The 57,176-nt window shown below is 71.2% G+C and carries 46 protein-coding genes, 1 pseudogene and 1 riboswitch (1 of these 48 running past the window's edge); of the genes and pseudogenes, 31 read left to right on the top strand and 16 right to left on the bottom strand.

Annotated features, from left to right (window positions below):
* The 6 genes from ACFWPS_RS39970 to ACFWPS_RS39945 form a co-directional block, all read left to right on the top strand.
* Window positions 1-1,123: the 3' portion of a type IIA DNA topoisomerase subunit B gene (locus ACFWPS_RS39970; protein ID WP_383715029.1), read on the top strand. 1,001 nt of this gene lie to the left of the window's left edge; 1,123 of the gene's 2,124 nt are visible here — the last part of the coding sequence; the start codon falls outside the window, past its left edge; the stop codon is at window positions 1,121-1,123.
* An 820-nt stretch (window positions 1,124-1,943) separates the two neighbouring features.
* Entirely contained in the window at window positions 1,944-2,477 is a 534-nt protein-coding gene (locus ACFWPS_RS39965) for a DUF1453 domain-containing protein (RefSeq protein WP_383715026.1), read from the top strand.
* Window positions 2,474-3,625, top strand: a complete 1,152-nt coding sequence (locus ACFWPS_RS39960; protein ID WP_383715023.1) for a sensor histidine kinase — start codon at window positions 2,474-2,476, stop codon at window positions 3,623-3,625. The genes ACFWPS_RS39965 and ACFWPS_RS39960 overlap by 4 nt, the downstream gene beginning before the upstream one ends.
* Entirely contained in the window at window positions 3,622-4,299 is a 678-nt protein-coding gene (locus tag ACFWPS_RS39955) for a response regulator (protein WP_383715020.1), read from the top strand. The genes ACFWPS_RS39960 and ACFWPS_RS39955 overlap by 4 nt, the downstream gene beginning before the upstream one ends.
* A gap of 69 nt (window positions 4,300-4,368) precedes the next feature.
* Complete coding sequence (locus tag ACFWPS_RS39950) at window positions 4,369-4,926, top strand: DUF485 domain-containing protein (RefSeq protein ID WP_383715017.1); 558 nt, start codon at window positions 4,369-4,371, stop codon at window positions 4,924-4,926.
* On the top strand, window positions 4,923-6,515 hold the full coding sequence (locus ACFWPS_RS39945; protein ID WP_383715015.1) for a cation acetate symporter: 1,593 nt from the start codon (window positions 4,923-4,925) through the stop codon (window positions 6,513-6,515). Before ACFWPS_RS39950 ends, ACFWPS_RS39945 begins: the two co-directional genes overlap by 4 nt.
* A gap of 15 nt (window positions 6,516-6,530) precedes the next feature.
* Here ACFWPS_RS39945 and ACFWPS_RS39940 read toward each other — a convergent pair whose 3' ends face one another.
* Window positions 6,531-7,223, bottom strand: a complete 693-nt coding sequence (locus tag ACFWPS_RS39940; RefSeq protein WP_189262350.1) for a response regulator — start codon at window positions 7,221-7,223, stop codon at window positions 6,531-6,533.
* Between the two features lie 158 nt (window positions 7,224-7,381).
* On the opposite strand from ACFWPS_RS39940, the gene ACFWPS_RS39935 reads away from it, so the two are divergent.
* From ACFWPS_RS39935 to ACFWPS_RS39925, 3 genes are all read left to right on the top strand, one after another.
* A complete protein-coding gene (locus ACFWPS_RS39935) occupies window positions 7,382-8,197 on the top strand; it encodes an ABC transporter ATP-binding protein (protein ID WP_383715012.1) in 816 nt (271 codons plus the stop codon).
* Complete coding sequence (locus ACFWPS_RS39930; RefSeq protein WP_383715010.1) at window positions 8,187-9,053, top strand: ABC transporter permease; 867 nt, start codon at window positions 8,187-8,189, stop codon at window positions 9,051-9,053. Before ACFWPS_RS39935 ends, ACFWPS_RS39930 begins: the two co-directional genes overlap by 11 nt.
* A 61-nt stretch (window positions 9,054-9,114) precedes the next feature.
* Entirely contained in the window at window positions 9,115-10,158 is a 1,044-nt protein-coding gene (locus ACFWPS_RS39925) for an ABC transporter substrate-binding protein (protein WP_383715007.1), read from the top strand.
* A 6-nt stretch (window positions 10,159-10,164) separates the two neighbouring features.
* Here the strand turns inward: ACFWPS_RS39925 and ACFWPS_RS39920 are convergent, their stop codons facing one another.
* The 8 genes from ACFWPS_RS39920 to ACFWPS_RS39885 all read right to left on the bottom strand — a co-directional run bounded on the left by ACFWPS_RS39920 (window position 10,165) and on the right by ACFWPS_RS39885 (window position 19,430).
* Window positions 10,165-10,845, bottom strand: a complete 681-nt coding sequence (locus tag ACFWPS_RS39920) for a response regulator (protein WP_217552989.1) — start codon at window positions 10,843-10,845, stop codon at window positions 10,165-10,167.
* Window positions 10,842-12,503 (bottom strand): ATP-binding protein, encoded by a 1,662-nt coding sequence (locus ACFWPS_RS39915; RefSeq protein ID WP_383715004.1) that lies wholly within the window; start codon window positions 12,501-12,503, stop codon window positions 10,842-10,844. The genes ACFWPS_RS39920 and ACFWPS_RS39915 overlap by 4 nt, the downstream gene beginning before the upstream one ends.
* Before the next feature lie 128 nt (window positions 12,504-12,631).
* Window positions 12,632-13,576, bottom strand: coding sequence for a sucrase ferredoxin (locus tag ACFWPS_RS39910; RefSeq protein ID WP_383715002.1), 945 nt, complete (start codon window positions 13,574-13,576; stop codon window positions 12,632-12,634).
* 83 nt (window positions 13,577-13,659) lie between these two features.
* Window positions 13,660-14,913 carry a citrate/2-methylcitrate synthase gene (locus ACFWPS_RS39905; protein ID WP_383714999.1) on the bottom strand — a complete coding sequence of 418 codons (1,254 nt, stop codon included), beginning with the start codon at window positions 14,911-14,913 and terminating at the stop codon, window positions 13,660-13,662.
* A 78-nt stretch (window positions 14,914-14,991) separates the two neighbouring features.
* Entirely contained in the window at window positions 14,992-15,894 is a 903-nt protein-coding gene (gene purU / locus ACFWPS_RS39900; RefSeq protein ID WP_383714996.1) for a formyltetrahydrofolate deformylase, read from the bottom strand.
* Window positions 15,891-16,766 (bottom strand): methylenetetrahydrofolate reductase, encoded by an 876-nt coding sequence (locus ACFWPS_RS39895; RefSeq protein WP_383714994.1) that lies wholly within the window; start codon window positions 16,764-16,766, stop codon window positions 15,891-15,893. The genes purU and ACFWPS_RS39895 overlap by 4 nt, the downstream gene beginning before the upstream one ends.
* Window positions 16,767-16,821: 55 nt before the next feature.
* Window positions 16,822-18,186, bottom strand: coding sequence for an aminomethyl transferase family protein (locus tag ACFWPS_RS39890; RefSeq protein WP_383714991.1), 1,365 nt, complete (start codon window positions 18,184-18,186; stop codon window positions 16,822-16,824).
* A 425-nt stretch (window positions 18,187-18,611) separates the two neighbouring features.
* Window positions 18,612-19,430: an IclR family transcriptional regulator gene (locus tag ACFWPS_RS39885; protein ID WP_383714988.1), complete on the bottom strand. Its 819-nt coding sequence runs from the start codon at window positions 19,428-19,430 to the stop codon at window positions 18,612-18,614.
* A 174-nt stretch (window positions 19,431-19,604) separates the two neighbouring features.
* Here ACFWPS_RS39885 and ACFWPS_RS39880 point away from each other — a divergent pair, with 174 nt between their 5' ends.
* The gene (locus ACFWPS_RS39880) at window positions 19,605-20,894 is read left to right on the top strand and encodes an ROK family protein (RefSeq protein WP_383714985.1); all 1,290 of its coding nucleotides are present in this window, start codon (window positions 19,605-19,607) and stop codon (window positions 20,892-20,894) included.
* A 39-nt stretch (window positions 20,895-20,933) separates the two neighbouring features.
* On the opposite strand, the gene ACFWPS_RS39875 is transcribed toward ACFWPS_RS39880, so the two are convergent.
* Window positions 20,934-22,037, bottom strand: coding sequence for a Gfo/Idh/MocA family protein (locus ACFWPS_RS39875; protein WP_383714983.1), 1,104 nt, complete (start codon window positions 22,035-22,037; stop codon window positions 20,934-20,936).
* Window positions 22,038-22,212: 175 nt separating this feature from the next.
* Here ACFWPS_RS39875 and ACFWPS_RS39870 point away from each other — a divergent pair, with 175 nt between their 5' ends.
* The 10 genes from ACFWPS_RS39870 to ACFWPS_RS39825 all read left to right on the top strand — a co-directional run bounded on the left by ACFWPS_RS39870 (window position 22,213) and on the right by ACFWPS_RS39825 (window position 33,587).
* Window positions 22,213-23,250, top strand: a complete 1,038-nt coding sequence (locus ACFWPS_RS39870) for a sugar phosphate isomerase/epimerase family protein (protein WP_383714980.1) — start codon at window positions 22,213-22,215, stop codon at window positions 23,248-23,250.
* 93 nt (window positions 23,251-23,343) lie between these two features.
* Window positions 23,344-24,672 carry an ROK family transcriptional regulator gene (locus tag ACFWPS_RS39865; protein WP_383714977.1) on the top strand — a complete coding sequence of 443 codons (1,329 nt, stop codon included), beginning with the start codon at window positions 23,344-23,346 and terminating at the stop codon, window positions 24,670-24,672.
* A gap of 266 nt (window positions 24,673-24,938) precedes the next feature.
* Window positions 24,939-26,231 carry an MFS transporter gene (locus ACFWPS_RS39860; RefSeq protein WP_383714975.1) on the top strand — a complete coding sequence of 431 codons (1,293 nt, stop codon included), beginning with the start codon at window positions 24,939-24,941 and terminating at the stop codon, window positions 26,229-26,231.
* 85 nt (window positions 26,232-26,316) lie between these two features.
* Window positions 26,317-26,541 carry a hypothetical protein gene (locus ACFWPS_RS39855; RefSeq protein WP_383714972.1) on the top strand — a complete coding sequence of 75 codons (225 nt, stop codon included), beginning with the start codon at window positions 26,317-26,319 and terminating at the stop codon, window positions 26,539-26,541.
* 36 nt (window positions 26,542-26,577) lie between these two features.
* Window positions 26,578-28,260, top strand: a complete 1,683-nt coding sequence (locus ACFWPS_RS39850) for a GMC oxidoreductase (RefSeq protein ID WP_383714969.1) — start codon at window positions 26,578-26,580, stop codon at window positions 28,258-28,260.
* A gap of 58 nt (window positions 28,261-28,318) precedes the next feature.
* Window positions 28,319-28,831: a DUF6379 domain-containing protein gene (locus ACFWPS_RS39845; protein WP_383714966.1), complete on the top strand. Its 513-nt coding sequence runs from the start codon at window positions 28,319-28,321 to the stop codon at window positions 28,829-28,831.
* Window positions 28,831-29,955, top strand: a complete 1,125-nt coding sequence (locus ACFWPS_RS39840; RefSeq protein WP_383714963.1) for a TIM barrel protein — start codon at window positions 28,831-28,833, stop codon at window positions 29,953-29,955. The genes ACFWPS_RS39845 and ACFWPS_RS39840 overlap by 1 nt, the downstream gene beginning before the upstream one ends.
* Window positions 29,952-31,157, top strand: a complete 1,206-nt coding sequence (locus tag ACFWPS_RS39835) for a lactonase family protein (RefSeq protein WP_383714960.1) — start codon at window positions 29,952-29,954, stop codon at window positions 31,155-31,157. The genes ACFWPS_RS39840 and ACFWPS_RS39835 overlap by 4 nt, the downstream gene beginning before the upstream one ends.
* Window positions 31,158-31,233: 76 nt before the next feature.
* Window positions 31,234-32,400, top strand: coding sequence for a citrate synthase (locus ACFWPS_RS39830; protein WP_383714957.1), 1,167 nt, complete (start codon window positions 31,234-31,236; stop codon window positions 32,398-32,400).
* Between the two features lie 83 nt (window positions 32,401-32,483).
* Complete coding sequence (locus tag ACFWPS_RS39825) at window positions 32,484-33,587, top strand: CobW family GTP-binding protein (RefSeq protein WP_383714954.1); 1,104 nt, start codon at window positions 32,484-32,486, stop codon at window positions 33,585-33,587.
* Here the strand turns inward: ACFWPS_RS39825 and ACFWPS_RS39820 are convergent.
* On the bottom strand, window positions 33,584-36,040 hold the full coding sequence (locus ACFWPS_RS39820) for a DNA topoisomerase (ATP-hydrolyzing) subunit A (RefSeq protein WP_383714952.1): 2,457 nt from the start codon (window positions 36,038-36,040) through the stop codon (window positions 33,584-33,586). The genes ACFWPS_RS39825 and ACFWPS_RS39820 overlap by 4 nt on opposite strands.
* A gap of 279 nt (window positions 36,041-36,319) precedes the next feature.
* On the opposite strand from ACFWPS_RS39820, the gene ACFWPS_RS39815 reads away from it, so the two are divergent.
* From ACFWPS_RS39815 to ACFWPS_RS39800, 4 genes are all read left to right on the top strand, one after another.
* Window positions 36,320-37,723: a M16 family metallopeptidase gene (locus tag ACFWPS_RS39815; RefSeq protein ID WP_383714949.1), complete on the top strand. Its 1,404-nt coding sequence runs from the start codon at window positions 36,320-36,322 to the stop codon at window positions 37,721-37,723.
* Entirely contained in the window at window positions 37,720-39,108 is a 1,389-nt protein-coding gene (locus ACFWPS_RS39810) for a M16 family metallopeptidase (protein ID WP_383714946.1), read from the top strand. Before ACFWPS_RS39815 ends, ACFWPS_RS39810 begins: the two co-directional genes overlap by 4 nt.
* Window positions 39,109-39,299: 191 nt before the next feature.
* Window positions 39,300-39,463, top strand: a riboswitch (cyclic di-AMP (ydaO/yuaA leader).
* 12 nt (window positions 39,464-39,475) lie between these two features.
* On the top strand, window positions 39,476-40,231 hold the full coding sequence (locus ACFWPS_RS39805; RefSeq protein ID WP_383714943.1) for a M23 family metallopeptidase: 756 nt from the start codon (window positions 39,476-39,478) through the stop codon (window positions 40,229-40,231).
* 393 nt (window positions 40,232-40,624) lie between these two features.
* Window positions 40,625-41,320 (top strand): GntR family transcriptional regulator, encoded by a 696-nt coding sequence (locus tag ACFWPS_RS39800; protein WP_383714940.1) that lies wholly within the window; start codon window positions 40,625-40,627, stop codon window positions 41,318-41,320.
* Between the two features lie 315 nt (window positions 41,321-41,635).
* Here ACFWPS_RS39800 and ACFWPS_RS39795 read toward each other — a convergent pair whose 3' ends face one another.
* The gene (locus tag ACFWPS_RS39795) at window positions 41,636-41,917 is read right to left on the bottom strand and encodes an HPr family phosphocarrier protein (RefSeq protein WP_383714938.1); all 282 of its coding nucleotides are present in this window, start codon (window positions 41,915-41,917) and stop codon (window positions 41,636-41,638) included.
* Window positions 41,918-42,093: 176 nt separating this feature from the next.
* Between ACFWPS_RS39795 and ACFWPS_RS39790 the strand changes: the two genes are divergently transcribed.
* The 4 genes from ACFWPS_RS39790 (at window position 42,094) to ACFWPS_RS39775 (ending at window position 47,619) form a co-directional block, all read left to right on the top strand.
* Window positions 42,094-45,012, top strand: coding sequence for a GNAT family N-acetyltransferase (locus tag ACFWPS_RS39790; RefSeq protein WP_383714935.1), 2,919 nt, complete (start codon window positions 42,094-42,096; stop codon window positions 45,010-45,012).
* A 134-nt stretch (window positions 45,013-45,146) separates the two neighbouring features.
* Entirely contained in the window at window positions 45,147-45,734 is a 588-nt protein-coding gene (locus ACFWPS_RS39785) for a DUF5998 family protein (protein WP_089104457.1), read from the top strand.
* Window positions 45,734-46,927 carry an alkaline phosphatase family protein gene (locus tag ACFWPS_RS39780; protein ID WP_383714932.1) on the top strand — a complete coding sequence of 398 codons (1,194 nt, stop codon included), beginning with the start codon at window positions 45,734-45,736 and terminating at the stop codon, window positions 46,925-46,927. Before ACFWPS_RS39785 ends, ACFWPS_RS39780 begins: the two co-directional genes overlap by 1 nt.
* A 41-nt stretch (window positions 46,928-46,968) precedes the next feature.
* Window positions 46,969-47,619, top strand: a complete 651-nt coding sequence (locus tag ACFWPS_RS39775; RefSeq protein WP_383714930.1) for a thymidine kinase — start codon at window positions 46,969-46,971, stop codon at window positions 47,617-47,619.
* Between the two features lie 484 nt (window positions 47,620-48,103).
* Here ACFWPS_RS39775 and ACFWPS_RS39770 read toward each other — a convergent pair whose 3' ends face one another.
* From ACFWPS_RS39770 to ACFWPS_RS39760, 3 genes are all read right to left on the bottom strand, one after another.
* Window positions 48,104-48,346, bottom strand: a complete 243-nt coding sequence (locus tag ACFWPS_RS39770) for a DUF5302 domain-containing protein (RefSeq protein WP_383714928.1) — start codon at window positions 48,344-48,346, stop codon at window positions 48,104-48,106.
* 110 nt (window positions 48,347-48,456) lie between these two features.
* Window positions 48,457-49,872: a DEAD/DEAH box helicase gene (locus ACFWPS_RS39765; RefSeq protein ID WP_383714925.1), complete on the bottom strand. Its 1,416-nt coding sequence runs from the start codon at window positions 49,870-49,872 to the stop codon at window positions 48,457-48,459.
* Between the two features lie 541 nt (window positions 49,873-50,413).
* Window positions 50,414-51,640: an IS110 family transposase gene (locus ACFWPS_RS39760; RefSeq protein WP_383714923.1), complete on the bottom strand. Its 1,227-nt coding sequence runs from the start codon at window positions 51,638-51,640 to the stop codon at window positions 50,414-50,416.
* A gap of 559 nt (window positions 51,641-52,199) precedes the next feature.
* Here ACFWPS_RS39760 and ACFWPS_RS39755 point away from each other — a divergent pair.
* Together ACFWPS_RS39755 and ACFWPS_RS39750 are read left to right on the top strand one after the other, a co-directional pair.
* Window positions 52,200-52,466 (top strand): annotated as a pseudogene (locus ACFWPS_RS39755) (thymidine kinase); the annotation flags it as partial.
* Window positions 52,467-52,686: 220 nt separating this feature from the next.
* Window positions 52,687-55,098 (top strand): endonuclease/exonuclease/phosphatase family protein, encoded by a 2,412-nt coding sequence (locus ACFWPS_RS39750; RefSeq protein WP_383715040.1) that lies wholly within the window; start codon window positions 52,687-52,689, stop codon window positions 55,096-55,098.
* A gap of 63 nt (window positions 55,099-55,161) precedes the next feature.
* Here ACFWPS_RS39750 and ACFWPS_RS39745 read toward each other — a convergent pair whose 3' ends face one another.
* Window positions 55,162-55,965, bottom strand: a complete 804-nt coding sequence (locus ACFWPS_RS39745; RefSeq protein ID WP_383714921.1) for a VOC family protein — start codon at window positions 55,963-55,965, stop codon at window positions 55,162-55,164.
* A 313-nt stretch (window positions 55,966-56,278) separates the two neighbouring features.
* On the opposite strand from ACFWPS_RS39745, the gene ACFWPS_RS39740 reads away from it, so the two are divergent.
* A complete protein-coding gene (locus ACFWPS_RS39740; RefSeq protein WP_383714919.1) occupies window positions 56,279-57,121 on the top strand; it encodes a sulfurtransferase in 843 nt (280 codons plus the stop codon).
* The last annotated feature ends 55 nt before the right edge of the window (window positions 57,122-57,176 follow it).

Below are 57,176 nucleotides of genomic sequence, written 5' to 3'. Positions count from 1 at the left end.
CAAGGGCGGCACCCACGTGGCCGGCTTCGAGCAGGCCATCCGCGAGACCCTCAACGAGGCGTTGCGCGCCAAGAAGCTGCTGCGCGTCGCCGAGGACGACATCGTCAAGGACGACGCCCTGGAGGGCCTCACCGCCGTCGTCACCGTCCGGCTCGCCGAGCCGCAGTTCGAGGGTCAGACCAAGGAGGTCCTCGGTACCTCGGCGGCCCGCCGGATCGTGAACAGCGTGATCTCCAGGGAACTGAAGGCGTTCCTCACCTCCACCAAGCGTGACGCCGCCGCCCAGGCCCGCGTGGTCATGGAGAAGGTGGTCGCCGCCGCGCGGACCCGTATCGCCGCCCGCCAGCACAAGGACGCGCAGCGCCGCAAGACGGCCCTGGAGTCCTCGTCCCTGCCCGCAAAGCTCGCCGACTGCCGCAGCGACGACGTCGAGCGCAGCGAACTGTTCATCGTCGAGGGCGACTCCGCGCTCGGTACGGCGAAGCTCGCCCGGAACTCCGAGTTCCAGGCGCTGCTGCCGATCCGCGGCAAGATCCTCAACGTCCAGCGGTCCTCGGTGACGGACATGCTGAAGAACGCCGAGTGCGGGGCGATCATCCAGGTAATAGGGGCGGGCTCCGGCCGCACCTTCGACATCGACGCCGCCCGCTACGGCAAGATCATCATGATGACCGACGCCGACGTCGACGGTTCCCACATCCGCTGCCTGCTGCTGACGCTGTTCCAGCGCTACATGCGGCCCATGGTCGAGGCCGGCCGGGTCTTCGCCGCGGTGCCGCCCTTGCACCGCATCGAGATCGTGCAGCCCAAGAAGGGCCAGGACAAGTACGTGTACACGTACTCGGACCGCGAGCTGCGCGACAAGCTCATGGAGTTCCAGAGCAAGGGCGTCCGGTACAAGGACTCCATCCAGCGCTACAAGGGTCTCGGCGAGATGGATGCCGACCAGCTGGCCGAGACGACGATGGACCCGCGCCACCGCACCCTGCGCCGCATCAACCTCTCCGACCTCGATGCGGCCGAACAGGTCTTCGACCTTCTGATGGGCAACGACGTGGCTCCTCGCAAGGAGTTCATCTCCAGCTCGGCGGCGACGCTGGATCGGTCGCGGATCGACGCGTAGCCGCTGCGTCGGGCTTCGGCCGAAGGAGCAGTGGGCAGGCCGGGGCGGGGTAGGCCGGGCGGCGGCGCGCTGTGCGCTGCCCGGCCGGGGGTTTCGTCAAGCAAACCCGCGGGCTGCCCCGCCAGGCGCCGACCGGCCGTTCACGCGCGGCGCCGGCCGCTTGTCCTGCGGGGTGTCGACTGCCCGTTTCGCGGGGTGATGGGCCGCGTCTTGCGGGGGTGTCGACCGGGTCGTTTCGTGATGGGGTCTGTTCGGCCGTGCAGCGGAGTGTCTGCCGGTTGTCCGGAGGTGCCGACCGGTCGCTTTCGCGAACTGCCCGTCGGCTCTGCCGTGAGCTGCCTTCAGGCTGTGCTGCTGCAGGGTGCCTGCCGGCATTTCTGCGCGATGCCAACCTGGCCGTTCTGCGAGATTCCCACCGCCTGCCCCTCCGAGGCCCGTCGGCTCATCCGAGGCCCGTCGGTCTACCCGAAGCCCGTCGGCCCGCCCGAGGTCTGTCGCTCTGCCCGAGACCTGTCGCTCTGCCCGAGACTCGTCGGTCTACCCGAGGCCCCTCGGTCCGTCCGAGGTCTGTCGGTCCGTCCGAGGTCTGTCGGTCTGCCCGAGGTCCGGCGCACTTGAGGTCCGTCGGCGCACCTGAGGATCTCGGCCGACCATGCACAGCCCCCGGCTGATTCTCCACCCGGGGGTGGAGAGACTCCGCTCGCTGGAATCCACCCGTGATCCACCCCCGCTCCGATCTGCTGACCTGCGCATTTCCGTAGCGTCGAAGGCGTCGGCAGCTCCCGCTCCCGGCACCACCTTCCCGCTCACGGAGGCTCTGATGTCCGGGCTCGTCAACGCGTTGCTGATCGTGGCCGTCGTCGTCGTGGTGATCGCGCGCCAGTTCCGCGCCCGCCCGATCAGCACAGGACGGCGCTGGTGGCTGCTGCCCGTGATCCTCGCGGTCGTCGCGCTGCGCGAACCCGGCATACTCGACGCCCATCACCGCACCGGGTCCGCCCTGCTGCTCGCCACCGAGGTACTGGTGGGACTGGGGATGGGCGCCGGCTGGGCCTGGACGACCCGGGTGTGGACGGAAGCCGACGGTGTCGTCTGGACCAAGAGCACCAAGGCCAGCGCGGCCGTCTGGTTCGCCGGCATAGCCGTGCGTGTCGGTCTCTACGCCCTCGGAGCCGTCATCGGCGTCCACCAGGACAGCTCGGCCCTGATGCTCGGCCTGGCGGTCACCCTGCTGGTCCGCTCCGGCATCCTCGTCTGGCGTGCGCAGATGCTCCCCTCCGCCGCGTCCTCGAGCGGCTCCACCCGGGCGTACGGTGACGACATGGCCCGGGTCACCAGGAAGGAAGGCGTGTGACGGAGAACGCCTGGACACGCTGGCCCTCGCGAGAAGCGCTGAGCCGTGAGGGGCTCTCCCGGCCCCGGCGCTCCCTCGCCTGGGGCGTGCGACTGCTGGTCCTCGCCCTGCTGCTGTGGAGTGCCTTCAACCAGTCGCACGTCCACGGCTGGGGCGTGGCCGCGGCCATGGCGGGGGTTGTCGTGACCGCCGTGGTCTCCTGGGGATTCTTCCGGACCACCTACGCCCACCGGCTGGTGCCCTCCCTGGCGCTGATCACTGTCCTCCTGGCCATCGCGGTCGTGGCGGAGACCACCGGCTTCCGGGGCCCGGCCCTCGTGATCTGGTGCGGCTGCGGCATCTCCGCCCTGGAGCGGTTGCCGGTCGCGATCGCCCTTCCCGTCGCGTCCGTGGGCCTGGCCTCGTACTCCGCGTTCAACAACGACGTGTGGCTGACCACCGCGGCCACCGTCGTCGGAATGGCTCTCGCCGGCTATGTCATGAGGCTCGACGCCGAGGCCCGGGGCAGCGCCCACCGGCTGCTTGCCCAGGAGCGCGCCGCGAGAGCAGCCGAGGCCGAGTCGGCGGCGCTGGCGGAGCGGGCCAGGATCGCGCGGGAGATCCACGACGTGCTGGCCCACAGCCTCTCCGCCCAGATGGTGCACCTGGAGGCCGCGCGGCTGCTGATCGAGCGCGGAGCCGACCGGGAGCAGATCCTTGAACGGGTGGTGGCCGCCAGGGGAATGGCCCGCGCCGGGCTCGCCGAGACCCGCCAGGCCCTGTCCGCCCTGCGTGGTGAGCTCACCCCGCTGGAGGACTTCCTGACCGAACTCGTCGGCTCGACCGACGGCGCCGAGGTCACCGTCACGGGGGAACGCAGATCCCTGCCCGCGGAGGCGTCGCAGACCGTACGGCGCGTCGCCCAGGAGGCGTTGACGAACGTCCGCAAGCATGCCCACGGCGCCAAGGTCCATGTGCGGCTGGACTACAGCGAGCACGAAGTGACGCTGAACGTACGCGATTCGGGCGGTCGTCCCGGCGAACTCACCGGCGCCGGCAGCGGGTACGGTCTGCTGGGCATGCGGGAGCGGGCCGAGCTGCTGGGCGGGTCGCTGGAGGCGGGACGTGATGACGAGGGGTTCGAGGTGAGGTTGAGGGTGCCCATATGACGGAGGGGGAGAAGAAGCCCGCGCGGGTCGTGGTCGCGGACGACCAGACAGTGGTCAGGGAGGGCATCGTGATGCTCCTCGGGCTGCTGCCGGGCGTGGAGGTGGTCGGAGCGGCGGGCGACGGGGAGGAGGCGGTCCGGCTGGTCGCCGAACTCTCCCCGGACGTGGTGCTGATGGACCTGAGGATGCCGCGCTGCGACGGCGTGGAGGCGACCCGACGGATCCGGTCGGAGTACCCCGGGACCCAGGTCGTGGTGCTTACCACGTTCGCGGACGACGAGTCGCTGTTCCCGGCGCTGAGAGCCGGCGCCCGTGGCTACCTGACCAAGGACGCGGGCGGCGACGAGATCGTGCGAGCCGTGGAGAGCGTGCTGTCGGGGGACGCGGGGCTGTCGCCGAGCATCCAGCGGCGGCTGCTGGAGCGGCTGTCGCAGGCCGAGCCGGTGCCGGTGGCCACCGAGGCGCCGGACGGGCTGACCGCGCGGGAGACCGAGGTGCTGGTGCTGATCGCCGAGGGGTTCACCAACCAGGAGATCGCCCGGAAGCTGCACGTCTCCACCGCGACCGTGAAGACACACATCAACAACCTGTTCGCGAAGACAGGTCTCAAGGACCGGGCCCAGGCGGTGCGTTACGCCTACGGGAAGGGATTGGTGCGGCCACCAGCGGATTGAGTCACCTGATGGGGTGAAGAGCCAGGGGAAGAAGAGTCAGGGATCTTCCCGATCTGTCCATCCTTGGGCATGCAGTCAAGCAACGGGCGTCACCGCGACGTCGGGGGCGGCTCCGAGAGTTCGGCCGGGCGGCACGAGGACCAGGGCGAGTACGGCACGGCCTCCCGAGAAGTCAGGCACGAGGACCCCTGGTACGACGCACTGGCCTCCGGGTGGGGCGAGCTGGACGGCGCCGGGGGGCCGGTTCCCGCCGTGCCGGGGTCGCGCACGGGGCAGGAAGAGGCGGCTGTTCGCGCCCGTGACGTGTATCTGGAGGTGCAGCGCAGCGCGGCCTTCCAGGAGGTGCGCAGCCGCTACCGGAGATTCGTGGTGCCGGGGGTCGCCGTCTTCCTCACCTGGTACGTGGGGTACGTGGTAACCGCCACGACGGCGCCCGGGCTGATGGCGCGGCCCGTCGCCGGAGCGGTGAACGTGGCGATGGTCGCGGGGCTCGGACAGTTCCTCACCACGTTCCTGCTCACCTGGGCCTACGCCCGGCACGCGCGGTTGCGCAGGGACCGCGCCGCGCTGGAGCTGCGCTGGGACACCCAGGAGCTGACCCGGGGCGCCCGGGGTGGTGCGTCATGACGGGCCATCATCAGACGCTGGCGCTGCTGCTGTTCAGCGCGTTCGTCGCCGTGACGCTCGGGATCACCACGTGGGTGAGCAGGAAGCGGCACGGTTCGGCGGAGGAGTTCTACGCCGGCGGGCGGCTCTTCTCGCCGATGGAGAATGGTTTTGCCATCGCGGGCGACTACATGTCGGCGGCCTCCTTCCTCGGCGTGACCGGGCTGATCGCGCTGTTCGGCTACGACGGGCTGCTTTATGTGGTCGGCTTCCTGGTGGCGTGGCTGGTCGTGCTGTACCTGGTGGCCGAACTGGTGCGGAACTGCGGGCGGTTCACGCTGGCCGACGTGATCGCGGCGCGGATGAGCGAGCGGCCGGTGCGGATCGCGGTGGGCACGTCCTCGGTCACCGTGTCCGTTCTCTATTTGGTGGCGCAAATGGTGGGGGCGGGCAGCCTGGTCGCGCTGCTGCTCGGGCGGACCAGCGAGGCGGCGCAGGCGTGGACGGTCATCGGGGTCGGCGCGCTGATGGTGATCTACGTGTCGTTGGGAGGGATGCGGGCCACCACCTGGATCCAGATCGTGAAGGCGGTCCTGTTGCTGAGCGGGACGGTGGCGATGACCGTGCTGGTGCTGCTGCGCTTCCACGGCGACATCGACCGGCTGCTGCTCACGGCCGCCGAGCGCAGTGGGCACGGGAAGGCGTTCCTGGCGCCGGGGCTCAAGTACGGCGGGAGCTGGAGCGCGCGGATGGACTTCATCAGCCTGGGGGTGGCGCTGGTGCTGGGCACGGCGGGTCTGCCGCACATCCTGTCCCGCTTCTACACGGTGCCGACCGCGCGGGCGGCACGGCGGTCGGCGGTCTGGTCGATCGGGCTGATCGGGAGCTTCTACCTGATGACGATCGTGCTCGGTTTCGGGGCGGCGGCGGTGGTCGGACCGGATGCGGTGCGGGCGTCGAACGCGTCGGGGAACACGGCGGTTCCACTGCTGGCGCTCGACCTGGGCGGCGGCTCGGGCTCCACAGGCGGAACGGTTCTGTTCGCGATCGTCGCCGCCGTCGCCTTCGCGACGATCCTCGCCGTGGTCGCCGGGATCACCCTCGCCTCCTCGGCATCGGTCGCCCACGACCTCTACGCCACCCTGCGCAGGCCGCATGCCAAGCACCGCAGCGAGGTCGCGGTGGCGCGCACGGCGGCGGTCGGTATCGGTGTCGTGGCGATCGCTCTCGGCCTGCTGGCCCGTGACATGAACGTCGCCTTCCTGGTGGGGCTCGCCTTCGCGGTGGCCGCCTCGGCGAACCTGCCGGTGCTGCTGTACTCCCTGTTCTGGCGGAACTTCACGACGCGCGGCGCGGTGTGGGCCGTATACGGCGGGCTCGTGCCCGCGCTGGCGCTGGTCGTGCTGTCCCCGGTGGTGTCCGGGAGTCCGGGCGCGCTGTTCCCGGGAGTGGACTTCCAGTACTTCCCGTTGCAGAACCCGGGGATCGTCTCGGTTCCGCTCGGCTTCCTGGCCGGCTGGCTCGGCACGGTCACCTCGGACGAGGTCCCGGACGAGGCCAGGCACGCGGAGACGGAGGTGCGGTCGCTGACAGGGGCGGGGGCCGTCTAGAGCGCCCCGAAACGGCTACGGCGCGACCCAGGCGTAGCGGTGCTCCGGGCGGCCCGTGTCGCCGTACTTCAGGGAGAGGCTGAGGCGGCCGGCCTGTTCCAGGTGGCGGAGGTAGCGCTGGGCCGTGGAGCGGCTCAGGCCGGTCTCGGCGGCGACCTCGTGGGCGGAGAGCGGGTGGTCGGCGCGGTGCAGGACGCCGCAGATGAGGTCCGTCGTGGGCTCGGACTGGCCGCTGGGCAGGCCGGGCGCGGACGGTGCCGGTGAGGTGCGCAGGGCGCCGAAGATCCGGTCGACCTGCTCCTGGCCCGTCAGGCCCCGGCCGCCGACCCGGTCGACCGTACGGCGCAGGGCCGCGTAGGAGTCCAGGCGGGTGCGCAGGGCGGCGAAGGTGAAGGGTTTGACCAGGTAGTGCAGGGCGCCCAGGCGCATCGCCTTCTGGACGGTGGTCACATCACTGGCCGCCGTGATCATGATGACGTCGGTGCCGTGGCCCTGCTCCCGCATCTGGTGGACGAGTTCGAGGCCGGTCCGGTCCGGCAGGTAGTGGTCCAGCAGGACCAGGTCGATGGTGCCGCGGTTCACGGCGGCCAGGGCCTGGGCGGCGCTGTGCGCGCGGGCGGCCACCCGGAAGCCGGGAACCTTCCCCACGTACTTGGCGTTTATCTCAGCGACGCGGAAGTCGTCATCGACCACCAGGACGTCAATCATCAGGCCTCTCCTTCAAGGCCGGCGAGCGTTAAGCCCGTGTTTCGGCTCCGCAGTTGTAGCGCGAGCAAAAAGAGCACAACAGATGCTTGCGAGCAAAAGAACGGCTTGCGCCCAGAAGACTGCTGTCGTGGTCCGGGTCACACCTACCGTCCCGGCCCATGAGCGCAGACACCAGCCCCGCCATCGAGCTACGGGGCGCTAGCAAGATCTTCAAGACCCCGTCGGGGGGTCTGCACACGGCTGTCCGCGACCTCGACCTCACCGTGGGGCGTGGTGAGTTCGTGGCCGTCGTAGGGCCGACGGGTTGTGGCAAGTCCACCACGCTGACCCTGGTCAGCGGGCTGGAGGAGCCCAGCGAGGGCGAGGTGCTGGTGGCCGGTGAGCCGGTCTCCGGCGTCGGCGACAAGGTCGGCTTCGTCTTCCAGCAGGACGCCACCTTTCCCTGGCGGACCGTGCTGTCCAACGTGATGGCCGGCCCCCGCTTCCGGGGCGTGCCCAAGGCGGAGGCCAGGGAGAAGGCCCGTGCCTGGCTGGCCAAGGTCGGTCTCGCCGCCTTCGAGGACCGTTATCCGCATCAGCTCTCCGGCGGTCAGCGCAAGCGCGTGGCGCTCGCCGCGACCTTCGTCAACGACCCGGAGATCCTGCTCATGGACGAGCCGTTCTCCGCGCTCGACGTGCAGACCCGGGCCCTGATGTCGGACGAACTCCTTGAGCTGTGGGAGGGCACGGGCGCCTCGGTCGTCTTCGTCACCCACGACCTGGAGGAGTCCATCGCGCTGGCCGACAAGGTCGTCGTCATGACCGCCGGGCCCGCGACCGTGAAGCAGGTCTTCGAGATCGACCTGCCCCGCCCCCGCAAGGTCGAGTCGGTGCGTCTGGAGCCGCGGTTCATCGAGATCTACCGCGAGATCTGGGAGTCCCTCGGCGAAGAGGTCCGCATCACCCGCGAGAGGGGTGCCGCCAATGTCGCCTGAGACGCTCAGCACACCGGTCGTCGACACGGTCAAGGCCGGCCCGGACCGCGCCCGGTCGCGGGCCCAGGCCGCCCGCAGACGCAAGGCGATCGTGTTCGCCGTGCGCGTCCTGCTCCTGGTGGCCGTCCTCGGCCTGTGGGAGGTCCTGTCCCGGGCCAAGGTCATCGATCCGTTCAACTTCTCGATGCCGTCGAAGATCTGGGACCAGATCTGGACCTGGGTGACCCACGGCACCGCGCTCGGCCCCCTGGGCGAGCAGATCTGGTACACGCTCTACGAGGCGTTGCTCGGCTGGGTCATCGGTGTCATCGCCGGTGTGGTCTTCGGCATCGCCCTCGGGCGGATCGCCTTCCTCGCCGATGTCCTTGGCCCATACATCAAGGTGCTCAACTCGATCCCCAGGATCGTGCTCGCCCCGATCTTCGTGATCTGGTTCGGGCTCGGTGCGTCCTCCAAGGTCGCCTCGGCCGTCGTGTTGGTGTTCTTCCCGGTGTTCTTCAACGCCTTCCAGGGCGCTCGTGAGGTCGACCGCAACCTGGTCGCCAACGCCCGGATCCTCGGCGCGAGCGACCGCAGGGTGACCCTTCAGGTCGTCATCCCGTCGGCCACCTCGTGGATCTTCACCAGCCTCCACGTCAGCTTCGGCTTCGCCCTGATCGGCGCCATCGTCGGCGAGTACATCGGCGCCACCAAGGGCATCGGCCTGCTCGTCGCGCAGTCGCAGGGCACCTTCAACGCGGCCGGTGTGTACGCCGCGATGGTCATCCTCGCCGTCGTCGCGCTCGCCGCCGAAGGACTGCTCACCTTCGCCGAGCGCCGCATCTTCCGGTGGAAGCCGTCGGACTCCGACAGCTGACCCCCCTCTCCCGCTTCCTCCGCTCCTCCCCGCACCGCCCTCTCACAAGGACGTGAACCGCATGCGCAAGTCCGCCAGATACAGCACCCTGGCCGCCGCCGGCCTGCTCGCCGTCTCCTCCCTCACCGCCTGTGCCAACGACGTGGCGAGCACGGCCTCCACCGGCTCCGGCAAGGGCACGAAGGTCAAGATCATGGTCGGCGGCCTGGACAAGGTCATCTACCTGCCCGCGATGCTCACCCAGCGGCTCGGCTACTTCGACGCCGAGGGCCTCAACGTGGAACTGCTGACCGAGCCGGCCGGCGTCCAGGCCGAGACGGCGCTCGTCGCCGGGCAGGTCCAGGGGACGGTCGGCTTCTACGACCACACGCTGGATCTCCAGACCAAGGGCAAGGCCGTGGAGTCCGTCGTGCAGTTCTCGCGTGCGCCCGGCGAGGTGGAGATCGTCTCCACCAAGGCGGCGGGTGACATCACCTCGCCCAAGGACTTCAAGGGCAAGAAGCTCGGCATCACCAGCCTCGGCTCGTCGACCGACTTCCTCACCAAGTACCTCGCCGTGAAGAACGGGGTGAAGGTCAGCGACTTCTCGCCGGTCGCCGTCGGTGCGGGCGCGACCTTCATCTCGGCGCTCCAGCAGGGTTCCATCGACGGCGGTATGACCACCGACCCGACCGTCGCGACGATCCTGGACAAGAAGGCGGGCAAGGTCCTGCTGGACATGCGGACGCCGGAGGGCTCCCAGAAGGCGCTCGGCGGGCCGTACCCGTCGTCGAGCCTGTACATGCAGACGGACTGGGTCAACGGGCACAAGGACACCGTCCAGAAGTTGGTCAGTGCATTCGTCAAGACGCTCAAGTGGATGTCCACGCACAGCGCCGCCGAGATCGCGGCCAAGATGCCCGCCGACTACTCCCAGGGCGACAAGGCTCTCTACACGCAGTCCATCAAGAGCACGCTGCCGATGTTCACCGACGACGGGGTGATGCCCGAGAACGGCCCGGAGACCGTGGAGAAGGTGCTCAAGGCGTTCAACACGAACATCCAGAACGCAGATGTCGACCTCAGCAAGACGTACACCACGGAGTTCGTCGAGGCGGCCAAGTAACACGTCTCAGCCGCGGGTCGCCCACACGTAACGGTGTTCGGGGCGGCCCGCGTCGCCGTACTTGAGGGTCAGCCGGGCCCGTCCGGTGCGTTCCAGGAGCTTCAGATAGCGCTGGGCGGTCTGGCGGCTCACCCCCGTCCGCTCGGCGATCTCCTGGGCCGACAGCGGGCCCTCGGCACTCATCAGGGACTGGCGCACCAACTCGGCGGTGGTGGGGGAGTGCCCTTTGGGCAGCCCCGGTTCGGACGGCGCGGACAGCGCGCCGAAGATGCGGTCCACCTCGGCCTGTTCGGCCTCGCCGCCGCCGTCCAGGGTGCGCCGCAGCTGCGCGTACGCCTCCAGCTTGGCGCGCAGCCCCGCGAACGCGAACGGCTTGACCAGGTACTGCAGGGCGCCCTGGCGCATCGCCGCCTGCACGGTCGACACGTCCCGGGCCGCCGTCACCATGATCACGTCGGTCTGGTGGCCGCGCCGGCGCATCTCCTGGACCACCGCGAGGCCCGTGTCGTCGGGCAGGTAGTGGTCCATGAGGACGAGGTCGAGGCGGGGCAGGGTCTCCAACCGGTGCAGGGCCTCGGCCGCGTTGTGGGCCTCGCCGGCCACATGGAAGCCGGGCACCTTGTCGACGTAGGCGGCGTTGACCCGGGCGACCCGGGTGTCGTCGTCCACGACCAGGACCTCGATCATCGCGCCTCCTCCTCGGCCGGGGTGAGCGCCGGCTCCCGTTCCAGTTCCGGCGCGGTCAGCGCCTCGGGAAGCACGACCGTGAACTGGGCGCCCCCGCCTTCGGGTTCGCCCACGGTCGCGCTGCCGCCCTGCCGTTCGGCGAGCCGACGCACCAGGGAGAGCCCGATGCCGCGCTTGCCGTGCGTGGGCGGCTTCTTGGTGGACCAGCCGTCCGTGAAGACCAGCTCCCGCTGTGCCGCGGGGATCCCGGGCCCGGTGTCCCGCACCCTGAGGACGATCGCGCGCCCCTCCGTGCACAACTCGACCTCCACGCGCGCGTGCGGCGTTCCGGCGACCGCGTCCAGCGCGTTGTCCACCAGGTTGCCCACGACCGTGACCAGGCCCCTGGGGTCGATCAGCCGGTCCGGGAGCCAGGTGCGGTCGGACACCCACAGGGCGACTCCGCGTTCGGCCGCTACGGTGGCCTTGCCGACCAGCAGGGCGGCCAGCAGCGGGTCCTGGATCTTCTCCGTGACCTGCTCGGCGGTGACCCGGTGGTCGCCGACCACCTCGCCGACGAACTCCACGGCGTCCTCGTACATCTCCAGTTCCAGCAGCCCGAGCAGGGTGTGCATGCGGTTGGCGTGCTCGTGGTCCTGGGCGCGCAGGGCGTCGATCAGACCGCGCGTGGAGTCGAGTTCACGGCCGAGTTGCTCCAGCTCGGTGCGGTCGCGCAGGGTGGCGACGGCGCCGCCGTCGTCGGTGGGCATGCGGTTGGCGACCAGGACCCGCTGGCCGCGCACGGTGAGCAGATCGGTGCCGGTCACCCGGCCGGCCAGCACATCGGTCGTACGGCCCGTGCCGAGCGCCTCGTCGGGGGACCGGCCGACGGCCTCGTCACCGATGCCCAGAAGCCGTCTCGCCTCGTCGTTCAGCAGCCGGATACGGCCGCTGCGGTCGAGGGCGACGACGCCCTCCCGGATGCCGTGCAGCATCGCCTCGCGTTCCGAGAGCAGCGCGGAGATGTCGGAGAAGGCCAGGTCGCGGGTCTGCCGCTGGACCCTCCGGGAGATCAGCCAGGCGGCCAGCGCACCGGCCGCGAGGGCGCCGCCGGCGTAGGCGAACAGCCCGGGGATGGTGCTGAGCAGCCGCGCCCGCACGCTGTCGTAGGCGATGCCGACCGAGACCGCCCCGATGATGCGGTGCTTCGAGTCGTACAGCGGCACCTTGCCGCGTGCGGAGCGGCCCAGGGTGCCGTTGTCGATCTGCATGACCTCCTGGCCGTCCAGTGCCTCCGTGGGGTCGGTCGAGACATGGCGGCCGATCTCCGAGGGCGTGGTGTGCGACCAGCGGAATCCGCCCCGGTCCATCACCACGATGTACTCGGCGTTGGTCGCCTTCCGGATCCGCTCCGCCTCCTTCTGCACCGGTCCGTTCACGCTCGGCGCGGTGGTCAGGACGCCCTCGGCGATCTGCGGGTCCTGCGCGGTGGTCTGGGCGATCGCCAGCGCCCTGTGCATCGCCTCCTGGTCCAGCTGTTTGCTCAGGGGGGCCAGGAAGAGCCCGGTCGCGAGCACGGCGACGCCCGCCGCGATCGCCAGCTGCATCAACAGGATCTGCGAGAACACCTTCCGGGGCAGCCGGGGACGCAGACGGCGCACAGGGGGCGTGGGGCTCATACCCACGACGGTACGTGCGCGGGTACGCCGTGCTTAAGGGGGTGTGGCGTGTATCTCTTGACCAGTTCTTGAAGAAAACCGCGAAGCGCGAGAAACACGGGAAATGCGAGAAACACGGGAAACGCGTGTCAGCTCGCCAGTGCCGTCGTCGTCCGCAGCTCCCGCAGCGACACCACGTCCATCCGGGCCGGCGACCCCAGCACCGACACCCCGCAGCTCTCCGGGCGCGGCGGCAGCGAGGCGCCCTGGGTCACGCACACCCGCCAGCGGCGGCCGTCGGTGTGGGCGACGGTGACCTCCCAGCGCGGGGCCGCGCCCTCGGTCCGTACGACGCTCAGCGCGCCCGCCGCGTACTCGCCCGCCGCCTCGCGCACGGCCAGTTCGGCCGCCTGGCCGGGTCGTTCCCAGGCGGAGCAGCCGCGGCACCCCTCCAGCACCACACGGCCCTCGTCGATGCCGTGCAGGACCTCCTTGACGGCATGGGCCTCGGCACGGCCGTACGCGTAGCCGTACGGCAGGACGAGGACCGTCGGCGAGAAGCGATGACCACCCAGATGGGTGACCTCCCAGGTGCCTGCTACGCCGGACGCGGCCAGTTCGGCGGCGAGCGGGCGGCCCAGCAGGGCGCAGCAGCGGTCGCGCTTGCCGTTGGTGCAGACGAGCGCGAGCGGGCTGCCCGTGTGCGGCCGGCCGTCGAGCGCCGTGCCGAACGAACGGTGGTCGCCCGTGCCGAGCGCAGCGAAGTCGAGGCCGAGCAGCCGGCTCGGGTCGCGGGTGGTGGCGCTGTGCAGCCAGACGTTCCCGGGCACCGTGTGGGCGACGTACACCTGGCGTACGGCGGGGGTGCCGGGGTCGGCGTGGCGGCCGGGGCGGCGGATGAGCGCGATCCGCACGCCGGTCCCCTTGGCGGCGGCCTCGAGGGCGCGGCCCAGTGCGGGGTCCAGATGGCTCGAAGTGAGCGCCTTGGGACCCCACGGGCCGGGTTGTTCCAGCAGCAGCCACGTCGTCGCGGTGGCGGCGGTACCCGAAACGGGCTCGTCGAGCATCCGGGATACGGTTGCGCACCTACTCACAGAGGTGAGCCTAACCTGACTTTGCCCGGGGTGACTTCCGGCCTCGTCCGTTCGCGCCTCCGAAGGGGTTGCCGAAGAGGCTGTTACGGCAGGGGCTGCGGCGGTTTCGGGCCCACGTAGTGGCCGCTGGGACGCATGCGCAGCGGGCGTTCGCCGTACTCCTCCAGGGCGTGGGCGATCCAGCCCGCCGTCCGTGCGACGGCGAAGATCGTCTCCCCCGCGGTGGCGGGCATGCCGCAGGAGGCCGTGAACACGGCCAGCGCCAGGTCGACGTTGGCGTGCAGCGGGGCATGCCGGGCGGTCGTGGCGACGATGTCCCGGGCCGCCAGCAGGGCGGGCTCCGCGCGCGGGACCTCCTCCAGCAGCGCGAACAGCGCACGCGCGCGTGGGTCCTCGCCCTCGTAGAGGCGGTGGCCGAGGCCGGGGATACGGCGGCCCGCGCGGAGTTCGTCCGCGATCACCGTGACGGCACTGCCCTGGTCGAGGACATCGACCAGCAGCCGGTGGGCGAGGCCGCTGGAGGCGCCGTGCAGGGGGCCTTCGAGCACGCCGAGACCGGCCGACACGGCCGCGTACGCGTGTGCACGCGCGGAGGCCGCGACCCGGACCGCGAGGGTGGAGGCGGCCAGGTCGTGGTCGACGAGCAGCGCGAGCGCGGTGTCCAGGACGCGCAGCGCGGCGTCGCTGGGGTCGATGCCGGTCAGCCGGCGCCACAGCCGGTGGGCCAGCGGGCCGTCGTCGTGCCCCCGCCGACGCTGCACCGGGAGCGCGGCGACGAGCGTGGGGATCAGCACGCGCGCGGTGCCGAGGACGGACTCCTCGGACAGGTCGAAGCGCAGCGGGTCCTCGGCGGCCGCGGCGATGGTGGCGACCCGCAGCCGGTCGGTGGGCGAGGTGTGCTCGGGCAGCGCGTCGACGGTCCGGCGGGCGACCGCGACCGTGGCCTCCGGGGCGGTGAAGGTCATGCCCCGGGTCATGCGGCCCGTCCACAGCCACTCGGCCACCTCCTCGTAGGAGTGGTGCGCGGCGAGTTCCGTGGCGTCGACCCCCCGGAAGAAGTACCGGTCCTGGTCGATCAGCGTGATCCGGGTGCGCACCGACAGATCACCGCCGGAGCCCGGACTCCCGGCGGCCTCCCGCCTGTTGCGCCGGGCCAGCGACTCCACCTCCTTGGCGTCGAAGGTGCTGGCGCGGCCCCCGGGCTCGCGTCTGCTGCTGAGCTGGCCCCGGCTCACATAGGCGTACACGGTCTCGGGCTTCACGCCGAGCAGCTCGGCGGTCTCCCTGGTGCTCAGCCGCCGCACGGGACTGCCGGGAGCGGGGTGTTGATCGCGCATGGGCGTCACCGTAGCCGCTTCGGCATGGATTGACTCGATCAATGTTGACAGAGGTTGTGTTGCGCGGCGGAGAGCGGCTCATGTGAAGACGATGGTGTGGTTGCCGTGCCGGACGACCCGGTCCTCGGCGTGCCAGAGCACCGCCCGGGAGAGCACTGCCCGTTCGACGTCGGCGCCCCGGCGGCGGAGGTCGGCGGCGGTGTCGGCATGGGTGACGCGGACGACGTCCTGTTCGATGATGGGGCCCTCGTCGAGGTCTTCGGTGACGTAGTGGGCGGTGGCCCCGATCAGCTTCACGCCTCGTTCCTTGGCCTTGGCGTAGGGGCCGGCGCCGATGAAGGCGGGGAGGAAGGAGTGGTGGATGTTGATGATCGGCACTCCGGCCTTCTCGATGAAGTCGCCGGAGAGGATCTGCATGTAGCGGGCGAGGACGACGAAGTCGACGTTGTCCTTGAGGAGGCGCAGGTGTTCGGCCTCGGCCGCCGACTTGTCCGGCCCCGTCGACGGCACGTGGAAGAAGGGGACGCCGAAGCCGCGTACCTCCTCGGCCGTGTCGGGATGGTTGGAGATCACCATGGCGATGCCGACCGGGAGTTCGCCCCGCCGGTGCCGCCACAGCAGGTCGAGCAGGCAGTGGTCGGACTTGGAGGCGAAGATCGCCACCCGTTTGGGCACCGACAGGTCCCGCAGGGTGAAGTCGAGGTCGAAGTCCTCGGCCAGCCGTTTTGCCAGTTCCGCACGGACGCCCGGCAAGGCGGCCTGCAGACCGTCGAGGGAGAAGATCGTGCGCTGGAAGAAGGCCCCGGTGGCCGGGTCGGAGTACTGGTCGAGCGAGACGATGTTGGCGCCGCGGCTGCTGAGGAGGGAGCCGACGGCGGCGACGATGCCGACGCGGTCCGTGCCCCGCACGATCAGCGAGGCCTGATGCGCGGGTGCGGAGCCGCGCGCCCCGAGGGCCGGGGCCTGCTGGGCGACGGTCACTTGGTGTCCTCCTCGGCGCGGAAGCCGGCTATCCACGCGGAGGTCGCGCCCAGCCCGCCGAAGGTGTAGAAGTGCAGCTTCACCTCGCCGTGGGCGGTGGGGTCGTAGCGCTCGGCCAGGGTGTGGATGAAACGGTCCGGCCCGGCCGTGCCCATGAGGTTGGTGAGGGACAGCCCGTACTTGCGGGCGATGGACGCGCTCGTCCCGACCCCGAACCGGGTGGCGTACGACAGCAGCCGCCGTACCCCGGCGGGACCGGGCACGCCTACCCGGACCGGCAGGTCGACGCCCCGCTCCCGCAGCCGCTCGATCCAGCCGAGCACCGCGTCCGGGTCGAAGCCGAACTGGGTGATGACGTCGCCGCTCAGCCCCTCCTCGGCGAGTGCCGCCGCCTTCTGCTCAAGGGCCGACCACAGTGCCGTCTCCGGGATCTGCGGATGTCCTTCCGGGTAGCCGCTGATACCGGCCTGTCGTACGCCGTACTTCCGGAGCAGTCCGGAACGGATGACGGAGAGCGAGTCGCCGTAGGGGCCGTGGGGGTGGGCCGGGTCGCCGCCGACGACGAAGACGTTCTGCCCGGTGCCGTCGGCCTGCAGGGCGGCCAGGAACTCCGCCAGGTCCCGCCGCGAGCCCAGCCTGCGTGCCGATACATGGGGGACCGGGACGAATCCGAGGCGCCTCGCGGACCGGGCCGCCGTGCGCCGCATCGGCAGATCCTCGTTGCCGAGGTACGTCACGTTCACACGGGTGCCCTCGGGGATGGACTCGCCGGCGGCCTCCAGTCTGGGGGTGTCCTTGCCCGTCATCTCCAGGGAGAAGTCCCGTAGCAGCAGCGCTGCTCCGGTGCGCGCGGGTGTGGAAACAGGGGTCATCATGCTCCTTGCTCGGATCGGCGCAGGGAAGGTGGCCTGGGCGGAACCAGCGGTCCTAGCGGTCGCGGTAGGCGCCGCGCGCGAACCCGACGTAGGGGGCCGGCGCCACCGTCGCGCGGATCTCCACCTGGCGGTGCGGCTCGACGCCCGGCTTGGCCGAGTTGGGGCTCTCGCCCCACACCACGGTGACCTCGGTGCCCGGCTCGCTGTGGGCGAGGTCGACGGTGGCCAGCGAGACCATGGCCCGTTCGTTGGCTATGTAGCCGACATCCATGGAAATGCCGACCAGCTCTCCGCCGGCGAGCACCTTGTCGCTCTGGTGCAGGGCGTATCGGGCCTTGGGGAACTCGATGAACTTGGCGGGCAGTTCACCGGACCGGTACAGCGAGCCGATGGCGGCGGCGACGTCGTCCGCGTTCCACACCAGGGTGACCTTGGTGCGGCGCGGGTTCTTCGCGATCTCCTCCAGGGCCTCGCGGCCGACGAAGTCGTGGTCGAACGCGACGATGCCGCCGTAGCCGATGTCGTACGGCGTCACGTAGTAGTCGGTGACGTCCTCGGAGTCCATCGAGCCGCCCAGCGAGCCCATCGCGGCGGTGGAGAGCCACTCGCGGTAGCCCTTCAGCCGGTCGCCGGAGAAGACGGCCGGGAACGGCGCGGGCACCCAGGCCGACTCCAGGTTGGCGGTGGAGTACGCCTTGGCGCCGGCCCGGACCAGACCGAACTCGTCCCCGGCGGCCAGGATGGCGTCCCGGATCTCCTCGCCCTCCGCCCACGGCCCGAAGAGCTCGAAACCGGGCTGCCCGGCCATGCCGTGCCGCAGGGCGCGTACCTGCCGGCCCGCGATGGTGAGCGTGGTCATGTGGAAGAACTTCACGGCCGGTACGGGGGCTCCGGTGACCTTCTCCAGCAGGGCGACCGCGTTCGGGCCCTGCACCTCGTACCGGTACACCTTGGGCGGTCGCCCGGCCTCCCGGTCGTAGGAGTTGTCGTCGCGCTCGGTCGTGGCGTCGTACTCGCCCGTCTCCAGGTGGTACTGCACCCAGTCGAGGACCATCGGGTGGCCGACGAGGTCGAACCGGTTCTCCTCCAGGTGGAACAGGACGGCGTCGCCGATGAGGTGACCGTCGTGGTTGACGGCGACGTACTGCTTCGCACGGCCCGGGCCGAACTTCGCGAAGCTGTTCACCCCGAGGTCGGACAGCAGCCGCAGCGCGTCGGGGCCCTCGATGTACAGGTCCGTCATGTGGTGCGACTGGTCCAGCAACGCGACCGACTCCCGCCAGGCCCGCTGCTCGGTGCGCCAGTTGGTGAACTCCGCCGCGACCGGGAAGGTGTGCGGCCGGATCGGGGAGTTCCGCAGCAGTGCCACCGCTCCGCCCGCCCGCTGGATGCCCTGCTCGACGCTCTCGAGGCTCATGGCCCGCCTTTCCGTGTCTGATGAGCAGAATGCCGGTCTGCTGTCCAGAACCGTAAGGTGACGTGGGATGCCTGCGCAAGGTGCGGGCGGCGAAATTGTCAACAATCGGGAGCCGGTGATGCCGGCGACGGGAACACGGGTGAGTGCCGGGAGCCCCGGGACAATGGGCGGAGATCGGCACCGCGATGCCCGGCGCGGTCGGCATGGCAGAGGCCCATACCGGTCCCAATCCCATGGGCTGTCGGCCCCGCCTCTTACGGCCTGGGCGCCGGCGCCGGCGCCGCATGCGCCGGCCTCGTCCTCGGCCGCGGCGACGTGCGCCGCTTCAGCAGGCGCCAGAAGACGTCAGGAGACATCAGCAGGCGTCAGGAGGCGTCAGGAGGCCTCAGAAGCAGCCAGGGTGAGGCAGGAAAGGGCGGGAGGATTCAGAAGCGGTACGCGCTCATCTCTTTCGTCAGTTCGGCGGCCGCGGCCTTCAGCTGCGTCCCGATGCGCGACTCCCACTCGGCATCGACCGAGAACTCCGGGCAGACCAGGCCGATACCGGCGAACATGCCAGGCTCCGGCAGGCTGACGGCCACTCCGACGGACAGCACTCCGGGCTCGCTCTCGCCGCGGTTGACGGCGTATCCGGCCGCCCGCGCCGCCCGCATCTCCGTCAGCAGGCCCTCCACGGTGGAGACGGACCGGTCGGTGACGGCCTGCGGCGGCGCGTCCCGGTACAGCTGGCGCAACCTGTCGTCGGTGAGGGTCGCCAGCAGCGCCTTTCCCACGCCCGTGACATGGGCCGGCAGCGTGTCCCCGGTGCGCAGCGCCGCCCTGATGGTCCGGCGGCTCTCGACCCCGTCGACGTAGAGGACGTCCCGGCCCCGGGGGAGGGCGAGGTGGGCGGTCATCTCGGTGGACGCGGCGAGCTCGGTGAGCACCGGCCTGGCCAGGACCCGGATGTCGAGGGCGCGTACGGCGGACAGACCGACGTCGATCAGTGCGGCGCCGGGCCGGAAGGAACGCGATGCCGAGTCCTGTCGTACGAAGTCGTAGTAGGACAGCATCGCCATCAGGCGGTGTGCGCTGGAGCGGGCGATACCCAGTTCGGCGGCGACGTCAGCGAGGGTCAGGCGGTCGCGCTCACGCAGCAGCAGGAGGATGCGCAGCGTGTTCTCGACCGAGGCGATGGGGTAGGCCGGTGTCGCGCGGTCGCTCAACGGCGGCATCTCGCCGAGCCGGTCGGGTGACGTTTCCATGCGGTCAGCTTCGCACGCGGTGCTGCGCCGGCGGACCCGGAGTGCGGTGGGGGCCGACGGTCGCGGAGGTCGTGGGGGTCGGCGCTCGTGGAGGTCCCGAAGGGCGGCGCTCGTGGTCGCGGAGGTAGGCGCTCGTGGAGGTCGCGGAGGTCGCCGGGACCATAAGCTCACTGCATGACCGACCACACCCGTACCCTCTCCCTGGTCCTGAGCCTGATCAGGAGCGGAGCGGCCGTGACCAGGCCCGACCTCGGCCGGCAGACCGGGCTGGGCCGGACGATCATCACGCAGCGGGTGGACCACGCGATCCGGGTCGGCCTCGTGGCCGAGGGCGAGCCGGCACCCTCCACCGGCGGACGGCCCTCCCGCATCCTGCGGATCGCCTCCGGCCGAGGTGTCGTCCTCGGCGCGGTGTTCGGCGCCACCCACCTGAACGCCGCGGTGACCGACCTCGACGGGACCGTGCTCGCCGACCGGCGGGTGCCGTGGGACATCGAGTCGGGCCCCGAGACGTCCCTGGCCACACTGGTCGACGTGGCGGGGCGGCTGCTGAGCCCGGAGCTGCGGGAGCGCCTGTGGGGCGTGTGCGTGGGGGTACCCGGGCCGGTCGACTTCGCGCGCGGGACGCCCGTGCAGCCGCCGATCATGGCCGGCTGGCACGGTTTCCCGCTCCGGGACCGGCTCGAAGCCCACTACGACGTGCCGGCCTGGGTCGACAACGACGCCAACCTGATGGCGCTGGGCGCCTGGAGCCGGACCCGGGCGGCTGCGGGCGACAACATCCTGCTCGTGAAGGCGAGCACCGGGATCGGCCTGGGCCTGATGTCCAGGGGGCGGCTGCACCGGGGCGCGCGCGGCGCGGCAGGCGACCTCGGGCACACCATCGTCGCCGAGGAGTCCCGCCACCGGTGCCGGTGCGGCAAGTTCGGTTGCCTCGAGGCGTTCGCGGGCGGCTGGGCCCTCACCCGTGACGCACGTGCGGCGGCCCTGGAGGGGCGGAGCGCTTTCCTGGCCGAGCGTCTGGAGCGCACGGACGCACCGCTGGCCGTCACCGACGTGCTCGACGGCTGCCTGGCCGGTGACCGGGTCAGCACCGAACTCGTCACCAGGGCGGGTGAGCTGGTCGGCGGGCAGCTGGCGACGCTCGTCAGTGTCTTCAACCCGTCGACGGTCTACCTCGCCGGCGTGCTGGCGCAGGCGGGCGACGTGTTCCGGGACCCCGTCGCGGAGGTCGTGGCCAGACGGTCGCTGCCGCTGGCCACCGACGAACTGGTCATCGACCGGGTCGCCCTGGACCGTTCCGAGGGCGTCGTCGGAGCGGCGGCCCTGGCCATCGACGAGTTGTTGCACCCGGAGCTGCTCGACCAGTGGCTCCGGCACGGGAGCCCTCGCGGGATCCGCGCACGCACCGGCGACTTCACCGAGCCGTTCCCTCTCGACGTGCCGCTGGCGGGGGCGCGCTGAGCCGGCCGTCCGCTCGTCCTCCTTGAACGGCCCCGACGGCTATGCGGACCGGACCTTCTCCGCCGTCGGCACGTCGACCCAGCCGCCGCCGCGGGCCGAGTCGACGACCGCCCGGGCGATCTCGGCCGCGCGCAGCCCGTCGGCGAAGGACGGCATCCCGCTGACCTGCTCGCCGCGGATCGCCGCGTAGGCGTCTGCGACGAAGTCGGCGAAGGCCTCGTAGTAGCCCTGCGGATGCCCGGACGGCAGGCGGGCCGCCCGTCCGGTGGGGGCCCCTGCCCGGTTCGGGTCGCGCAGCAGCACCTCGTTGGCGTCGCGGCCGCCGATCCACAGCGACTCGGGGGTCTCCTGGCGGAACGCGTAGCTGGCGTCCGGCCCGTCGAAGGAGAACGACAGTGCGTTCTTGTACCCGGCGGAGACCTGGCTGACCACCACCGATCCGATCGCGCCGGCGTCGGTTTCGAGGAGTACGACCGCGCCGTCCTCGGTCTCGACGGGGCGCGGGGTGCCGTCCGCCCCCGGCCGGGCCGGGACCGCGCGGGCGAAGGACGCGTTCACCCGGGTGATCCGCTGCCCGGTCACGAACTCGGCGAGATCGCACCAGTGGACGCCGATGTCCCCGAACGCGCGCGTGGCGCCGCCGTCCGCCGGGTCGACCCGCCAGTTGGTGGCCCCGGTGTCGGCGAGCCAGTCCTGCAGGTAGCTGCCGTGGATCAGCCAGGGCGGCCGATGCCCCGGCTGCCGGATGCGGTCACGTGCCTCACGTACGGACGCGTAGTACCGGTACACGAAGGGCACGGCGGTGACCAGCCCGCGCTCCGCCGCCAGTTCGGTGAGTTCGCGTGCGGTCGCGGCGTCGGTGGCCAGCGGCTTCTCGCAGACGACCGGGACACCGGCGGCGAGGGCCGCACGGCAGAACTCCGCGTGCGTAGCGTTGGGTGTGCACACGTGCAGCACGTCCACCCCGTGCCGCAGCACGTCCTCGACCGAGTCGAAGCCCTGGCCGGCCCCGAACTCCGCGGCTGCCCGGCGGCCCTTCTCGGGCGTCGACCCGACCACGCCCACCAACTCGCCGCCCGCCACGAGTGCGGACCGGGTATGCACGGCCCCCATGAAGCCGGTACCGATGACAGCGACGCGCATGACACACACCTCTTCTCTCTCCCCCGGAGGCCATCCCTCGGAGGCTCTCCTCCGGGGATCCCCTCTGGAGGAGCTAACGCGTGAACGGGTCGAAAAAACGGAGAGTGATGACTCCAGCAAGGTCGACTTTTGCTCACCGTAAGCTAAAGTGTCCGGAACGCCAAGGAGGCTGCACATGAACCAGAGCCAGGCACAGGGCCAGGAACCGGCCCGGCAGCCGGTCACCCTCTTCACCGGTCAGTGGGCGGATCTGCCGTTCGAGGAGGTGGCGCGGCTGGCGGGCGAGTGGGGGTACGACGGCCTGGAGATCGCGGCCTCCGGCGACCACCTGGACCTGGCCCGTGCCGAGGCCGACCCCGACTACCTGCCTCAGCGCCAGGCGATCCTGGAGCGGTACGGGCTGAAGGTCTGGGCGATCTCCCACCACCTCGGCGGCCAGGCCGTGTGCGACGACCCGATCGACTTCCGGCACCAGGCGATCCTGCGCCCGGAGGTCTGGGGCGACGGCGACCCGGAGGGCGTCCGGCAGCGCGCGGCCGAGGACATGAAACGCGCCGCCCGGGTCGCCCGCAGGCTCGGCGCCGACACCGTCGTCGGGTTCACCGGCTCGAAGATCTGGAAGTACGTGGCGATGTTCCCGCCGGTCTCCCAGGCGGTGATCGACGAGGGGTACGAGGACTTCGCGCGCCGCTGGAACCCGATCCTCGACGTCTTCGACGCCGAGGGCGTGCGCTTCGCCCACGAGGTCCACCCGTCCGAGATCGCCTACGACTACTGGACCAGCGAGCGCACCCTCGAAGCGATCGGCCGCCGCCCGGCCTTCGGCTTCAACTGGGACCCCTCGCACATGATCTGGCAGGGCGTCGACCCCGTCGGCTTCATCACGGACTTCGCGGACCGCATCTACCACGTGGACTGCAAGGACACCCGGGTCCGGCCGCCGTACGGGCGCGCCGGGATCCTCGGCTCGCACCTGCCCTGGGGCGACCCGCGCCGGCGCTGGGACTTCGTCTCCGTCGGCCACGGCGACATGCCCTGGGAGGACGCCTTCCGCGCGCTGGCCGCCATCGGCTACGACGGCCCTGTCTCGGTGGAGTGGGAGGACGCGGGCATGGACCGGCTGCACGGCGCGGCGGAGGCCGTCGGCCGGATCCGCTCCGCCCTGTGGCCGCTGCCGAAGGCGGCCTTCGACTCGGCGTTCAGCAACCAGTGACCCCACTCGGTCGCCCCCCGCCCGGCGCCGGCCGGTTTCGCCTGGTGCGGACGTCTGGTGCGGGGCGCGATCGGCGGGTCGTATCGTCGTCCCGTGGCTCACGGCGAGGATGACAGCGGCACACCGCACAGCAGCGCATCGCACGGCAGCACACCGCGCGGCGGCGGCGATGCCAGGTCGGCCGAGTCGGCCAAGCCGGCCAGGTCGGCCAGGTCGGCGTCCGGCGTCCGGCAGGGGAACGTGCGGCGGGTGCTCGACGCCCTGCGCCTGGACGGCCCCTCCTCGCAGGCGGCCCTGGCCCGCCGGACGCAACTGTCGCCGGCGACGGTGAACGCCATCGTCAAGACGCTGCGTGCGGACGGAGTGGCCGAGGTACGGCCGGTCAACGGCCGGGAGTCGCTCGTCGCCCTGGTCGCGAGCCACGCCGCCGTCGTCGCCGTACAGGTGAACGTCGCCGCCATGCGCGCCGCGCTCTTCGACTTCGGCGGCCGGGTCCGGCTCGACGCCTGTGTGCCGTTGCAGGGGGAGGGCGGCAGCCCCGCGCTCGTCGTCGACATGGTGCGCTCCCTGACCGCCGAGGCCGGCCTCGGCCCGCGGGACTTCGCGGGTGTCGCCGTCGGCATGCAGGCCCCCCTCGCCCGCGCCACCGGCGCCGTCGCGTCCTGGGCGCGGCTGCAGTTCCCCGAGTGGACGGACCTCCCGGTCGCCAAGACCCTGGAGGACGACCTCGGCATCCCCGTGATCGCGGAGAACGACGCCAACCTCGCCGCCCTGGCCGAATGGACCTGGGGAGCGGGCCAGGGCGCCGCGGACTTCCTCTACGTCATGTGCGCCGCGGGGGTCGGCGGCGGGCTCGTCATCGACGGCCGGATCTACCGCGGCGGCGACGGCCTGGCCGGCGAGATCGGCCATATCGTCCTGGAGCCCGGCGGCCCGGTCTGCTTCTGCGGCAGCCGTGGCTGCCTCACCACGTTCGTGTCCGAGCGGTCGATCCTGCTCGCGCTCGAAGCGTCCGGAAGCTCCCGAGGCAGCCTGCGCGAGGTCGTCGACGGCGCACGCCGCGGCGACCCCGCCTGCCGCCGGGTGCTGTACGAGGCAGGGCGCCATCTGGGGCGGGCCTTCGCCAGCACCGCCAAGCTCATGGCGCCGAGCGTGATCGCCGTCGGCGGGACGCTGAGCGAGGCGGGCGCCCTGGTGTTCGACGGTATTCAGTCGTCGGTGGAGATGCACAGCCTGCGCGCCGTGTCCCCGTCGATCCGGGTCTGCCCGGCCAGGCTCGGCGACGACGCGACCCTGTTCGGCGGAGTCGCCGCCGTACTCGCGGAGACCGGACAGGGCGTCAGCACGCTTCCCGCCTGGTCGAAGCCCTCGAAAGCCGCTCGTCAACCGCAAATCATTCGAGATCTGAATAGTCGCGACTGAAATCGTTGACAAACACTGCGGAAATCATACGATAACCGGGAGCTAGGGCGTCGCGGAGTGCAACAGACTCCGCCGCGCACCAAGCGGGACGCTTATTGGTAAGCGCGAGACGCGCTCGGCGCGCGGGGCAGCGGGCCCCTGTGGCGCGACAACATCCCCCTTGCGGGCACTGATCGCTGAAAACCACCCGGAAGTCGACTGGGTCGACCCTCTTCATCGGTGGGAGAACGTTCAGAACTCGAATGGTTGTCAAAAGGATCTCAATGATGAGTCACCCGACGAGCTTTGATGAGGCGTCACAGTCGGCCGCACCCTCCCCTGCGGCGGCCGAAGAGTCGCACAGCGGCAACAGGAAGACATTCGTACAGCTCGTCGTGATGATGCTGCTCGAATTCGTGGTCTTCGGCTCCTGGTTCGCCACCTTCGGCCTGGTCCTCGCCACGAACGGCCTGGCCTCCGTCATCGGCACGGCCTACACCCTGGCGGCGGTCGCCGCGATCGTCTCCCCGATGCTGCTCGGCGCCATCGGAGACCGCTTCCTCCCCTCGCAGAAGGGCCTCGGCGTCGCACATCTGGCAGGCGGCGCTGTCATGCTGACTCTGCCGGCCGTCGTACGCGCCGGGAACGGCACCCTCGCCCTCGCCCTGATCTTCGTCTACATGCTGTTCTTCCAGCCCACCCTCGGCCTGGCGAACGCCATCGCCTTCCGGCACCTCGGCTCGGACAAGCGGCACTTCCCCTACATCCGGGTCTTCGGCACGGTGGGCTGGGTGGTGGCCGGGTTCGCCGTGGGCTGGCTCGGCCTGTCGGCCTCGGTCGGCGTCTTCTACGTGACGGCCGTCGCCGGCTTCGCCCTGGGCCTCTACTCCTTCACGCTGCCGGCCACCCCGCCACCCGCGCGGGGCGTGCGCTTCGACCTCGGCGACCTGGTGGGCGCCAAGGCCTTCCGGCTGCTGCGCCACCGCAACTTCGCCGTGCTGATGGGCTGCGCCGTGCTCACCTCCGTCTCGCTCGGCGTCTACAACACCTACGCGTCCACCTACCTCGGAGCTCTCGGGATCAGCAACGTCGCCGGTGTGCTCGCCCTCGGACAGGCCTCCGAGGTCGCCTTCATCGTCACCATCCCGTTCATGCTCAAGCGCTTCGGGATGAAGTGGGCCATCTTCGCCGGCATGTGCATGTGGGGCGTGCGGTTCGTCCTCTTCATCGAGGCGGCGAACAGCGGCAACTGGCTCGCGATCACGGCGATCGTGCTCCAGGGCATCTGCAACGACTTCTTCCTCGTCCTCGCCGCCATGTACATCGGCCAGGTCGCGCCGGTCGAACTCGCCGCCCAGGCCCAGGGGATGCTCATCCTCGTCGTCTCCGGCATCGGCGCCTTCATCGGCTCGTTCGTCTCCGGCGAGATCTACAACGCGACCGTGGGCGCACACGGCACCCCCGGCGACTGGACCGCCGTCTGGTCCCTGCCCATCGCCACGGCGGCGCTCGCGGCCCTGCTCTGGGGGCTCCTGTTCCGCCAACCCCGCGACCAGGAGGCCGGGCCCCTTCCGGCATGAGGGCCGGGCCCCTTCCGGCGTGAGGGAGGCCATGCCGGACCGGACGGGAACAGACCAGCGAGCGGAGAGGGAACAGGTGGAGACCATGCCGCAGCCAGTCGACGCCTCCGACCGCAAGCCGCCGCGCACGGCACCCCGTCCGGTCCCGGCGCCCGCCCTCGGCGCCTGGGAACGCAGCAGACGGCTCGGTCTGCGCGAGGTCCGCGGCCCGACGGCGACCACCGCCGTCGCCGTCCATGCGGAGCCGCCCGGCGGGCGGACCGCGACCTCGCAGCAGAGAGAACCGAAGCACTGTGCACAGGACACATGACATCCACGACGTGACAGCCGAAGGCGGGTGCCGGGCATGACGTCCCTCGACAAGCGCTACGACGCCCTGGTCGTCGGCTCCGGCGCGGCCGGCAGCATCGCCGTCAAGGAACTGACCGAACGCGGCCTGGAGGTGCTCCTCCTGGAGGCCGGCCGCGACATCTCGGAGGCGGACTTCACCCCGGCACCCCCGTCGGCGCCCAAGGCGATGAGCATCGGCCTCGGCGGCCGGCTCCGCTCCGGCCTGCGGGGGCAGTACATCCAGGCCCGCCGGGCCATGTTCAAGGACCAGACCAGCCCGTTCCTCGTCAACGACTGGCAGCACCCGTACGCCTCCGACAGCGAGTTCCTGTGGATCCGGGGCCGCCAGCTCGGCGGCCGCCTGCACGCCTACGGACGTGTGCTGCTGCGCTCCTCCGACCACGAGTTCAAGGCCGCGTCACGCGACGGGCACGGCGAGGACTGGCCCTTCTCCTACGCGGACCTCGCCCCGTACTACGACCGGGTCGAGGAGTTCACGGGTCTTTACGGCACCGCCGACGGGCTGCCCAACCTGCCGGACGGCAACTACCGCGGGCCGTCGCCGCTGACCACGGCGGAGAAGGAGTTCAAGGCCACGGTCGAGGGCCGCTGGGCGAACCGCCACGTCGTGCCCTGGCGCTACGCGGCCCCCAACCTGCACCGGGTCCCGCTCGGGATCGTCGCGGCCCGCGCGACCGGACGGCTGACCACGCGCACGGACGCGATCGTGCACAGGATCACGGTCAACCCGAGGACGGGCCTCGCCGACGGCGCGGTCTTCATCGACCGGAACACCAGGACCGAGCACCGCGTCTACGCGGACGTCGTGGTGATGTGCGCGTCGGCCATCGAGACGGTCCGGCTGCTGCTCAACTCCGGCGGCACCGCACACCCCACCGGACTGGCCAACTCCTCCGGCCTGCTGGGCCACTACTTCATGGACCAGACCCCCAGCCTGCTGTTCGGCGACGATCCGCACCACCCCGGGGCCGAGGCGACGGAGGACCCCGCGCCGCCGGACCCGTACTACCCGCCGATCGGCGGCGTCTACATCCCGCACTTCGACAACGTCGACGCGAAGACCGCCAACTCCGCGTTCGCCCGCGGCTGGTCGGTGCAGGGCACGATAGGCCGGATGCCCGTCCCGGAGGGCGCCGGCGGTGTCGTCGGCCTGATGGGGTTCGGCGAGATGCTGCCGTACTACGACAACCGCATCACGCTGCATGCGCGCCGCACCGACGCCTGGGGCATCCCCATCCCGCGGATCCACCTCGGGATCACCGACAACGAGCGGGCCCTGATGCGCGCCCAGGTCCGCGGCCTGCGCGAGATGGCCGAGGCGAGCGGATACCGCGTCAACTTCGCGGCCTCCGCGCTCGGCCTGGACTCCAGGAAGATCTGGCCCGACGCCGACCCGGTCAGCCGGGCGGTCTTCCGGCTCGGGATCAAGCGGAGCCTGGCGATGGGCGCGGCGATCCACGAGTGCGGCGGTGCCCGGATGGGCGACGACCCGGCCAAGTCCGTCCTCAACGCACACAACCAGGCCTGGGACGTCCCCAACCTCTTCGCCACGGACGCCAGTTGCTACGTGTCGAACGGCGGGGTCGGCCCGACCCTGACGATCATGGCCCTCACCGCACGCGCCTGCGAGTTCATCGCCCGCGAGCACGCGGACGGATCGCTCCACCGCCACCGCTGACCACGCCGTCTGCGATCACCCGCCTCTGATCACCCCGCGACCCCACCTGGTGCAAGGAATGTTCGAAAACTTCTTGATCCGCCCCGACAGCCTGCGCAACGAGGCCCGCGACGGCCGGACGGTGGGCTTCACGCTCGCCGTCCGCCACGCCAACTACCGCGGCTGCTACCTCTCCCTCCACAACGGCTACTACATCGAGGTCGACGGGACCGAGTACCCCACGACCGCCCAGACCTTCGAGATCAACGCCCGACCGCCCCGGACCTTCGACGAGATCCGCACCGCCGTCCACGAACACTGGGACTACGACGACGAGGCGATCCTGCACGTCGCCGCCCCCGGCGGACTCGCCCCCGGCGGACACAGGGTCCGCTTCCAGCAGTCCGTCCTGGCCGCCTACGGCTACCTGCCCACCGACGAGGAATGGGTGAAGCACCCGCCGAAGCCGGGTTCCGGAGCGGGCTCCGACAAGGCCCCCGACATCGTCGCCTACACGCTCGACCTCACCGAGACGGACCTCACCGAGACGGACCTTGCCGAGACGGACCTCGCCGAGACGGAGGAGAACTGATGGCCATCCAGCGCGGTGTGTCGCTGTACAGCTACCAGCAGGCCCAGTTCTTCAAGGAGCTGGACCTGCATGCGCAGATCCGAGAGGTCGGCCGGAACCTCGGCGGCGCCGACGGCATCGAGCTCGTCGACGAGATGTCCCTGCGCTACCCGGACCCGGGCGACGACTTCCGGCGCCAGTGGTGCGAGTGGATGGAGACCTACGGCACCAGGCCCGTCGCCATGGACGTCGGCATGGACGTCCTGCAGTTCCGCGACCACGTCATGACCGTCGAGGAGTGCGCCGACCGGCTCCGCCACGACATCAGCCTGGCGAAGTCCCTCGGCTTCACCAACGTACGGGTCCTGTCCGTCGTACCGATCGAGGTGCTCGTCTCCGCACTGCCGCTCGCCGAGACGCTCGACATCAGGCTCGGCAAGGAGATCCACCAGCCGATGACCCTGGAGGGCCGGGAGGTCGGCGAGATCCTCGACGTCGTGGAGCGCACCGGGACCAGGCACCTGGGGATCGTGCCCGACCTGGGCATCTTCCAGTTCCGGGCCTCGGAGGTGCAGCTGGCCTGGTTCGAGCGGCGCGGTGCCCGGCGCGAGGCCTGCGAGGCCTCCGTGGAGCTGGCGCTGCGGATCCGCCGGGGCGAGGCACCGTTCGACCTCGTCGACATGGCCCGGCACACGGCCGGCAACCTGCGCTCCGAGTTCAACCGGTTCCTGACGAAGGGGACCGGTGAGGCGGTGTTCGCCGAGGCGTTCGAGGGCGTGAAGCGTTTCACGGACGAACGCGTCGAGGGCCCGAAGGAGGCCGAATACAGGGTCGTGGCGGAGGCGCTCACCCTCTCCCGGACCTCGGCGGACACCCTCAGGGAGCTCGCGCCGCACGTCACCCACGTCCACGGCAAGTTCAACCACATGTCCCCGGTGCCGGACCGGCCGGGGGAGTACCAGGAGATCGCGATCGACTACGAGGCCGCGATCGGCGCCCTCAAGGACGGCGGTTTCGACGGTTACGTCAATTCCGAGTACGAGGGACAGCGTTACTCACAGGACCGGGGCAGGGAAGACCTGATGGACGAGGTGGACCAGGTCCGCCGTCACCAGGAGATGCTGCGGAGGCTGCTGGCCGCATGAGTACCACGGAACCGACACCTCGCCTCATCGCCTACATCGGCAGCTACGGCAGCTCCTCCGACGCCGGCGCGGGTGGCATCACCGCGCTCGCCGTGAGCCCGGACGGCGGAAAGCTCACGCCGCTGAGCAGAGTCACCGAACCCCGGGAAGCCGGCTACCTCGCCTACTCCCCGTCGACCCGGACGCTGTACGCGGTGGACGAGCGCAAGAACGACGGCCGTGGCCCGGTCGAGCCGCCCGCGAGCGTGCACGCTCTGTCCGTGTCCGCCCGGGACGGCGGCCTCACCTGGCTCAACTCCCGCCCCGCGCCCGGCCCCCGGCCCACCTACCTCGCACTCGACGAGCACCGGGGCGTCCTGGTGACCGCCAACCACGGCGACTTCGACCACGTGGAACACGTCTTCCGCGCGGACGACGGCACCTGGACCGTGGGGTATCTCTACGACGACTCGACCGTGCTGCTCTACGGCCTGGAACCGGACGGCCGGATCGGCGAGCTCCGGGACGTACGGGTGCTGCCCGGCCACGGCCCGGACCCGAACTCCTCGCCGCAGGCCGGCGGACACGCCCAGTCGAGCGCCCACGCGCACTGTGCGGTCGTCGACCCCTCCGGCCGGTATGTGCTGGTGGCCGACAAGGGCACCGACCGCATCCTCGTGCACGCGCTCGGCGACACGCTCGACCTCGTGCACACGTACACGTGCCCGCCGGAGACGGGCCCTCGCCACATCGCCTTCGACCCCGGCTCCGGCCGGGTCTATGTCACCTGCGAGTTCTCGTCCGGCCTGGCGTCGTTCGCGTTCGACCGGAAGTCGGGCCGGCTGCGCCCGCTCGACCAGGTCCCGACCGCCGCGCCGGACCACCGGGGCCTGAACGAACCCGCCGAGGTACGGGTCCACCCGAACGGCAGGTTCGTCTACGTCAACAACCGCGGGGAGGACTCCGTCGCCTGGTTCCGCGTCGCCGACGACGGCACGCTCACTCGCGCGGGAGACGTCCGCATCGCCCGCTCCCTCCACCCGGGCGTCGCGGCCCGCAGCTTCACCTTCGATCCGTCGGGCACGTTCCTGCTCGTCGCCGACCGGCCGGCCGACCTGGTGCGCTCGTACGCGGTCGACGGCGACGACGGGGCGCTGTCCCCGCTGACGGAGACGCGTGTTCCGCAACCGGCGTTCATCGTGTTCGCGGAGCTAGACGGTTGATTCAATCAATATTGACAGCCGTATCGTCAATGATGGACAGTCGAATCAAGTTCAAGGAGGAAAGCGGAGGCAGGTCATGACCGTCAACAGGAGTGCGTCGGCCCTTGTCGAGGTGCCGCGCGGGCTCGCCGGCGTCGTCGTCACCGACACCGAGGTCGGCGACGTCCGGGGGAGCGAGGGCTTCTACCACTACCGCCAGTACTCGGCGGTCGAACTCGCCCGCACCCGTGGCTTCGAGGACGTCTGGCACCTCCTGATCCACGGTGAACTGCCGGACCCGGAGCGCGCGGCCGCCTTCGCCGCCGAGACCGCCGCGCTCCGGCGCCTGCCCGCCGAGGTCCGGACGGCCCTGCCCGCGGTGGCCGCGGCGAGCGGCACGTCCGGCCCGCTGGCCGGCCTGCGCACCGCCCTCTCGCTGCTCGGCGCCGCCAAGGGATTCCGGCCGGTCTACGACATCGATGCGGACCGGCGTCGCGCCGACACGGTCGCCGCCTGCGCGGCCGTACCGACGCTGCTCACGGCTCTGTACCGGCTGGGTCGGGGGCTCGACCCGGTGGAACCTCGCGAGGACCTGTCGTACGCGGCCAATTACCTCTACATGCTGACGGGCGCGGAACCGGATCCCCGGCAGGCGCGTGCGGTCGAGCAATACTTGATCTCAACCATTGATCATGGATTCAATGCATCAACATTCACCGCGCGCGTCATCGCGTCGACGGGTGCGGATGTCGCGGCCTGCCTCGTAGGTGCCGTCGGAGCCCTGTCCGGGCCGCTGCACGGGGGTGCGCCGAGCCGCGCGCTGGACACCCTGGACGCGATCGCGACGCCGGACCGGATCGACCCGTGGATCCGCGCACGGGTCCTCGCCGGTGACCGGGTGATGGGCTTCGGGCACGCGGTCTACCGTACGGAGGACCCGCGTTCCCGGATGCTCCGCCAGATCGCCCAGGACTTCGGCGGCCCCCGGGTCGAGTTCGCCGTAGAGGTCGAACGCCACGTCGAGCGGATACTCGCCGAGCTGAAGCCCGGCCGCGAACTCCACACCAACGTCGAGTTCTACGCGGGCGTGGTCATGGAACTGTGCGGCCTGCCGCGCGAGATGTTCACCCCCACGTTCGCGGCGGCCCGCGCGATCGGCTGGAGCGCCAACATCCTGGAACAGGCGACGGACTCGAAGATCATCCGACCGGTGGCACGGTATGTGGGGCCGGAGCCGGGGGTGGCCGACGCTTTCACCGCGTAGCCGGAACGGGTCGCGGTGTCCGGTCCGGCGGTTTCCTATCCTGGACCGGCCCGCCACCCCCGCCCGTGCGAAAGAGGCCCCCGTTGGAGCAGCACCCCACCCTCCGACAGATCCCGGTAGTCGTCCTCGCCGGATTCCTGGGGTCCGGGAAGACCACGCTCCTCAACCACCTGCTGCACCGCAGCGGGGGCAGCCGGATCGGGGCGATCGTCAATGACTTCGGGGCCATCGAGATCGACGCGATGGCCGTGGCCGGGGCCCTCGGCGACTCGACTGTCTCGCTCGGCAACGGGTGCCTGTGCTGTGCCGTCGACGCCGGCGAACTGGACGTCTACCTGGAGCGGCTCGCGGGCCCCGCGACCGGCGTCGATGTCATCGTGATCGAGGCCAGCGGTCTCGCCGAACCCCAGGAACTCGTCCGGATGCTGCTCGCCAGCGAGCATCCCGGGATCGTCTACGGCGGCCTCGTCGAGGTCGTCGACGCCGCCGAGTTCGACGGCACGCGCGCGAAGCACCCCGAGATCGACCGGCACCTCGCCCTGGCCGACCTGGTCGTCGTCAACAAGCTCGACCGGGCCGCAGAAGGCGCCGAACGCGTCCTCGGGCTCGTACGGTCGCTCAGCGATCGGGGGGCCGCCGTAGTCCCGGCGACCTACGGCCGTATCGACCCCGGGTTCCTCTTCGACTGCCGGCCCGGCGAGGAGCGCATCGGACAGCTGTCCTTCGACGACCTGCACGACCGCCACGACGACGGCACGCACGAGGGACATCTGCACACCGCCTACGACAGCCTGTCCTTCGCCGCCGCGCTGCCCCTGGACCCCCGTCGGCTGATGGCCTTCCTCGACAGCCGTCCCGAGGGGCTCTACCGGATCAAGGGGTACGTCGACCTCGGGCCGTACGACACGGCCAACCGGTACGCCGTGCATGCCGTGGGGCGGTTCCTGCGCTTCTACCCGGAAGCCTGGGGGAACGAGGAGGAGCGGCTCACGCAGCTCGTGCTGATCGGCTCAGGCATCGACACGGCCGCGCTGCGCAAGGAGCTGGAGGCGTGCACGAACGACGCCCCACACGCCGACGAGCACGGCATGTGGGGCGTCCTGCGCTATGTCCAGGGCCCGGCGGAGGACCCCGACGACGGCGCACAGGGCCTCGCGGAAGGCCCTGACGACGGGTACGGGGCCTAGACCGGGCCCGCCGTCACCGACACCGTCTTCGGCAGCGACACGCCGGAGCCGTCCCGGCGCGGGTCCATCTCCGGGAGTTCGGCCGGGGAGCCGTCCTTCTGGGCCGCCTTGGCCGGGACCGGGCCCACCCAGGCGAAGGACAGGCAGTCCTCGCCCTTCAGGAACCGCTGGCAGCGCACGCCGCCGGTGGCCCGGCCCTTGCGCGGGTACTGGTCGAACGGGGTCAGCTTGGCCGTCGTCTGGACCGAGTCGTCGAGTGTGCCGCGCGAGCCGGCCACCGTGAAGACCACCGCGTCGGCCGCGGGGTCGACCGCCGTGAAGGAGATGACCTTCGCGCCCTCCGTGAGCTTGATGCCCGCCATACCGCCCGCCGGACGGCCCTGCGGACGCACCTGGGAGGCCTGGTAGCGCAGCAGCTGTGCGTCGTCCGTGACGAAGACCAGGTCCTCCTCGCCGGTGCGCAACTCCACCGCGCCGACGATCCGGTCGCCCTCCTTGAGGGTGATGACCTCCAACTCGTCCTTGTTGGACGGGTAGTCGGGCACCACACGCTTCACCACGCCCTGCTCGGTGCCGAGGGCGAGACCCGGTGAGGACTCGTCCAGCGTGGTCAGGCAGACCACCGACTCGCCATCCTCCAGGGAGAGGAACTCGGACAGGGGCGCGCCGCCGGCGAGGGTCGGGGCGGCCGCCGTCTCGGGGAGCTGGGGGAGGTCGACGACGTTGATGCGCAGCAGGCGGCCCGTCGAGATCACCGCGCCGACCTCGCCGCGCGCGGTCGCGGGGACCGCGGAGACGATCACGTCGTGCTTGGCCCGCCTGCCGTCGGTGTCCGCCGGGAACGGCTCGCCGTTCGTCGTGCGCGCCAGCAGGCCCGTCGAGGACAGCAGCACCCGGCACGGGTCGTCGGCGACCTGGAGCGGCACCACGGCCGCCGGCGCACCGGACGCCTCCAGCAGGACCGTGCGCCGCTCGGTGCCGAACTTCTTGGCGACCGCGGCCAGTTCGGCCGAGACCAGCTTGCGGAGCTCCGCGTCCGACTCCAGGATCCGGGTCAGCTCGGCGATCTCCGCGGTGAGCTTCTCCTTCTCCGCCTCCAGCTCGATGCGGTCGTACTTGGTGAGACGGCGGAGCGGGGTGTCCAGGATGTACTGCGTCTGGATCTCCGACAGCGAGAAGCGCTCCATCAGGCGCTGCTTGGCGTCCGCGCTGTTCTCGCTGGAGCGGATCAGCCGGATGACCTCGTCGATGTCGACGAGGGCCGTGATCAGGCCCTCCACCAGGTGCAGACGGTCGCGGCGCTTGGTGCGGCGGAACTCGCTGCGCCGGCGGACCACCTCGAAGCGGTGGTCCAGGTAGACCTCGAGAAGCTCCTTCAGGCCCAGCGTGAGCGGCTGGCCGTCCACCAGCGCCACGTTGTTGATGCCGAAGGACTCCTCCATCGGCGTCAGCTTGTAGAGCTGCTCCAGGACCGCCTCGGGCACGAAGCCGTTCTTGATCTCGACGACCAGACGCAGCCCGTGCTCGCGGTCGGTGAGGTCCTTGACGTCGGCGATGCCCTGCAGCTTCTTGGCGTTGACCAGGTCCTTGATCTTGGCGATGACCTTCTCGGGGCCGACCGTGAACGGCAGTTCGGTGATGACCAGGCCCTTGCGGCGGGCCGTCACCGCCTCCACCGCCACCGTGGCCCGGATCTTGAAGGTGCCGCGGCCCGTCTCGTACGCGTCCCGGACACCCTCCAGGCCGACGATCCGGCCGCCGGTGGGCAGGTCCGGGCCCGGGACGTGCTTCATCAGCGTTTCCAGGTCCGCGTTCGGGTAGCGGATCAGGTGGCGGGCGGCCGCGATCACCTCGCCGAGGTTGTGCGGCGGCATGTTGGTCGCCATGCCGACGGCGATGCCCGACGAGCCGTTCACCAGCAGGTTCGGGAACGCGGCGGGCAGCGCCACCGGCTCCTGCTCCTGGCCGTCGTAGTTGGGCGAGAAGTCGACCGTGTCCTCGTCGATCGACTCGGTCATCAGGCTGGTCGCCTCGGCCATCCGGCACTCGGTGTACCGCATGGCGGCCGGCGGGTCGTCGTTGCCCAGGGAGCCGAAGTTGCCGTGGCCGTCCACCAGCGGGACGCGCATCGAGAACGGCTGGGCCATGCGCACCAGCGCGTCGTAGATCGACGCGTCGCCGTGCGGGTGCAGCTTGCCCATCACTTCGCCGACCACGCGCGCGCACTTCACATAGGCGCGGTCGGGGCGCACGCCCATCTCGTTCATCTGGTAGACGATCCGCCGGTGCACCGGCTTGAGGCCGTCGCGGGCGTCCGGCAGGGCGCGCGAGTAGATGACCGAGTACGCGTACTCGAGGTAGGAGCCGCGCATCTCGTCCACGACGTCGATGTCGAGGATTCTCTCCTCGAACGAGTCGTCGGGCGGCGGGGTCTTCGTGCTGCGGCGGGCCATCGCTGCCGGCTCCTTGCTCATGCGTGAACGGATCTGACGCGGACCATTGTGGACCGTGGTACTGACAACCCGGGCCAGGACCCGGTCTACGCGGGCCCGCCCCGGTGCCGGAAGCCGTCACAGAGCGGGTGGGACGCAGGCTACGCGATCCGCCGGGGCGATCCGCTCTGGGCGTACGTCGTGCGGGAACTTCGCCGGGTCCCCGCGCGCTTGCATACAGTGGCAGGACCGGCAGAAAAACCGCGGTTCGAGACCGCTTCCGCGAGCGAAGGGACGTACATGCCCATGGGTCACACGACCACGGCCGAGACAGGCTCCGGAGGCCTGGCAGCGACCGAGCACCGCTTGGCCAACGGTCTGCGCGTGGTGCTCTCCGAGGACCACCTGACCCCGGTCGCGGCGGTCTGCCTCTGGTACGACGTCGGTTCCCGGCACGAAGTCAAGGGCCGTACCGGCCTGGCTCACCTTTTCGAGCACCTGATGTTCCAGGGCTCCGCCCAGGTGAAGGGCAACGGCCACTTCGAGCTCGTCCAGGGTGCCGGCGGCTCGCTCAACGGCACCACCAGCTTCGAGCGCACCAACTACTTCGAGACCATGCCCGCCCACCAGCTGGAGCTCGCCCTCTGGCTGGAGGCCGACCGCATGGGCTCGCTGCTCGCCGCCCTGGACGACGAGTCGATGGAGAACCAGCGGGACGTCGTCAAGAACGAGCGCCGTCAGCGCTACGACAACGTCCCCTACGGCACGGCCTTCGAGAAGCTGACCGCGCTCGCCTACCCGGAGGGCCACCCCTACCACCACACGCCGATCGGCTCGATGGCGGACCTGGACGCGGCCACCCTGGAGGACGCGCGCGCGTTCTTCCGCACCTACTACGCGCCCAACAACGCCGTCCTGTCGGTCGTCGGCGACATCGACCCGGAGCAGACCCTCGCCTGGGTCGAGAAGTACTTCGGTTCCATCCCGGCGCACGACGGCAAGCCCGTCCCGCGCGACGGCTCGCTGCCCGACATCATGGGCGAGCAGCTGCGCGAGGTCGTCGTCGAGGAGGTCCCCGCGCGGGCGCTGATGGCCGCCTACCGGCTCCCGGAGGACGGCACACGCGTGTCCGACGCGGCCGACCTGGCCCTCACCGTCCTCGGCGGCGGCGAGTCCTCCCGCCTCTACAACCGCCTGGTACGGCGCGACCGTACGGCCGTCGCGGCCGGCTTCGGCCTGCTGCGGCTCGCCGGGGCGCCCTCCCTGGGCTGGCTGGACGTGAAGACCTCCGGTGACGTCGAGGTGCCGGTCATCGAGGCCGCCATCGACGAGGAGCTCGCCCGGTTCGCCGAGGACGGCCCGACACCCGAGGAAATGGAGCGCGCCCAGGCCCAGTTGGAACGCGAGTGGCTGGACCGGCTGGGCACCGTCGCGGGCCGAGCGGACGAACTGTGCCGCTTCGCCGTCCTGTTCGGCGACCCGCAGCTCGCCCTGACCGCCGTCCAGCGCGTCCTCCAGGTCACCGCCGAGGACGTCCAGGAGGTGGCCAAGGCCCGGCTGCGTCCCGACAACCGCGCGGTGCTCGTCTACGAGCCGCTGTCCGCGGAGTCCGCGGAGCACACCGAGGAGGCGGGGCGCGGCGAGGACCCGGAGCAGGAAGCGACCGTAGAGGCCGGCAACGAGAACGAGGAGACGGCCAAGTGACCGAGCTCGCCACCATGGACTTCCACCCTCAGCCGCAGCCGGGCGAGGCCAAGCCCTGGGCCTTCCCGGCCCCGGAGCGCGGCACCCTGGACAACGGCCTGACCGTGCTGCGCTGCCACCGCCCGGGCCAGCAGGTCGTCGCCGTCGAGGTGCTCCTGGACGCGCCCCTGGACGCCGAGCCGGCCGGCCTGGACGGCGTCGCCACCATCATGTCGCGCGCCTTCTCCGAGGGCACCGACAAGCACTCCGCCGAGGAGTACGCCGCCGAGCTGGAGCGGGCCGGCGCCACCCTCGACGCGCACGCCGACCACCCCGGCGTCCGCATCAGCCTGGAGGTCCCGGCCTCCCGGCTCGCCAAGGGCCTCGGGCTGCTCTCCGACGCCCTCAGGGCGCCCGCCTTCGCCGACAGCGAGGTCGAGCGGCTGGTCCGCAACCGCCTCGACGAGATCCCGCACGAGCTGGCCAACCCCAGCCGCCGGGCCGCCAAGGAGCTCTACAAGCAGCTGTTCCCGGCCACCGCGCGGATGTCCCGCCCGCGCCAGGGCACCGAGGACACCGTCGAGAAGATCGACGCGGCCGCCGTGCGTGCCTTCTACGACCGGCACGTCCGCCCCGCCACGGCCACCGCGGTCGTCGTCGGCGACCTGACCGGCATCGACCTGGACGAGCTGCTCGGCGAGACCCTCGGCGCCTGGCGCGCCGCCACCGGGCAGCCCCGCCCGGTCCCGTCCGTGACCGCCGACGACACCGGCCGGGTCGTCATCGTGGACCGCCCGGGCGCCGTTCAGACCCAGTTGCTCATCGGCCGCGTCGGCTCCGACCGGCACGACCGTGTCTGGCCCGCCCAGGTGCTCGGCACCTACTGCCTGGGCGGCACCCTCACCTCCCGCCTGGACCGCGTCCTGCGCGAGGAGAAGGGCTACACCTACGGCGTCCGCTCGTTCGGGCAGGTGCTGCGGTCCGCCCCCGACGGCACCGGTGTCTCGATGCTCGCCATCAGCGGCTCCGTGGACACCCCGAACACCGGTCCGGCCCTGACGGACCTGTGGACGGTGCTGCGCACGCTCGCCGCCGACGGCCTCACGGACGCCGAGCGCGACGTGGCCGTGCAGAACCTCGTCGGGGTGGCGCCGCTCAAGTACGAGACGGCGGCGGCCGTCGCGGGCACCCTGGCCGACCAGGTCGAGCAGTACCTGCCCGACGACTTCCAGGCGACGCTGTACCGGCAACTGGCCGCCACCGGCACGGTGGAGGCCACCGCGGCGGTGGTGAACGCCTTCCCGGTGGACCGCCTGGTGACCGTCCTCGTCGGGGACGCGGCGCAGATCAAGGAGCCCGTCGAGGCCCTCGGGATCGGCGAAGTCACCGTCGTCGCCGCGGAGTAGGGCACACGCGGGTGAAGAGCCCTGGTGACCGTCGGGTCATCAGGGCTCTCGCATGTCCGAATTGAGGTGGAGGTTGCCTGTCTGCCCTGTGGGATGCGCTACAAAAACGGCGTTCCGTTTGGGCGGGGGACGAGCGGCCTCGTAGGTTCTTCCGGGCTGTCCGTCAGGCAGTGCGCCGCATCCGCGGCACCGGACAGTCATCGCCGAGTCCCCGTACGGCGCGAGCCAGGGGAGCCGGGGACCCATGCAGTCCCTGGGGTGAATCGGGCGCCCGCGCGTGTCGCGAGGGGGCCCGTAGGAGACCTTCCTGCTCCGAACCCGTCAGCTAACCCGGTAGGCGAGAGGGAAGGAAAGGACCAGCCTCTACATGGCGTTCATGTGCGCCTCCGGGAAGCACCGTCGTCCCGGCCGGGTGAAGCGCACCACCGCGCAGGCCGCCGGTATCGCGGCCCTCACCACCACGGGTGTCGTCGGCACCGTCTCGGCCGCCCCGGCGCTCGCCGCCGAGAACTCCGTCGAGCAGACCGGCCTCACCCCGGTCATCACGATCAGCGACTCCGTCGCCGAGCAGATCGACGCCCAGGCCGCCGCCCAGAAGGCCGTCGCCGAGCGCAAGGCGGCCGAGGAGGCCGCCCGCAAGAAGGCCGCGGAGCAGGCCAGGAAGGAGCGCGCGGCCAAGGCACGCGCCGCCCGCGAGGCCGAGCGCAAGCGCCTCAACACCTTCGTCGCGCCGATCAGCGACTCCTACGTCTCCACCGGCTACAAGACCGGCGGCTCCCTGTGGTCCTCCGGCGCCCACACCGGCATCGACTTCCACGCCGCCAGCGGCACGGTCGTACACGCCGTCGGCACCGGCACGGTCGTCTCCACCGGTTGGGGCGGGGCGTACGGCAACGAGATCGTCATCAAGATGGCCGACGGCATGTACACCCAGTACGGCCACCTCTCGTCCATCGGCGTCTCGGTCGGCCAGAAGGTCACCCCGGGCCAGCAGATCGGCCTCTCCGGCGCGACCGGCAACACCACCGGCCCCCACCTCCACTTCGAGGCCCGCACCACCCCGGACTACGGCTCCGACGTCGACCCGGTCGCCTACCTCCGCAAGCACGGCGTGAACGTCTGACGGCAGTCGGACGCGGGCCCCGCACCGAGACCGACGGGCCGAGCGCCCTTTGCGGGATGCGGGTGCGTCGTGGCTGGTCGCGCAGTTCCCCGCGCCCCTTCAGGGGCGCGGGGCTGTTTCCGATTTGCGGCTGCCGCCGCGTGGGCGCGAGCAACCCCCACGCACCCGCACCCGACCACCAAGGCGAACCCGGCAGAGCACTGCGGAAGCAACCCGCGAGATCTTCCGGAGCCCCGGCCCCTGTGCCGGGGCTTTCGTCGTTTTCGTGCACCCGGTGTCCAAAATATATCCCTGGATTCCGGCCCGCCGTCGGAAATTCCGGCTCATTGCAATAGAGTCACGGAACGGGCGCCACTCGGCGGCGTTTCACGGGGATTAAGGCGGAGGTCGGTCATGCGTATTCCGGCGCACTCGGTATGCACAGCGATCCGGGACGACATCGTCGCGGGTGTCTACGAGCGCGGCAGCCGGCTCACCGAGGAACTCCTGGCCCGCCGCTACGGGGTCTCGCGCGTCCCCGTCCGCGAGGCCCTGCGCACCCTGGAGGCCGAGGGCTTCGTCGTGACGCGCCGGCACGCGGGCGCGTGCGTCGCCGAACCGACCGAGCAGGAGGCCGCCGACCTGCTGGAGATGCGCATGCTCCTGGAGCCGCTCGGCGCCTCCCGGGCCGCCCAGCGCCGCACCGAGGCCCACCTCAAGGTGCTGCGCGGACTGGTCCGGCTGGGGCAGGAGCGGGCCAGGCGGGGAAACAGCGAGGATCTGCGCTCCCTGGGCGGCTGGTTCCACGAGACCCTTGCGCAGGCCTCCGGCAGCCACGCGCTGACCTCGACGCTCACCCAGCTGCGGCACAAGATCGCCTGGATGTACACCGTGGAGACGCCCGCCAACCCCGTGGAGTCCTGGACGGAGCACGGCGCCATCGTGGACGCGGTGGCGCGCGGCGACGCCGAGCGGGCCCGGGCGGTCACGGCCCTGCACACCGAGCGCTCGGCGGTCTCCCACCGGCTGCGCTTTTCCGGTACCACCGAACGGGCGAACGGTGTGAGGACTTCGCAACACTCCGTAAACATGTCGGGCCTGCGGCATTAACACGCGCACCGTATACAAAGAGATGTTATTCGGCGGGGTCTGTTTTCGCTGCCCCAATTCATGCGCGCCGGGAATTCACGGTCGCGCTTCTTTCGTGCGCTCGCGGTAAAGCCGGGCGCCGGGGCCTTCGCAAAGTCCGGGACGGGGCCGTCGTAAAGCCGGGCGCGGCCCTGTCGTGAAGTCATGTGCGGGTGTCATGGAATTGCGGCACATGACGAGTGGCCCGGTGCGGACTCCGGGGCTGAGGGGGAAACGGCGGGGCCGCGCCGCCCCTTGGGGGAGTGGCGCGGCCCCGGACGTGCGGGCGCCGGGCGCTCAGACGGTCTCGGGGAGCTCCTCGAGACCCTCGGCGACCAGCTTGGCCAGGCGGTCGAGAGCGGCGTCCGCGCCCTCGGCGTCGGAGACGAGGACGATCTCCTCGCCACCCTGGGCGCCCAGCCCCAGGACAGCCAGCATGGAGGCCGCGTTGACGGGGTTGCCCCCGGCCTTGGCGATCGTGACCGGGACGCCTGCGGCCGTGGCGGCTCGGACGAAGATGGAAGCGGGGCGGGCGTGGAGGCCCTCGGCCCAGCCGACGTTGACGCGGCGCTCAGCCATGTGATGCTGCCCTTCGGTGTTCAGGGTTGTCTAGACCAGTTTCCCATATCGTGAAGCATGCCCGGAGGGGACGTAAGCCCCTCCGGGTGTGTCGTCGGACCGCGGCCTCGGTCCGGCTTCCGTCCTCCACAGACTGCCTCGCGCCGTTGTCGGACGCGAGCCGTACTCTGGGGCCCATGCAGACCCCGGCGGACCCGCAGGACCGGCACGAGTACCCGTCCCACTGGGAGGCTGACGTGGTGCTGCGCGACGGCGGTACCGCACGCATCCGGCCCATCACCGTTGATGACGCCGACCGCCTGGTCAGCTTCTACGAGCAGGTCTCGGACGAGTCGAAGTACTACCGCTTCTTCGCGCCCTACCCCAGGCTCTCCGCCAAGGACGTCCACCGCTTCACGCACCACGACTTTGTGGACAGGGTGGGACTCGCGGCCACCATCGGCGGCGAGTTCATCGCAACCGTACGCTATGACCGCATTGGCGCCGACGGGACGCCCGCCTCGGCGCCCGCCGACGAGGCCGAGGTCGCCTTCCTCGTCCAGGACGCCCACCAGGGGCGCGGCGTCGCCTCCGCCCTGCTTGAGCACATCGCGGCCGTCGCGCGCGAGCGCGGGATCCGCCGCTTCGCAGCCGAGGTGCTGCCCGCCAACTCCAAGATGATCAAGGTGTTCACGGACGCCGGATACACCCAGCAGCGCAGCTTCGAGGACGGCGTCGTCCGCCTGGAGTTCGACCTGGAGCCCACGGACCGCTCGGTCGCCGTCCAGCGCGCGCGGGAGCAGCGCGCGGAGGCCCGCTCGGTACGACGGCTGCTCGCACCCGGTTCCGTGGCGGTGATCGGCGTCGGCCGCGCACCCGGCGGGGTCGGCCGCAGCGTCCTCGGCAACCTCCGGGACGCCGGCTTCACCGGCCGCCTGCACGCCGTGAACCAGGCCTTCCCGGAAGACCTCAAGGAGATCGACGGGGTGCCGACGCACCGCTCGGTGAGGGACATCGACGGCCCTGTCGACCTCGCGGTGGTCGCCGTACCCGCCGAGCACGTGCCCGAGGTCGTCACCGAGTGCGGCGAGCACGGCGTCCAGGGGCTCGTCGTCCTCGCGGCCGGGTACGCGGAGAGCGGCCCCGACGGCCGTGAGCGCCAGCGCGCCCTCGTCCGGCAGGCGCGCACGTACGGCATGCGCATCATCGGTCCCAACGCCTTCGGGATCATCAACACCGCGGACGACGTCCGGCTGAACGCCTCCCTCGCGCCCGAGATGCCCCGCCCCGGCCGCATCGGCCTGTTCGCCCAGTCCGGCGCCATCGGCATCGCCCTGCTGTCCCGGCTGCACCGGCGCGGCGGCGGTGTCACCGGCACCACGGGCGTCTCCACCTTCGTGTCGTCCGGCAACCGCGCGGACGTCTCCGGCAACGACGTCCTCCAGTACTGGTACGACGACCCCGAGACCGACGTCGTCCTCATGTACCTGGAGTCCATCGGCAACCCCCGCAAGTTCACGCGCCTCGCCCGGCGGACGGGGGCGGCGAAGCCGCTGGTCGTGGTGCAGGGCGCGGGGGCGCCGGCCGGGCACGCGGTACGGGCGACGCGGCTGCCGCACGCCACGGTGTCCGCGCTGCTGCGGCAGGCCGGGGTGATCCGCGTCGACACCATCACCGAGCTGGTCGACGCGGGGCTGCTGCTCGCGCGGCAGCCGCTGCCGGCCGGGCCGCGGGTGGCGATCCTCGGCAACTCGGAGTCGCTCGGGCTGCTCACGTACGACCGGTGCCTGGCCGAGGGGCTGCGGCCGGCCCGGCCGCTGGACCTGACGACGCGGGCGACCGCCGCGGACTTCCACCGGGCGCTGTCGCAGGCACTGGCGGACGAGTCGTGCGACGCGGTGGTCGTCACGGCGATCCCGACGATCGGGGAGGGGGCCGTGGGGGATCCGGAACTGGCGGAGGCGCTGCGGTCTGCCGCCGAAGAGGTTCCGGGGAAGCCGGTGCTTGTGGTGCACGTGGAGCTCGGGGGGCTTGCGGAGGCGTTGTCGGCTGCGGGCCGTACCGCACCGCAGGTGGGTGCATCGGCACCCGGCACTGGTGGCGGTCCCCACCCTCCCCCACTCTCGGCTTCGCTCGAGCGGGGGGACCCCCATCGCCCTGCGGAACGCCTGCCCACCGCGGCAACGGCGGGAGCGGAGGCACCGTCCGTCACGCTGCCGCGGTCCCCGAAGACCCTCGCCCCCCACCCCTGCTCCCGCCTGATCCCCGCCTACCCCGCCGCCGAGCGGGCCGTCCGGGCCCTCGCCGAAGCCGTGAAGTACGGGCAGTGGCGGCGGGAGGCCGCCGAACCCGGGAAGGTGCCCGAGTACGACGACATCGACGAGAGGGGCGCCGCCGAGCTGATCGGCGGGCTGCTCGAACGCGGGGAGGGGCTCACCATCGGGGTCGAGGAGACCTGCCGGCTCCTCGGCAGGTACGGCATCGACGTGCACCGTGCGCTGCCCGCCCCCACCCCCGACGCCGCCGTCGGAGCCGCCCGAGCCCTCGGCTATCCCGTCGCCCTCAAAGCCACCGCTCCCCATCTGCGCCACCGCGCCGACCTGGGCGGAGTGCGGCTCGACCTGGCGGACGAAGAGCAACTGCGCCGGGCGTACGACGAGTTGAGCGAGCTGTACGGGACGCCCGAGGAGCTGCGGCCGGTGGTGCAGCGGATGGCGCCCCGGGGCGTGGACACCGTCGTACGGGCCGTGATCGACCCGGCCGCCGGGGCCGTGGTGTCCTTCGGCCTCGCGGGGGCCGCCTCGCAGCTGCTCGGGGACATGGCGCACCGGCTGGTTCCGGTCACCGACCGGGACGCCACCTCACTGGTGCGTTCGATCCGGACCGCGCCCCTGCTGTTCGGCTGGCGCGGTTCGGCGCCCGTCGACACGCCCGCCCTGGAGGAGCTGCTGCTCAGGGTCTCCCGGCTGGTCGACGACCACCCCGAGGTCGTCGCGGTCACCCTGGAACCGGTCGTGGTCGCCCGGCAGGGCGTGAGCGTCCTGGGGGCCACCGTCCGTCTCGCGCCACCGCCGGCCCGTGACGATCTGGGCCCGCGCACACTGCCCGCCTACTGACCGCCGGCCGACCGAGTCGAACGCCCGCACCCGTCGGCCGCGTTCGACTCGGCAGCGCGCGACGCACGGCCGCGTCGGACGCGGCCGTGCGCGACTGGCCCGGGTCCCCTTGCCCACGGATTAAGATGGACGCCATGGCCAAGACCAGTACGACGACCCAGGGGCTGCGTGTCGCGATCGAGCGCAGCGGCTACTACCCGGCCCTCGTGGCCGAGGCGGTGGAGGCCGCCATCGGCGGCGAGCCGATCCGGTCGTACCTGGTCCATCAGGAGACGACGTTCGACCAGAACGAGGTGCGGCGGCATGTGACCGTGCTCGTCCTCACCGGCAACCGCTTCATCGTCAGCCACACCGACGAGCAGGCGGCCGACAGCACCTCCCCGACGCCGTACGCCACCACCTCGACCGAGTCGGTCAAGCTCGGCCGGATCTCGTCGGTCGTGGTCAGCCGGGTCGTGGCCAACCCGGAGCAGTACACGCCGGGCACCCTGCCCCGCGAGATCGTGCTGACCATCGGCTGGGGCGCCGTCTCCCGCATCGACCTGGAGCCCGCCGCCTGCGGCGACCCCAACTGCGAGGCCGACCACGGCTACACCGGCAACTCCACGGCGGACGACCTCAGCCTGCGGGTCAGCGAGGCCGGGGACGGCCCGGAGACGGTGCGCCAGGCGCTCGTCTTCGCGCAGGCCATCTCCGAAGCGACCGCGGACGTCACCCGCTGATGGCGTACGCCGCCTGGGACCATCCGGAACCCCTCGCCCTCGACTCCGCGCCGCTCCCCGAGTACGGCAGCGGCTCCCTCGCCGACCTGCTGCCCACCCTGGCCGCGGGCATGGCCGTACCCGGAATGACCGCGTCGATCACGGAGCTGACGCCCGCCGACCGCAACTGCGTCTTCCTGATCGACGGGCTCGGCTGGGAGCAGATCAAGGCGCATCCGGACGAGGCGCCCTACCTCACCGCCCTGCTCGGCAGCTCGCGCGGCGGCACCGGACGGCCGATCACCGCCGGCTACCCGGCCACCACCGCGACCTCCCTCGCCTCCATCGGCACCGGCCTGCCGCCCGGCGCGCACGGCCTGCCCGGTTACACGGTCCGCAATCCGCAGACCCGGGAGCTGATGAACCAGCTGCGCTGGCAGCCCTGGACCGACCCGGCCGCCTGGCAGCCGTACCCCACCGTCTTCCAGCTCGCCCAGGACGCCGGGGTGCACTCCGCGCAGGTGTCCTCCCCGCACTTCCAGCACACCCCGCTCACCAAGGTCGCGCTCAGCGGCGGAACGTTTCATGGGCGGCTGACCGGCGAGGAGCGCATGGACCTGGCGGCGGAGCAACTCGCCGCCGCCGACCGCTCCCTGGTGTACACGTACTACGCCGAGCTGGACGGTGCAGGGCACCGCTACGGCGTGGACTCCGACACCTGGCGCGGCCAGTTGATGCACGTCGACCGGCTGGTCCAGCGGCTCGCCGAGCAGCTTCCGCCGCGCAGCGCGCTGTACGTCACCGCCGACCACGGCATGGTCGACATCCCGTTCGACGAACAGCACCGCATCGACTTCGACGAGGACTGGGAGCTGAAGGCGGGCGTCGCCCTGCTCGGCGGCGAGGGCCGGGCCCGGCACGTCTACGCGGTGCCCGGCGCCTCGAACGACGTCCTGACCTGCTGGCGCGAGGTGCTCGGCGAGCAGTTCTGGGTGGCCTCGCGGGACGAGGCGATCACGGCCGGCTGGTTCGGCTCGCCGGACCGGTTCGACGAGCGGGTGTACGACCGGATCGGCGACGTCGTCGCGGCCGCGCACGACGACGTCCTGATCATCGCCTCCGAGCGGGAGCCCAAGGAGTCGGCGATGGTCGGCAACCACGGCTCGATGACCCCCGCGGAGCAGCTCGTGCCGCTGCTCGAAGTACGCTCCTAGAACCCTCGATTCCACCACCCCCGAAAGGTGCTCAACTTCCAATGCCCGAGCTGGTGTTCTTCTCCGGAACGATGGACTGCGGGAAGTCGACGCTGGCTCTCCAGATCGAGCACAACCGGTCGGCGCGCGGCCTGGTCGGCATGATCTTCAGCCGCGACGACCGCGCGGGCCACGGCAAGCTCTCCTCCCGCCTCGGCCTGGTCACGGACGCCGTGGAGGTCGAGGACGGCCAGGACCTGTACGCCTACCTGGTCGACCACCTCTCGCAGGGCGGCCGCGCGGACTACGTCATCGCCGACGAGGCGCAGTTCCTGGCGCCGGAGCAGATCGACCAGCTCGCGCGCGTGGTCGACGACCTGGGCCTGGACGTCTACGCGTTCGGCATCACCACCGACTTCCGCTCCAAGCTGTTCCCCGGCTCCCAGCGGCTGGTGGAGCTGGCCGACCGGGTCGAGGTGCTCCAGGTCGAGGCCCTCTGCTGGTGCGGCGCCCGCGCCACCCACAACGCCCGCACGGTCGACGGCGAGATGGTCGTCGAGGGCGCCCAGGTGGTCGTGGGGGATGTCAACGGATCGGCCGGAAAGGTCGGTTACGAGGTGCTGTGCCGACGTCATCACCGCCGCCGCATGACGAGCGCCGCTGCGCGTGCCGGCGAGCTCTCGCCGGACGTCCTGCCGTTCGCCCCCTCTTGAGCCTCGAACCTGCCTGCCGCGCCGTTGACGGCGGTCATGGTGATACGTGGCGGTTGCCAGCCGCCGGTCCGGCGCCCGCCACCCCAGAAGCGACCTGTGCGTGGTCTGGGACCGGTGCTTGGCTGGCCGAGCGCGTCACACTACGGCAGCCCCCGACCTGGACCTGCGGCTCGGCGTGCCCGCAGCCGCCGCGTCCCCGGCCGCGCGCCCGGTGACTCTCGCCGACGGAACGAACTCGCTTACGATGTCCTGATCCTGGGCCGCAAACTGAGCGGCACTGACAAGACCAAGTCCACCGCGGCGACGCCATCGACCCACGCCGACCGCGGTGGGGCCCGTGTCCACAGGTGGAGACCGTCGGCTACGACCTCACCGGCAACCGGCACTCGGGTATGCGAACCTCCCGGGCCTCGGCACAGGGCGCGCGAGTCCGTGGCGTCCAGAGGGTGTGCTGCAGGGCGGCCAGATCGCGGAACTGATTGACTCAGCCGCCGCTCTTGCGCCGGAACGACCGCTGGCTCGCAGCCGGGCCGTGCGCCCCACGGACCTTCGACGCATCGGCGTTCGCAGCAAGGTCAGCGGCGTCCGCCTGCACACCGCGCTTGCGCGCCAGGGCTTCCCGGAACTTGCGTTTCAGGTCGTAGTTACCGTCGCTGTCGGGTGCCAGAGCGGACGTCTCGGGGTCGAGCGGCTCCGAATCTTCTTTGGATGCAGAGTCTGCGGTCATGGTGACCTCCTGGGCTCGGGCAGTGGGAAGCACAGCTTGTCATGCCGGGCGCAGTGCGAGGCACAAGCAACATCATCTTGGCTCCGGCTTCGGCGGGTAGCGCCTGGCTCTCAGCCGCCGCGACGCACCAGGGCCGCCTTGCGGGCCTCGGCGAGCTTGCGGGCCTCACCGGCCTTTCGGGACTTGCCGCCGGCGCCGCGGGAGGTGTCCTTGCTGGTGCCAAGGCCACGGAAGGGAGCGTTGGTGTTCTTGGGCCGGGGCGCGGCGGGCCCGCCGTCGAGCGGGGTACCGGAGGGGGCCTTGGCCCCGGTGATCCGGCTCAGCTCCGCCTCGCCCGAGCGCACCTTGGTGATGGTCGGCTCGATGCCGGCCTCTGCCATCAGCCGGCTCGTCTCGCGGCGCTGGCCCGACAGCACCAACGTGACGACGCTGCCGGACTCACCGGCTCGGGCGGTGCGGCCGGCGCGGTGCACATAGTCCTTGGGGTCGGTGGGCGGGTCGACGTTGACCACGAGATCGAGGTCGTCGACGTGCAGGCCACGGGCCGCGACATCGGTCGCCACCAGGACGGTGATCTGGCCGTTCTTGAACTGCGCCAGGGCCCGTGTGCGCTGCGGCTGGGACTTGCCGCTGTGCAGGGCCGCGGCGTGCACTCCGCTGGCCCGCAGATGCCGGGTGAGCTGGTCGACCGCGTGCTTGGTGTCCAGGAACAGCAGTACGCGGCCGTCGCGGGCGGCGATCTCCGTTGTGACGGCGTACCGGTCGGGGCCGTGGACGACCAGAACATGGTGCTCCGTCGTCGTGACTGCGCCCACGACCGGGTCGACCGAGTGGACGACGGGGTCGTGGAGGTAGCGGCGGACAAGCTGGTCGACGTCGCGGTCCAGAGTGGCCGAGAACAGCATCCGCTGGCCATCGGGATGCACCTGGTCAAGCACCTCGGTGACCTGCGGCAGGAAGCCCATGTCGCACATCTGGTCGGCTTCGTCGAGGACGGTGGTCCGTACTCGTCCCAGGCGGCAGGCCCTGCGCTCGATGAGGTCGTGCAGACGGCCGGGGGTGGCTACGACGACCTCGGCCCCGTCGCGCAGCGCAGCGGCCTGCCGGCCGATCGACATGCCGCCGACGACCGTGGCCATCCGCAGCCGGAGCGCGTCGGCGTACGGCGCGAGCGCCTCGGTGACCTGTTGGGCCAGCTCCCGGGTGGGCACCAGGACCAGAGCGAGGGGCTGCTTCGGGTCCGCGCGCCGCCCGGCCGTCCGTGAGAGCAGCGGCAGGCCGAAGGCGAGTGTCTTGCCCGATCCGGTGCGCCCGCGCCCCAGGATGTCGCGTCCCACGAGGGCGTCGGGCAGCGTGGCCGCTTGGATCGGGAAGGGCTCGCGCAGACCGAGTTCGCCAAGCGTTCGCAGCACCTCGACCGGCAGGTCCAGGTCGGCGAAGGAAGCGACAGGGGGCACCGTTGGGGCGGTGGCCACAGGCGGGGCGAGATCGCCGTTGGAGGCGCCGGGGCGGTCGGGGTGATTCATGAAGAGCCTTCCGCATGGGGAACGTACCGAGGAAGGCCCGGTAGGAACGAGCAGTCGACGAACAAGAGGAACCGGACAGGCAGGATCGCCCGCCGTCACGAGCACGCAAAATGATGAGGCTAACACAAAGCGACAGCCTCGCGTCCCGAGATCGAGGCCCGGCGGTCCCGGCCTCAGTCGGCCGTCTGCCCGCTCCTTCCCCCGGCTGTCGGCCCCTGCGCGGTCCGACCCGCTCTACACTTCTCCAACTTGCACCCCAAGGTTTCGTGACAACGTGATCAAGTCCAGTCCGCTCGCTGATTCGGCCCAGGCGCGGGACGGACCGAGTTCAGCATGGCGTTGTCGGGCTTCGCGTGATGCGGATCGAGGTCCAGTCCGGGGTGCCGCCTTGGCCGCGGTGCCGGCGACCTGGGAGGTGCCGCCCAGGAGTTCGATGCACGAGGTGCCGCTGGCGTCGACGGAGCCATCAGATCGCAGCAGGGTGACGACGATGCCGAGTTGCACGGGGACGGCGGTGTCAGACACCCCATGTCGTTTGGTGTCAAGCGGCATGCGGGTGGGTGTGGTGCGACCATGCGGTCGCTTCGTCGTAGAGGGTGCGGGTCTTGAGGCATCCGTGGAGGATGCCGACGAGGCGGTTGCCGAGCTGGTGGAGGGCGGGGTTGTAGGCCGCCTCGCGGGCGCGTTGCCTGTCGTAGTAGTGACGGGCTCCGGGGGAGGCCCGCAGGGCTGCGAACGCCTGGCGCTGGAGGGCGTCGGCGAGCCGGTTGTTGCGGACGTAGCGGGCCTGGACGGTGTGGCTCTTGCCGGAGGCCCGGGTGGTCGGGCTGGTGCCGGCGTAGTTCTTGCGGGCCTTCGCGGACGCGTAGCGGGTGGGGTCGTCTCCGAACTCAGCGAGCACCCGGGCGCCGGTGATCTCCGCGATGCCGGGCATCGAGAGGTAGATCTCAGCGTCCGGGTGCGCCAGAAAATGGGCCTTCACCTGCACTTCCATCGCGTCTATCTGTTCGTTGAGCGTGATGATCAGCCGCGCGTGAGCCGTGGCGGTGGCCGCGTAGGCGGCGGTGACCGGCTCGGGCAGGTCGAGCTGCGGCTCGCGCAGGGCTGTCTGGACCGTGGCCGCCTTCGCGTCGCGGTGGCGGCGGCGGTGACGGGCCAGGACAGCGGTGATCTGGGTGCGCGTCAGCTTCACCGCGGCCGCGGGGGTGGGCGCCTTGATCAGCAGTTCCAGGGCGTCCGTGCTGGTCAGCTCCAGGTCCGCGTAGGCGGACAGGGCCGCGGGGAAGTACTCCCGCAGCGTGCTGCGCAGCCGCTGGAAGGTGCGGGTGCGTTCCCGGATCAGGGTCTGGTGGGCGCGGGCGACGACCTTGACCGCCTGGGCCTGCTCACTGTCGCCGGCGACCGGCCGCAGCTGGTCCCGGTCGATACGGACCATGTCCGCGAGCGCGTGCGCGTCGCCCTTGTCGCTCTTGGCGCCGGACGTGCCGTACCGCTCCTTGAACCGGGCAACCTGCCTCGGGTTGATCGCGTAGACCTGGTAGCCGGAGGCGATCAGCGCCTGCACCCACGAACCCCGGTCGGTCTCGATCCCCACCACCACCGCAGCCGGATCCAGGTCCCCGCCGCCGTGCTTCGCCAGGAGCTCGTGCAGTTTCGCGATCCCCTGTACGCCCTCCGACAGCCTGGCCGCCGCGAGTTTCCGGCCCGCATCATCCTGGACCTCGACGTCATGATGGTCTTCGGCCCAGTCATCGCCGATCAGCAGCAACTTCCCCTCCTCGCACGGCACTTCGCTTCCTGCAGCCAGCGGAAGGCGGCGCGCGGCCCAATGGATCCAGTGCTCACGCCCCACTGCCCGGCGGGCACGCCACCCCATCAGCGGTCTGGCCTCCCGGCCGACCAGCAGGGGCACGGTCTGACACCAGAACTCGACTACTTCCGGCGAGGTAAGTGCTCACCTGCTGGCGGCTACAGCACCGAGTCTCTCCGACCCGGCAAGTCCCATTAGGCGAGTGCGATGCGACGGTGCCGGCGATGTAGATGCCGGGGGTGTCGATGGACGGGTCGGTGGGGTCGGCGTTGGCGAGGTGCACGGTGTAGTCGCCGACGGTACAGGTGCGCGCGAGGGCCCGGTGCTGGATGGAGGAGAGGGCTGCACTGGCGGAGGCTTGTGCTGCCGCAGTTGTGTAGGGGCGGCGGTGCCGTGCTTGCCTGGGTCGAGGGTCTGGTCAACGATCTTGTCAGAGCCGAAGCAGCCGCTGGACAGCTGCGACGGGTCGTTGGTCGTGATGATCCAGCCGTCGGCGTCGGTGTGGCTGACGCCGACGTTCCCCGGCTCCCAGCGGCTGGTGGAGCTGGCCGACCGGGTCGAGGTGCTCCAGGTCGAGGCCCTCTGCTGGTGCGCCACCCACAATGCCCGCACGGTCGACGGCGAGATGGTCGTCGAGGGCGCCCAGGTGGTCGTGGGGGATGTCAACGGATCGGCCGGAAAGGTCGGTTACGAGGTGCTGTGCCGACGCCACCACCGCAAGCGCATGACGAGCGCGACAGCGCGCGCGGCCGCCCTGTCGCCCGACGTCCTGCCGGTCACGTAGGACCGGCCGCAGACCGCCGACGGCGTCCCGCGCCGCCAACCGCCTCTGCGTTCCCTGGAATTAACCCACGGCATCTTGGCGATCCGGCGTCTACACGCGTAACTTGAGCCCGCCTCCCCCCACACGCCCGGTTCAAGCACCGCCCGTCCGCGGTGTGTTGAAGCATCCGACGTCCGAGGAGACCGCCAGCGTGTCCAGACCCGCAGGGAACAGATCCCGTATGCGCCGCGCCGCCTACCCGCTGATCTCCGTGAGCGTGGCGAGCGCGTTCGCGATGACCGCCCTTCCCGCCGCGTACGCCACGCCGTCCGCCACGGCGGTGATCGCCGAGGTGTACGGCGGTGGCGGCAACTCCGGCGCGACCCTGACCCGGGACTTCGTCGAGCTCGGCAACGCCGGGTCCGCGGCCTACGACCTGGCCGGCTACAGCGTGCAGTACCTGCCCGGTTCGCCGTCGTCGTCCTCGCAGTGGCAGGTGACCGCGCTCGGCGGCTCGGTCGCCCCCGGTGGCCGTTTCCTCGTCGCCGAGTCGCAGGGCAGCGGTGGTACGACTGCCCTGCCGACCGCGGACGCGACCGGCACGATCGCGATGAGCGCGACCACCGGCACCATCGCCCTGGTCTCCGGCACCACCGCGCTGACCTGCAAGACCGCCGCCGACTGCGCGGCCGACAGCCGCATCGTCGACCTGGTCGGCTACGGCACCGCGGTGGTCCGCGAGGGCAGCGGCCCGGTCACCGGCGCCTCCAACACCGCCTCCGTGGCACGGGCCGACACCCTGGCCGACACCGACGACAACGCGGCGGACCTCACCGCCGGCACCCCTTCCCCGGTCAACGCGGCCGGACAGACCCCGGGTTCGGGCGACGGGGACGGCGGGGGCGGCGACGACCCGACCCAGCCGGGCACCGTCCGCATCCACGACATCCAGGGCACCACCCGCAGGTCCCCGCTCGCCGGGCAGACCGTCGCCAAGGTGCCGGGCATCGTCACCGGCGTCCGCACGACCGGCTCCAAGGGCTACTGGATCCAGGATCCGACGCCCGACGCCGACCCGCGCACCAGCGAAGGTGTCTTCGTCTACACCGGCTCGGCCACCCCCACCGTGGCGGTCGGCGACTCGGTGCTGGTCAGCGGCAAGGTCAGCGAGTACTACCCGAGCAGCACCAGCCAGTCGGTCACCGAGCTCGACGGCCCGACCGCGACCGTCCTCTCCAGCGGCAACGCGCTGCCCGCCCCCGTCACCCTGGACCCGGCCTCCGTCCCGGACGCGTACATCCCCACCGCCGACGGCGGCAGCATCGAGTCCCTCGCCCTCCAGCCGACCGTCTACGCCCAGGACTTCTACGAGTCCCTGGAGGGCATGCGGACGACGTTCGCCGACGACCGTGTGGTCGGCGCGAGCGACGCGTACGGCGAACTCTGGGTGACCGTCAAGCCCGACGAGAACCCGACCCTCCGCGGCGGCACCCTCTACTCCTCCTACGACCAGCCCAACACCGGCCGTGTCGAGGTGATGTCCCTCGACACCACCACCGCCTTCCCTGCGGCCAACGTGGGTGACGAACTGTCCGGCACCACCACCGGCCCGCTCGACTACTCCACCTACGGCGGATACAACGTCCAGGCCACCCAGCTCGGCACCCTGATCGACAACGGCCTCAAGCGGGAGGTGACCCGCCGCCAGAAGGGCGACGAACTCGCGGTCGCCACCTACAACGTGGAGAACCTGGACGCGCTGGACGACCAGGAGAAGTTCGACCGGCTCGCCGAGGGCGTCGCGGTCAACCTCAACTCGCCCGACATCGTCGCCCTGGAGGAGATCCAGGACGACAACGGTGCGACGGACGACGGCACTGTCACCGCCGAGGCGACCCTCAAGCGGTTCACCGACGCCATCCGCGCGGCAGGCGGCCCGCGTTACTCCTGGCGCTACATCGCGCCCGAGAACGACCAGGACGGCGGCGAGCCCGGCGGCAACATCCGCCAGGTCTTCCTCTTCAACCCCAAGCGGGTCTCCTTCACCGACCGGCCCGGCGGCGACGCGACCACGGGCACCAGTGTGGTCAAGACCCGCAAGGGCGCCCGACTCACCTACTCCCCGGGCCGGATCGACCCGGCCAGTGACGCCTGGGACGACAGCCGCAAGCCGCTGGTGGGCGAGTTCGTCTTCCAGGGCCGGACCGTCTTCGTCGTCGCCAACCACTTCGTCTCCAAGGGCGGCGACCAGCTCCTGCACGGCCGCTACCAGCCGCCGGCCCGCAGCTCGGAGACCCAGCGCGCGGCCCAGGCCACCGAGGTCAACACCTTCGTCAAGTCCCTGCTCGCGGCGGACGAGGACGCCAAGGCCGTGGTCCTCGGCGACCTGAACGACTACGAGTTCTCGCAGACGGTGACCACGCTCACGGACGGCGGCGTCCTGACCCCGCTGATCACCACCCTGCCGGCCGCCGAGCGCTACACCTACGTGTACGACGGCAACTCGCAGACCCTGGACCACATCCTGACCAGCCCGGCGGTGACCCGCTTCGACTACGACGTGGTGCACATCAACGCCGAGTTCGCCGACCAGGCCAGCGACCACGACCCGCAGATCGTACGGATCGACGTCAGCAGGTGCCGTAGGCGCTGACCGGCGTCACCGTGGCGTGGGACGGGCGGGCTCGTGCCGTTCCACGCCGGTGCCGGGGTGGGCTCAGCGCGGGCTCTGGATCACGGAGAAGATCGCGCCCTCCGGGTCGGCCACCGTCGCGACCCGCCCGTGTGCGCTGTCCCGGGCCGGCTTCAGCACCTGCCCGCCCAGCTCGGCGACCTCCCGCAGGGCCGCGTCCGCGTCGGCCACCTCGAAGTACGTCAGCCAGTGCGGTCCCCGGTCCCGGGGCAGCGAGAGGCCGACGCCGTGGATGCCGGCCACCGGGCGGCCCCCTACGTGCAGGGTCACGTAGTCGAAGCCGGCGGACACCACCGGCTCCTCCTCGTAACCGAACACCGTCTCGTAGAACTTGGCGACGCTCGACGTCTCGAAGGTGAGCAGCTCGTCCCAGACGGGCGTGCCGGGGACACCGGTCAGGGCCGTGCCGAGGTGGGCCGATCCCTGCCAGATCCCGAACACCGCGCCCGAGGGGTCGGAGGCGATGGCCATCCGCCCCGCCTCCGCCGCGTCCAGCGGGCCCACGCCCACCGTGCCGCCGCACAGCCGGGCCGTCTCGGCCGTCAGGTCCACGTCGTCCGAGGCGAAGTACGGCGTCCAGGCGATCGGCAGATGCAGGTCCGGCGGCAGCTGCCCGATGCCGGCGACCTCCCGCCCGTCGAGCAGGGCCCGGACATGAGGGCCGAGCTGCTGGGATCCGGGCTCGAACTCCCAACCGAACAGTGCTCCGTAGAACTCCTCGGTCGCGGTCAATCCGTGCACCATCAGACTCACCCAGCAGGGGGTGCCGGGCGCGCGCCGAGCGTGCGTGTCGCCGTTCGGGCCGGCCGCTCCCCGTACCTCGGTCATCGTCACTCTCTCCTCGGCCCCTCGCGGTGGCCGTGTCGCTTCCGCTGTCCGGACCGGTTGTGCCGCAGCCGCGGACACGCCCCGTGCCGATGCTCGCACCCTCCGTGTCGACTTGCGTCCACGGCCGTGGGGCGGCTTCGCCGCGAGGATGCCTGATCTGCCGTTTCTCGCCCGTTTCCGGTCGATTGCCGCCGGGTGTCCATCAGCTGTACAGCATGTGCCCGATCCCGTACGCCCGGTGATCGAGCCTGTCCGGCCGAGCAGAGTAGTCGTACCTGGACGATGCGGCCACCCCTGGCGTAAGGATGGGGCCATGGAAGCCATCATCACCGCAACCGAACTCGCCGCCGACCTGACCGGGCCGACCCCGCCCGTCCTGCTGGACGTCCGCTGGCAGCTGACGCCGCCCGGCACACCGCCCTTCGACGGCCGGGCGGCCTACGCGGCCGGGCATCTGCCGGGCGCCGTGTACGTGCACCTGGACGGCGAACTCGCCTCCGCGCCCGGCGGGAACGGCCGGCATCCGCTGCCCGACCTGGCCGTCTTCGGCGCGGCGATGCGCCGCGCGGGGGTCTCGGCGGGCCGGCCGGTCGTCGTCTACGACGGCGGACAGGGCTGGGCGGCGGCGCGCGCCTGGTGGCTGCTGCGCTGGACGGGTCACCCGGACGTGCGGGTCCTCGACGGGGGGTTGCCGTCCTGGGAGGGTGCTCTTTCGGCTGACGTGACCGAACCGGCCGAGGGCGACTTCGAACCGGCCGCGGGTGCCGGGCAGTTGCTCGACGCGGACGGGGCGGCGGCGCTGGCCCGCTCGGGTGTGCTGTTCGACGCCCGCGCGGGGGAGCGGTACCGGGGTGACGTGGAGCCGATCGACCGGGTCGGCGGCCACATCCCGGGCGCCGTGTCGGCGCCGACCACCGAGAACGTCGGCCCGGACGGCCGCTTCCTGTCCGGTGCCGAACTCCGCGACCGCTTCAAGGGCCTGGGCGCCGCAGAGGGGACCGAGGTGGGCGTGTACTGCGGTTCGGGCGTCTCCGGTGCTCACGAGGTGCTGGCGCTGGCCGTCGCGGGCATTCCGGCGGCGCTCTACGTCGGTTCGTGGTCGGAGTGGTCCGCCGACCCGTCCCGTCCGGTGGCGGTCGGCCCCGACCCGCAGTAGCGCGGCAGAAGGCAACAGGAAGAGGGAGGCACGCACGCGTGCCTCCCTCTTCCTG

This window comes from Streptomyces sp. NPDC058457 (genome assembly GCF_042720695.1).
Taxonomy (GTDB): domain Bacteria; phylum Actinomycetota; class Actinomycetes; order Streptomycetales; family Streptomycetaceae; genus Streptomyces.
Note: the sequence above shows the minus strand (reverse complement) of the source record. Positions and strands in the feature narration are given on the sequence as shown.

Excerpts from the sequence above, each read along its gene's own strand:
- ACFWPS_RS39820 (WP_383714952.1), bottom strand. The coding sequence starts at position 36,040 with ATGGCCCGCCGCAGCACGAAGACCCCGCCGCCCGACGACTCGTTCGAG.
- ACFWPS_RS39925 (WP_383715007.1), top strand. The coding sequence starts at position 9,115 with ATGCGCAAGTCCGCCAGATACAGCACCCTGGCCGCCGCCGGCCTGCTC.
- ACFWPS_RS39750 (WP_383715040.1), top strand. The coding sequence starts at position 52,687 with ATGCGCCGCGCCGCCTACCCGCTGATCTCCGTGAGCGTGGCGAGCGCG.
- ACFWPS_RS39945 (WP_383715015.1), top strand. The coding sequence starts at position 4,923 with ATGACGGGCCATCATCAGACGCTGGCGCTGCTGCTGTTCAGCGCGTTC.
- ACFWPS_RS39830 (WP_383714957.1), top strand. The coding sequence starts at position 31,234 with ATGACCGTCAACAGGAGTGCGTCGGCCCTTGTCGAGGTGCCGCGCGGG.
- ACFWPS_RS39770 (WP_383714928.1), bottom strand. The coding sequence starts at position 48,346 with ATGACCGCAGACTCTGCATCCAAAGAAGATTCGGAGCCGCTCGACCCC.
- ACFWPS_RS39875 (WP_383714983.1), bottom strand. The coding sequence starts at position 22,037 with ATGCGCGTCGCTGTCATCGGTACCGGCTTCATGGGGGCCGTGCATACC.
- ACFWPS_RS39885 (WP_383714988.1), bottom strand. The coding sequence starts at position 19,430 with ATGGAAACGTCACCCGACCGGCTCGGCGAGATGCCGCCGTTGAGCGAC.
- ACFWPS_RS39745 (WP_383714921.1), bottom strand. The coding sequence starts at position 55,965 with ATGACCGAGGTACGGGGAGCGGCCGGCCCGAACGGCGACACGCACGCT.
- ACFWPS_RS39740 (WP_383714919.1), top strand. The coding sequence starts at position 56,279 with ATGGAAGCCATCATCACCGCAACCGAACTCGCCGCCGACCTGACCGGG.
- ACFWPS_RS39780 (WP_383714932.1), top strand. The coding sequence starts at position 45,734 with ATGGCGTACGCCGCCTGGGACCATCCGGAACCCCTCGCCCTCGACTCC.
- ACFWPS_RS39965 (WP_383715026.1), top strand. The coding sequence starts at position 1,944 with ATGTCCGGGCTCGTCAACGCGTTGCTGATCGTGGCCGTCGTCGTCGTG.
- ACFWPS_RS39905 (WP_383714999.1), bottom strand. The coding sequence starts at position 14,913 with ATGCGCGATCAACACCCCGCTCCCGGCAGTCCCGTGCGGCGGCTGAGC.
- ACFWPS_RS39860 (WP_383714975.1), top strand. The coding sequence starts at position 24,939 with ATGAGTCACCCGACGAGCTTTGATGAGGCGTCACAGTCGGCCGCACCC.
- ACFWPS_RS39815 (WP_383714949.1), top strand. The coding sequence starts at position 36,320 with ATGCCCATGGGTCACACGACCACGGCCGAGACAGGCTCCGGAGGCCTG.
- ACFWPS_RS39805 (WP_383714943.1), top strand. The coding sequence starts at position 39,476 with ATGGCGTTCATGTGCGCCTCCGGGAAGCACCGTCGTCCCGGCCGGGTG.
- ACFWPS_RS39930 (WP_383715010.1), top strand. The coding sequence starts at position 8,187 with ATGTCGCCTGAGACGCTCAGCACACCGGTCGTCGACACGGTCAAGGCC.
- ACFWPS_RS39950 (WP_383715017.1), top strand. The coding sequence starts at position 4,369 with ATGCAGTCAAGCAACGGGCGTCACCGCGACGTCGGGGGCGGCTCCGAG.
- ACFWPS_RS39790 (WP_383714935.1), top strand. The coding sequence starts at position 42,094 with ATGCAGACCCCGGCGGACCCGCAGGACCGGCACGAGTACCCGTCCCAC.
- ACFWPS_RS39775 (WP_383714930.1), top strand. The coding sequence starts at position 46,969 with ATGCCCGAGCTGGTGTTCTTCTCCGGAACGATGGACTGCGGGAAGTCG.
- ACFWPS_RS39935 (WP_383715012.1), top strand. The coding sequence starts at position 7,382 with ATGAGCGCAGACACCAGCCCCGCCATCGAGCTACGGGGCGCTAGCAAG.
- ACFWPS_RS39890 (WP_383714991.1), bottom strand. The coding sequence starts at position 18,186 with ATGAGCCTCGAGAGCGTCGAGCAGGGCATCCAGCGGGCGGGCGGAGCG.
- ACFWPS_RS39840 (WP_383714963.1), top strand. The coding sequence starts at position 28,831 with ATGGCCATCCAGCGCGGTGTGTCGCTGTACAGCTACCAGCAGGCCCAG.
- ACFWPS_RS39870 (WP_383714980.1), top strand. The coding sequence starts at position 22,213 with ATGAACCAGAGCCAGGCACAGGGCCAGGAACCGGCCCGGCAGCCGGTC.
- ACFWPS_RS39835 (WP_383714960.1), top strand. The coding sequence starts at position 29,952 with ATGAGTACCACGGAACCGACACCTCGCCTCATCGCCTACATCGGCAGC.
- ACFWPS_RS39895 (WP_383714994.1), bottom strand. The coding sequence starts at position 16,766 with ATGACCCCTGTTTCCACACCCGCGCGCACCGGAGCAGCGCTGCTGCTA.
- ACFWPS_RS39850 (WP_383714969.1), top strand. The coding sequence starts at position 26,578 with ATGACGTCCCTCGACAAGCGCTACGACGCCCTGGTCGTCGGCTCCGGC.
- ACFWPS_RS39920 (WP_217552989.1), bottom strand. The coding sequence starts at position 10,845 with ATGATCGAGGTCCTGGTCGTGGACGACGACACCCGGGTCGCCCGGGTC.
- ACFWPS_RS39845 (WP_383714966.1), top strand. The coding sequence starts at position 28,319 with ATGTTCGAAAACTTCTTGATCCGCCCCGACAGCCTGCGCAACGAGGCC.
- ACFWPS_RS39880 (WP_383714985.1), top strand. The coding sequence starts at position 19,605 with ATGACCGACCACACCCGTACCCTCTCCCTGGTCCTGAGCCTGATCAGG.
- ACFWPS_RS39800 (WP_383714940.1), top strand. The coding sequence starts at position 40,625 with ATGCGTATTCCGGCGCACTCGGTATGCACAGCGATCCGGGACGACATC.
- ACFWPS_RS39915 (WP_383715004.1), bottom strand. The coding sequence starts at position 12,503 with ATGAGCCCCACGCCCCCTGTGCGCCGTCTGCGTCCCCGGCTGCCCCGG.
- ACFWPS_RS39940 (WP_189262350.1), bottom strand. The coding sequence starts at position 7,223 with ATGATTGACGTCCTGGTGGTCGATGACGACTTCCGCGTCGCTGAGATA.
- ACFWPS_RS39855 (WP_383714972.1), top strand. The coding sequence starts at position 26,317 with ATGCCGCAGCCAGTCGACGCCTCCGACCGCAAGCCGCCGCGCACGGCA.
- ACFWPS_RS39785 (WP_089104457.1), top strand. The coding sequence starts at position 45,147 with ATGGCCAAGACCAGTACGACGACCCAGGGGCTGCGTGTCGCGATCGAG.
- ACFWPS_RS39955 (WP_383715020.1), top strand. The coding sequence starts at position 3,622 with ATGACGGAGGGGGAGAAGAAGCCCGCGCGGGTCGTGGTCGCGGACGAC.
- ACFWPS_RS39795 (WP_383714938.1), bottom strand. The coding sequence starts at position 41,917 with ATGGCTGAGCGCCGCGTCAACGTCGGCTGGGCCGAGGGCCTCCACGCC.
- ACFWPS_RS39765 (WP_383714925.1), bottom strand. The coding sequence starts at position 49,872 with ATGAATCACCCCGACCGCCCCGGCGCCTCCAACGGCGATCTCGCCCCG.